The sequence below is a fragment of the Brachybacterium kimchii genome (assembly GCF_023373525.1).
GTDB classification, from domain to species: Bacteria; Actinomycetota; Actinomycetes; order Actinomycetales; family Dermabacteraceae; genus Brachybacterium; species Brachybacterium kimchii.
Genome location: NZ_CP097218.1, coordinates 396,015 through 452,256, shown reverse-complemented (window position 1 = coordinate 452,256; position 56,242 = coordinate 396,015). Strand labels below are relative to the sequence as shown.

Here is a 56,242-nt window from a genome sequence, read left to right as displayed (position 1 = left end):
CCGCCACGGGTCTAGGGTCGTGGCAGGACACGACGAGGAGGCCACGATGACGCAGTTCCAGGATTCCTACCCGTACGTGATCGTCGGCGCGGGAGTCGCCGCGGCCAGCGCCGTTGCGGGCATCCGCGAGAAGGATGGCACCGGCTCGGTCGTCGTCCTCGGCGCGGAGCCCGACCCGCCCGTCTACCGACCCGATCTGTCCAAGACCCTGTGGCTGGACGCCGACGCGTCCCTCGAGGACTCGCTCCTGGATGTGACCGGAGAGGGCGTCGAGCTTCACACCTCGAGCACGGTCGCCGCGATCGACCCGGACGGGCATCGCGTCGAACTCGCCGACGGCACCCGCATCGGCTTCGAGCACCTGCTGATCGCGACGGGCGCCTCGCCGCGCACCGCCCCGATCGCGCCGGGCCCGCGCGTCATCCACTACCGCACGAGCGCCGACTACCGGGCTCTGCGCGCCGTGGCGACACCGGGCGCGCACGTCGCCGTGGTCGGCGGCGGATACATCGGCGGCGAGATCGCCTCCGCGCTGCTCCAGAACGACGTCGAGGTGACGCTCGTCCTCCCCCACGGCACGGTCCAGCCCGGCATGTTCCCGCCGGACCTCTCGGACCAGGTCACCCGGAAGCTCGCCGCGAAGGGCGCCCGCATCGTCACCGGCCGCCTCGCCGGAGGATCGGAGGCGGAGGACTCCGTGACCCTGACCCTCGAGGACGGCACCGGGATCACCGCGGATGCGGCAGTGATCGGGATCGGCGTCACCCCGAACACGTCCCTCGCCCAGGAAGCGGGCATCGAGGTGGACGACGGGATCGTCGTGGACGAGCTGCTGAGGACCTCGGCCGCCGACGTCTTCGCCGCCGGCGACGTCGCCTCCTACCCCGATGCCCTGCTGGGCAGGCGCCGCGTGGAGCACGTCGACAACGCCGAGACCATGGGGAAGGCCGCCGGCCGGGCGATGGCCGGCGACCTCACCGGATACGAGCACACGCCGTTCTTCTGGTCGGACCTCCTCGAGGACGGCTACGAGGCGATCGGGGACCTCGACGCCTCGCGCGTCCTGCGCGAGGACGCCTCCGAGGACGGGTCCGCCGAGGTCGTGCTCTACGGGGCCGACGGGAGCGTGCGCGGCGCGCTGCTGTGGAACACGTGGGACAGCGTCGACGCCGCCCGCGAGCTCATCGCCCAGACGCGCGAGACCCCGGTGGCCGGCCCCGAGGACCTGCGCGGCAGGATCAGCCCCGGTGGCTGAACGGTCCGCCCACTAGGCTCGCCCCATGCACCGCATCTTCACCATGCCCGTGGCCGAGGTCTACCCGCACTACGTCACGAAGGCCGAGAAGAAGGGCCGCACCGAGGCCGAGGTGCGCGCGGCGATCACCTGGCTGACCGGCTTCGAGGATGCGACCCTCCAGCATCACCTGGACGCGCGCACGACCTTCGAGGACTTCTTCGCCGAGGCGACGCTGAACCCCTCGAGTGCACTCATCACGGGCTCGGTGTGCGGGGTGAAGGTCCAGGAGGTCGAGGATCCGCTGATGCAGCGGATCCGCTTCCTGGACAAGCTCGTCGACGAGATCGCCAAGGGCCGACCGATGGAGAAGGTGCTGCGCGACTGACCCCGGGCGCGCCGGATCAGGAGCGGGTGCGCTCGCTCCCGCGGTCGACCTCGGCGTCGCCCTGCTCGACCTCGGCCGATGTCGAGGCCCCCTCCGTGCCGCCGCGGGTGCGCAGCAGGCTCGCGACCGTCGCGATCGCGACCACGAGGCCGATGAAGGACAGCGAGAACCAGATCGGGACCTCGGGCACCCACAGCAGCGGCTGGCCGCCGTTGACGAAGGGCAGCTCGTTCACGTGCAGGGCGTGCATCACGAGCTTGACGCCGATGAAGGCGAGGATGATCGCGAGCCCCTGCGCGAGGTAGACGAGGCGCTGCAGCAGACCGCCGATGAGGAAGTACAGCTGACGCAGGCCCATCAGGGCGAAGGCGTTGGCGGTGAACACGATGTACGTCTGCTCGGTGAGTCCGAAGATCGCGGGGATCGAGTCGACGGCGAAGACGACGTCGACCACGCCGATGGTGAGCACCGTGAGCATGAGCGGGGTGACGAAGCGCCTGCCGTCGATGCGGGTCACGAAGCGGCCGCCGTCGTACTCCTCGCTGACCGGGAGGACGCGGCGCACCAGGCGCATGATCCGGCCGTCGGTCGGATCGGACTCCTCGGAGCCGAAGGCCTGGCGCCAGGCGAGCACGAGCAGCAGCGCGCCGAACACGTAGAACACCCAGGAGAGGTTCTCGATCAGGGTCGCGCCCACGGCGATGAAGGCGCCGCGCAGCACGAGGGCGATGACGATGCCGATCATCAGCACCTTCTGCTGATGGACCCTGGGCACGGCGAAGCTGGTCATGATCAGCAGGAACACGAAGAGGTTGTCGATCGACAGCGCCTTCTCCGTGAGGTAGCCAGCGAAGTACTCGCCGCCGTACCCCCATCCGGAGAAGACCCCGATGCCGACGCCGAACAGCAGCGCCAGGCCGATGTAGAGGGCGGACCAGCGGGCGGCCTCGCCGATCGAGGGCTCGTGCGGGGTGCGCACGTGCGCGAAGAACTCGTACACGAAGAAGGCGACGGTCACGGCGAGCGTGATCGTCCAGACGAGGGGTGAGACGTCCAAGAAGGGCTCCTGAGGGGCTCGGGCATGCGATGGCTGCCAGAGTCTCCTTCGTCCTGGTCCCCCAGAACCGACGGCCCGGGTCGTGATCGCACGACCGTATTGACGAGCCCGCCGAGGCGAAGTACTCCCTCTGCACCGCAGACGCTACGGAGAGAAGGTGAACCGGAGCTGGGAACGGACCGCTCAGTCCGCGCGGTCCGCCCGGCGCGCGAGCCGCGAGGGCCACCACACGCTGCGCCCCACGTCGAAGGCGAGCGCCGGGACCAGCAGGGTGCGCACCACGAAGGTGTCCAGCAGGACCCCGAAGGCGACGATGAAGGCCAGCTGCGCGAGGAAGAGGATCGGGATCACGGCGAGCGCGGCGAAGGTGGCCGCGAGCACGATCCCGGCCGAGGTGATGACGCCGCCGGTGAGGGTGAGACCGCGCAGGATCCCCGGTCTCGTGCCGTGCGCGAGGGACTCCTCGCGCACGCGGGTCATGAGGAAGATGTTGTAGTCGATGCCCAGGGCGACCAGGAACACGAAGCCGTACAGCGGCACGGCCGCGTCGGCCCCCGGGAAGTCGAGCACGTGATCGAAGACGAGCGCGGAGACCCCGAGCGCCGCGCCGAAGGACAGGGCCGTGGTCGCGATGAGCAGCAGCGGCGCGAGCAGGGAGCGCAGCAGCAGCACGAGGATCGCCGCGATCACCGCGAGGACCACGGGGATGATGAGGTTCCGGTCGTGCACGGAGGCGTCGTCGGTGTCGATCGCGGTGGCGGTCTCTCCGCCCACGAGGGCGTCCTGCGGCAGGTCCTCGCGCAGGTCGCGCACGGTGGTCTCGGCGGCCGCGGAGTCGGGGGCATCGGCGAGCGTCGCCTCGAGCAGCACGCGCCCGTCCTCGACACGGGGAGCGGCCCCGCCCCGGATCCCGTCGGACGTGACCGCGGCGCTGCCCGAGGGGGCGTCCGAGGAGCGTGCGCTCACCGACTCCACCCCGTTCGCGTCCAGGAGCCGGTCCGCCGTCTCCTGCAGCTGATCCTGCGGGACGAGGATCTGGGCGGGGCTCCCGGAGCCGCCGGGGAAGTGCTCGCCGAGCACCTCCTGGCCGGTGCGGGCCTGGGAGTCGCCGAGCACGAGCTCGGACTGGGAGACGCCGTCGGCCCGCAGCTGGAGCAGACCCGCGCAGGCGACGCACAGCACGAGCACCACGCCGATCCAGAGCCGGCGCGGGTGGCGCTCGACGCGGCGGGCGACGCCGGCCCAGAGCCCGCGGGTCACGAGGCGCTCCTCGCTGCGCTCGGCCTCGGCGGGGTCGTAGAGAGGCCGACGGGGCCAGAACGCGGTGCGTCCGGCGAGGAACAGGAGCGCGGGCAGGAAGGTGAGCGCCGAGAGCATCGCGAAGGCGATGCCGATCGCGGCGACCGGGCCCAGCGTCGAGTTCGAGCGCAGGTCGCTCAGCAGCAGGCAGAGCAGGGCGGCGATCACCGTTCCGCCGGAGGCCAGGATCGGCTCGGCGGTGCCGCGGATCGCCCGCAGCAGCGCGACGCCGCGGTCGGGGACGGCCCGCAGCTCCTCGCGGTACCGGGCGACCATGAGGAGGGAGTAGTCGGTGGCGGCGCCGATCACGAGGATGAACAGGATGCCCTGGGTCTGCCCGCTCAGCAGCAGCACTCCCGCGTTCGCCAGGTGCCAGATCACCGCGAGCGCCGCGCACAGTGCGAACATGCTGGTCGCGAGCACCATGAAGGGCAGGAGCGCCGAGCGGTAGACGATCAGGAGGATCGCGAGCACGGCGGCGAGCGCGACGCCCAGCAGCAGGCCGTCGATGCCGGAGAAGGCCTCCGTGAGGTCGCCCGAGAAGCCCGCGGGCCCGGTGACGTACGAGGTCGTCCCCGCGGGCAGGTCCGCCGCAAGGGCGGTCTCGAGGTCGGAGACCGCCGCGCCGAGGTCCGCATCCGCGTCCAGGGGCACGAAGGATTCGACGGCCCGGCCGTCGTCCGAGGGGATCGGCGGCGAGGCGCTCCCGGCGGCCTGGTCGATGTCCTCGGCGGAGGCGAGGGCGTCCTGGACGCCGCGCAGCTGGTCCTCGCTGAGCGTCCCGTCGCCCGCGCCGTCGGTGGTGACGACCACGATCGCGGGGATGGTGTCCCCCTCGGTGAAGGCCTCTGCGGCCTTCTGCACCTGCGTCGCCTCGGCCGAGGTCGGGAGGTAGGCGGTCCGGTCGTTGGAGGAGACCTCGTCGATGCGGCCGAACAGGGGCCCGCCGACGGAGGCTCCCGCGAGCCAGAGCACCACGAGCAGCGCAGGCAGCACGATCCGCACGGCGCGGATCCAGCGGGTCCGGGGCGGGGGCGTGCCGCGGTGGGTCATGGAGGGCTCCGTCCAGAGATTGCTAGCCTGGCGAGCAATCTACCCCATCACCGCGGCATCTCGACCCCGCCGCCGCCCGTCGCCTCCGGTCCGGTCACGGGCGGTGGCTACGCTGTCGCCCATGAGCACGACCCCCGAGCCGCACTCCCCGTCCCCCTGGCGGGTGCAGGACATCGACGCGAGCGATCCGTCCGGGGAGCTCGTGGACCGCTCGGGGCTCACGGGCGAGGCGATCGCGGGGATCGACGAGCTGATGGCGGCCCTGGTGGAGCTGCGGCGCACCGAGGAGGAGCTGCGCGAGGCCTCCGAGGCGTACATGCAGCTGAACTCGACGGACATGCGCGCACTGCACTACCTGATCGCCGCGGCCCACCGCGGCGAGCGGCCGACGGCCGTGGCCCTGGGCTCGGAGCTGCGGATCTCGAGCGCCTCGACGACGAAGCTGCTGGACCGCCTCGAGCGCGGAGGGCACGTCCACCGCCGCGCACACCCCTCCGACCGCCGCGCGATCACGATCGAGGTGGCGCCCGCGACGCGGCAGGCGGCCATGGAGACCATGGGACGTCAGCAGGCGGGTCGCTTCCGGGCCGCCGCGCGTCTCACCGACGCCGAGCGCGAGACGATCACCGCGTTCCTGCGCTCGATGGCCCGCGAGATCTCCGTCGAGGACGCTCCGTGGGCCCGTGGGGCACGACCGCCCGCACCCGCCCCCTCCCCTTCCAGAGAACCGAGGACCTGACGATGACGTCCCAGCCGGTGCCCGTCGCCGCCCCGCACACCCTGCCCGGATCGCCCTGGTACGAGCGCCTCTCCTGGCTGTTCGTCCTGGTCGTCGGGGTGCTCGCCTACATCGTGGTCTTCGTGGTCATGCTGCTCACGCACAACACCACCCTGCTGCCGACCGTTCTGCTCGTGGGTGCCGGGACCGTGCCGCTCACGGTGCTGCTCGCGGCCCAGACCACGCGCCGCGGGATCCTGGTGCCGATCCCGATCGTCCTGCTGACGGTCGGCGTCGGCGGCCTCCTCGCCGTCACCATCGCGGGCTTCCTCGAGACGATCGCCGCGCTGATCCTCGGACAGGAATCCATCCTGCTGGTCGGGATCATCGAGGAGACCGCCAAGCTGATCGTCCCGCTGCTCGTCCTCGCCATCGCGCACCGCGCCACCCGGGGCGGCGGGATCGCCGTCGGCATCGCGGCGGGCACGGGCTTCGCGGTGCTCGAGACGATGGGCTACGGCTTCAACGCCCTGCTCGAGCGCGGTGGCGGCCTCGCGGCGCTCGACTCGACCCTGGTGCTGCGCGCGATCCTCGTCCCGGCCGGTCACGTGGCCTGGACGGGCGCGATCTGCGCCGCCGTCTGGCACCTCGTCGAGGGACGGCGCAAGGGTCTCGCGGTGCTCGAGCTGGCGCTCACCTATGTGGTCGCGATCGTCCTGCACACGGCCTGGGACGCGACGTCGAGCGCGGTGCTGCACGTGCTGATCGGGGTCGTGAGCGTGGGCGCGCTCGTGTTCCTCATCCTGCGCGCGCACCGGACGCACGTGAGGGCGCTCGAGGGCGCTCCCGGCGACCCGCGCTGAGGCGGCCCTCTCCCCTCACTGCCGTCACCAGGAGCGCGCGGCACCCTCGAGAGCCTCGCGCACGCGGACCACGGCCGGGTTGCACTCGGCGCCGGGCCGCTGGACGAGGAACAGCGTGTTCAGGGGCGGCACGTCCTCTCCCCCGAGGTCCACGAGGTCCCCGGCCTCGAGGTCCTCGCGGCACAGCGACCGCGGCAGCACGCTCGCGCCGGCCCCCGCGCGCACGGCCGCGAGGACGGCATGCAGGGTGGGAGCGATGAGCGCGGCCCCGGGAGGCTGCGCGCCGAACACGGAGCGCCAGTAACGGCGCACGATCGGCATGTCCTCGGCGATGCTCACGAGCGGCACCTCCCGCAGCGCGCGGCACAGGCTCTCCCCCTCCCCGCGCCCCTCGAGCCGGCGCGCCCACTCGGGAGCGACGACCAGCACGTACTCCTCGTCGCTGAGCGGCGTCGCCGCGAGCGCTCGGCCCCGCGGCCGACGGGTCGTGATCACCAGGTCGTGGACCCCCTCGCGCAGCGACTCGAGGAGCTCGTCGGTGAGCCCCTCGGCCGTGCGCAGCTGCACGCCCTCGGCGACGAGCGGTGCGAGGGCGGGGAGCACGCGCGAGCACAGCAGCTCGGCGGGGCCCGCGAGATGGACGGGGGTGGCGACGCCGTCGAGATCGCACTCGTCGGTGCGCAGGGCATCGAGGGCGTCGAGCGGTCCGCGCACGCGCTCGGCGAGCTCGTGCGCGTAGGGCGTGGGCTCCACGCCGCGCGGCAGGCGCGTGAACAGCGAGCGGTCCACCTGCGCCTCGAGGGCACGGATCTGCGTGGTGACCGAGGGCTGGCTGAGACCGAGCGCGCGCGCCGCCGAGGTGAAGGAGCCGGCCCGGTGGACGGCGAGGAAGGTGCGCAGCAGGTTGAGGTCGAGGACGGGAGTGGTCACGCCCCCACCCTACCGCCCGACCCATACGCGAACACATGTCCGCCATAGGCGCAGCTATTGGACTCCCGACGCACCGAGGTATAGCTTCGTCGATGTCAGTCAGCGTCGCTGCCATGTCCGGGATCGCCATCACGAGGTCCCTCGCCCTGGGGCGCGCGGACGCGGCGGACGGCGCCCGTCCCCCAGCTTCGAGGAGCCGTGGCATGAGCCGCACCCTGTTCGACCCCATCACCCTGCGCGATCTCACCGTGCGCAACCGCGTGTGGGTCCCGCCGATGTGCCAGTACATGGTCGAGAAGACCGACGGGGTCGTCGCCCCGTGGCATCTCATGCACTACGGATCGTTCGCGCGCGGCGGGGCGGGCGCCGTGATCGTCGAGGCGACCGGCGTGGTCCCCGAGGGGCGCATCAGCCCGCAGGACCTGGGCCTGTGGAACGACGCGCAGCGCGATGCCCTGCGCGGCGTCGTCGACCTCGTGCACTCCCTGGGCGCCGCCGCCGGCATCCAGCTCGCACATGCGGGCCGCAAGGCGTCGACCTACAGCGAGTGGGGAAACGCGGCGCCCGGCACCTCGATCCCCGTCGCCGACGGCGGCTGGGAGACCGTCGGTCCCTCGGATCTGCCCTTCGGCGATCTGGCCGCGCCGCGAGCGCTCGACGCGACCGGGATCGACGGCGTCATCGAGGCCTTCGTCGCCGCCGCCCGCCGCGCCGTCGAGGCCGGGATGGACATGATCGAGATCCACGGAGCCCACGGCTACCTGATCCACGAGTTCCTCTCCCCGCTCAGCAACGTCCGCACCGACGAGTACGGCGGCAGCCTCGAGAACCGCGCGCGGCTGCTGCTGGGCATCGTCGATGCCGTGCGCGGGTCGATCCCCGAGGGCATGCCCCTGCTGGTGCGGCTCTCGGCGACAGACTGGGTCGAGGACGGACTGCACGTCGAGGACACGGTGCGCGTGGCGGGATGGCTGCGCGAGCACGGCGTGGACATGGTGGACATCTCCTCGGGAGGCAACAGCCCCGAGGCGCAGATCCCCGTCGGCCCCGGCTACCAGACGCCGCTCGCGACGGCCGTGAAGCAGGGCGCGGGGATCCCGGTCTCGGCCGTCGGCATGATCGACGAGCCCTGGCAGGCCGAGCAGATCACCGCGACGGGCCTCGCGGACGTGGTGCGCGTGGGCCGCGAGTTCCTGCGCGATCCGAGCTTCGCGATCCGCGCGGCCCTCGCGCTGCGCGTCGCGGAGCCGCCCATCCCGACCCCCTACCTCCGCGCCTACCGCCAGCAGCTGCGCGGCTGACGCAGGGCGGGGGCCGGCGGGTCACAGCCCCAGCAGGGAGTGCACGGAGGCGGTGCGCTCGGCGAGCAGACGGCGCACGTCGGCCGAGGCGGCGGCGAGGCTCTCCGCCTCGGCGTCGCGGTCCGGCCGATCACGCGTCGGCCCGTCGCTCGCCGGACCCCGCCCCAGCACCCGGTCGACGGCGGCGGCGAAGGTCTCCGTGGCGATGTCGTCCCGCGCATGCGAGCCGTGCAGCGGCACGCCCGCCATCAGCGGGTCCATGAAGCCGCGCAGGAGGCACTGCAGGGAGAAGGCCTGGTGATCGGCCTCGCACACGAGGCACACCAGGCCGTGCTCGCGCCAGATCCCGACCATCTCGCCGACCAGGCCGACGGGCATGAGCTGCCGCGTGAGCTGCACCGTGCGGGGGTCGTCGACCGCGTCGCCCAGGAGGTCCCCGTCGGCGCGCTGCAGCGCGCACACCAGCACCCGCGAGCGCAGGCTCTCGACCAGATGCAGGCAGAGCCGGTCGGGCCGCGCGCGTCCGGGGTCCTCGCGCAGCGCGCGGGACACGCGGCGAGAAGCCTCGAGCAGGTCCCGGGCGATGAGACCGACCATGAGGTCCTGGTCGGAGCTCCACAGCCGACGTGCGCCGGCGGGTTCGACCCGCGCGGCGCTGATCACCTCGTCGAGGGTCACCGCGGCGCCGGGCTGCTGGGCGAGCACTTCGCGCGCGGAGTCCAGGACCCGCTGGGCGATGGGGTCCCGGCTCTCGGGCAGGAGGGCGCCGGCGCGTCGAGCGTGCACGCGAGTCCCCTGCTCCCCCATGCGTCTCCCCTCGTCACTCCTGCGGCTGGTCCGACGGACTGCTCTCTCCGTCCGGGACGGGCCGGGCGAGTCCGATTTGAACGACCTGTCCGATCCGCCTCACCGGCAGAGAATACGTCATCGCACGGCCGCTCCAGGTGCGGGGTCGGTGCGGGAGACCGGCGGCCCGGACGACGCGCCGCGTCCGGTCGGGCGCGTGGTCCGCGGCGCGGGCATCAGGCCTGGTCGTCCGCGACGTCCCCGGGGTCCGCGTCGCTCCCGTCGGCCACTGCCCGGCCCCCGTCTCCGTGGGGCCGGGACCCGGGGAGGGGCCGACGGGCGGTGCCGCGGAAGGCGCGGTAGCCCCAGATCGTCATCACGATCACGACCGCCCACGACGCGGCGAGGACGACGCCGATCATGACTCCCGGGTCGGCGAGGAAGGCCCCGATCGCGACGAGGGAGACCTGGCCGGGGATGCAGGCGATGAGCGAGGCGGTGAGGAACTCGCGCTGGGTGATGCCGAAGGCTCCCGCCCCGTAGTTCACCGGCCAGTAGGGCAGGCCCGGCATCACCCGCAGGAGGAAGACCGCGGCGAAGCCGCCGTTCTCGAGCCGGTCGCCGACGGTGCGGGCATGGCTGCCCAGGATCTTGCCGACAACGCCGCGGCCCAGCAGCCGGGCGACCCAGTAGGCGCCCCAACAGCCCAGCATCACGCCGACGATCGAGAGCACGCCTCCCTCGAGCACGCCGAAGAGCATGCCGCCCGCGACCGCCATGATCGTCACCGGGATCGGCGTCAGCGCGACCACGGCGTAGAGCAGGGCGAAGACAAGGAAGGCCGCCCAGCCGTAGTCCTCGAGGCGCTGCTGGAGCACGTCCAGCGAGGGCAGGCGCACGGTGAGGGCGAGCCACACCATGAGCAGCACCACCGCGACGAGCGCCAGCGACCGGAGCACGGGCAGCGGCTCGAACCGGCGCGGGGAATGCTCGTGCGGGGAGCGCTCGGGCGGGGCGGTCTCGCCGCGGGGCGCGGCGGGACCCCCGGATGCGGGCGGCGTGGCGTCCCCGCTCAGGAATCCGTGGACTGGGCGAGGAAGTCCTCGGCGCCGCCGACGAGCTCCACGTGCCCGGTCTTCACGTCGGCCGTGGCCATCTTCGCGACCTCGGCCGCGAACTCGGCGACCGAGTACAGGCGGCCGGCGGCCTCGCGGCGCGCGTCCAGGGCGCCGGGCTCGGCGCGGTTCAGCAGGGTCGCGGTGACCGTGCCCTCGATCATGTCGCCGGAGACGACGACGAGGTCGATGCCCTCGGCCTCGAGCTCGGGGATGCGCTCGACCAGGGCGTCCTCGCCGGCGCGCTTGGACAGCGCCACCGCGACGTACTGGTCCATGGTCTCGACGTCGCGGATGAAGTGGGCCTGGTGGCTGGTCACGAAGACGACGCGGCCGCCGTCGGTCATGAGCTCGGTGCCGGCGAGCAGCGCGTCGAGCTGCGCGTCGCGGTTCAGGCGCATCGCGTAGTCCTCGCCGAGGTCGGCCTCCATGCCGCCGGAGGCGTTGAGGACCAGCACGTCCAGGCTGCCGAAGGCGTCGACGGCCGCGCGCATGAGGCCGCGCACCTCCTCGGGGGTGGTGAGGTCGGCGCCGACGGCGATCGCGCGGCCGCCGGCCTCCTCGATCTCCTTGACGACCTTGTTGGCGCGGGGCGCCTTCTGGCGGTAGTTGATGACCACGTTCGCGCCCTGGGCGGCGAGCAGCTTCGCGGTGTCCGCGCCGACGCCGCGCGAGGATCCGGTGATGACGGCGGTCTTGCCTGCGAGGGACGTCGACGACATGGTGCTGCTCCTTCGATGGGGTCGGGGGCCGGCGCGCGACCGGCATCGTCCCGAGGCTACCGGACGCTCAGAGCTCCCGGACCACCCGTGCGGGGCTCCCCACGGCGAGGACGCCGGGCGGCACGTCGGAGGTCACGACCGAGCCCGCGCCGATCACGGATCCCGCGCCGACGGTGACGCCGGGGCAGACGATGACGCCGCCGCCCAGCCACACGTCGTCCTCGAGCGTGATCGGCTCGGCGGCCTCCCAGCCCTGGGCGCGCGCCTCGCGCTCGAGCGGGTGGATCGGGGTGAGCAGCTGGATGTTCGGGCCCAGCTGGCAGCGCTCGCCGATGCGGACGTCGACGACGTCGAGGGCGACGAGCCCGAAGTTCACGAAGGTGCCGGCGCCGATGTACAGCCGACTGCCGTAGTCGACGCGCAGGGGCGCCCGCACGTGGGCGCCCTCCCCCAGGCCTCCGAGCAGGCCGCCGAGGATCCCCTGGGAGGCGTCGGGATCCTGGGCGTAGACGTCGTTGAAGCGGGCGGTCTCGCGCAGGGCGCGACGGAACTGACGCTGGATGTCGGGGTCGTCGGCGATGTACCAGTCGCCGGCGAGCATCCGCTCGAGCTGGCTGCGGGGGTCGTCGGGGTCGACGGCGAAGGGCTTCATGCGCACGAGCCTACGGGCGAGGGGCGGGTGGCGGAGGCCGGGGCGCGGGTGGTGGAGGCCGGGATCAGCGCCCCGCGAGCCGCATGCCGAGCGACGGGGCGACGTCCACGAAACCGGTCGCGTCGTAGAGCCGGCGCCCGGGCGGATCGGCGATCAGAGTGATGTAGGGGTCGGGCGGGGCGGCGGCGTGGATCCTCTCGATGAGGAGGTCCAGGACGACGCGGCCGATGCCGCGCCCCTGCTGGGCGGGCGCGGTCGCCATGTCGGCGATGTGGAAGTACCACCCGCCGTCGCCGATCACCCGGCCCATCGCGACGAGGGCCCCGTCGGCGTCGCGCACGATCTGCCAGGCCCAGCTGCCGGTGAGGATCGGCGCCGCCTGCTCGGGACTCCTCGGGCTGAGTCCGGAGTCGGTGCGCAGGCGCACGTACTCGTCGACAGCGGGCGCCTCGGTGCTCGCGACGAGGCCATCGGGCAGAGTGCGGGGCGGGAGATGCGAGGTCATGCTCGTCATCTTCGCAGTCGGTGGGCTCCGCGGGATACTGGGGCGATGCCCTCCCCCGCCCCCGCCAATGACCCCGGCGACCCCCTGCGGCACGACGGTCGCGAGCGTGGCGCTGGTCCTGCGACTGCTGCTGCTCCGGCCCCCGCTCCTGAGACCGCTCCGACTCCCGCTCCTGATGATTCCTGCCTCTGCGGCAGCGGACAGGCCTTCGCCTCCTGCTGCAGACCGATCCTCGCCGGCGATCGCCACGCCCCGACCGCCGAGGCGCTGATGCGATCGCGCTTCTCGGCCTTCACCCTCGGTGACACGGCGCACCTCCGGCGCAGCTGGGACGCGACGCAGCGCCCGTCGGCCGCGGAGCTCGAGGCGTCGGACGACGATGACCTGCGCTGGCAGAAGCTGCGGATCCTCGACGTGGTCGCGGGCGGTCCCGGCGACGCGGAGGGCGTCGTGGAGTTCGTGGCGATCGCGCGCGGGAGCGCGGGCAAGGTGCGTCTGCACGAGCGCTCCCGGTTCCGGCGGGTGGAGGAAGCGCCGGGCTGGGTCTACGTCGACGGGGAGATCCGCGGCTGACGCGGATGGCGCGCGGGGCGCGACCCCTGGGATGCAGTTCGCCCCCGGTACGCGGAACGTTCCGCGCCGGGGGCGAGCATGTGCGCTGCGGGTCAGCGGCGGAAGAGGCCCTTCACGGTGCTGACGGCCTCGTTGGCCCAGCGGGCGACGGCGTTCTTGGGGTTCACACGGTCCACGAGCTCGTCGATGTCCGAGGCCAGGTTGTCCTGGCGCCTCGTCGCCTCCTGGCGCATGTCCTCCAGGGACACCTTGTTCTTCTTGGCCACGGCTGCCTCCGGGTCGTCGGGTGCTGACGGATCCGATCGTATCGTGCACACGAAGCTGCCGCGTCCGGACCGCTACTCTGGTGCGGCGCGCGAGTGGCGGAACTGGCAGACGCGCTGGATTTAGGTTCCAGTGCCCGAGGGCGTGCGGGTTCGAGTCCCGCCTCGCGCACCTATCCCACATCCCATGCGGACCTCGCATGCGAGGCAGTGGCACGCTGCCGTTGCCAGCCCGGGCTCACATCCTGTTTTCGGGCGTGCGTGTAGAGGGACACGGTGGTGTGCCCCTCTACGGGGGGGGTGGAGCTGCTGGCGGGGTTCTGACCTGGATGCCTAGCAAGGGCGGGCCGCGCCGGGGGTCAGAAGGGTGGTGGTCCGGGGTCGAACTTGGGTGGCGGGTCCTGGCGTTTGCGTGGCCTTCGGGTGGTGGCGCTGATGGGGATGTCGCCGTCGTAGCGGAACGTCGGGAGTGGTTGGTACCGGCGCCGGACGGGTTTCTCGACCGGGACCTCTTCGAGATCAGAGGCGCCGGCGTGGTCCATGTCCACGCGGGGCCACGGGTCAGGTGGCCCGGGCCGGATCGGCCAGGGCGAGTCCAACCGGGAGGGATCGGGAGACGGCGACTCTGCGCTGCTTCCGTCCTCGGCATCGCGTTGCTGCTCGTAGTCGTCTTGCCTGCGTTGCGTCGAGTCCCAGACGGCGTCGAGTTGGGCGACGGCTTGGGGTGTGAGGAGGTCGGTGTCGTCCTCGCGGAACACGCGGAAGCGTTCGTGCATCTCCCACACCGTGCCCGCGGTCCCCGCCGGGGCCTCGTCTGCCTCCACGCGGACAGGGTCGAGTTTCCCGGCGGTTTTCATCGCGTGGTGGAACCAGCACAGGAAGTGCAGGTTCTCCACCGCCGTCCGACCACCACACACCGGATCCGCATGGTTGTACTCCACGATGTGATCCGCCTCGGAGGCCACAGACGCTGCGCGTTCGCAACCAGGGACGCCGCAGGATTGGCCGCGAAGTCTCAGGTGTTCGAGCATCGCCCCCGTGGGCCGGTACTTGTCCGCCGGCCGCGGCAAGAACTCACCCGACGAGGGATCCGTCAGCACCCGGAACCATTCCTCGCTCTTCCCGGCGATCTCTCTCGCCATCTGCGCGGGAATCGGCGTCCCATCCTCGAGGACGCCCGGGGCGTCATCCCCACCGACCAGGGTCAGGAAGGGGACGAGAACGTTCAACCGGAACCGCGCCTCCGGGACGGTGATGCCACCGGTGTCGAGCTGCGCGGCATGCGCCAGGTGATAGCGGATCAGGTTCAGCGACAGGGGCATGCCCTCGTTCTCCACCCGACGATCCGGATCCAGCGGGATCTCCGTGCCCTCCATCAGGGCGTGACGCTGGGCGTTCTGGATCGCACGAGCCGCCTGATCGAACTTCCCCGCCAATGCTTTGATCTCCGGGGCCGGGCCGATGATCCGCAACGACGCCACGCCATCGAGGGTTCCAGGGTCCAACACCATGCGGCGACGAGTCGCGGAGACTTCTTCGGGTTCTTTCGGATGACGCTGCTGAATCTTCGCCACCAGCAGGTCGAGGCATTTCGTGAACACCCTCGGCATGATCGCCAAACACCACGAAGCGACCGTGACATCCACCAGCACCATCTCCGCCGGCGTGAAATCCGCGGTGCGCCGCAACAGGGCCCGGAACCACTCCGCAGGGAACTCCCCCGCCTCCAACGCCTGGGTGCAGCGCGGGAGGAGGTCCACGGCGCGGTGGGCGTCGGTGATGGCTTTGGCGGCCTGGCCGCGGGTGCAGCGCATCGCCACGGCGACCATCAGGTCCTGCTGCTCGACCTCGTAGGGGTCGGCGTCCATGTCCTCGCGCCCCGCCCAGAACGGCGCCAGGGCCACGAAACGCCGGGAGAGTTCATAGGACTCATCGACACCCTCGTCCCACAGGGCACGGACCTGCGCGGTCAGCTCCGCATCAGGGCGGGCCGTCACCCTGCGCGCCACCACATCCCGGCACACCGGCTTCTTGGACTCCTTCACCACGAACAAGGGCTTGACACCCTCCGGGGGCGCGGCCACGAACCGGGGCGTGTGGACATGCATATCCTCGCGCTGACGCTCGGACATCTTCTCCAGGTCATCGAGGATCGAGAAGGTCGACTCGACCGCCGGCTCCCCGGGCAGGTCCAGACGACCCTGCGACTCCGGCTGCTCCACCGCACTCACACCACCCACCCCCTCCCCGGCATTCCACGACCCCGCGCGAGACTGCGCGATGCGATAACTCTGATTCGAGAGGCAAGAAAGCAGAATCCGTCGACCTCACCAATAAAACCGCTGGCGCTCGCTCTCGATATGTCCGATTCTATCCCGCCGCGCACCAGAAAACCAGACCTCTATCGAGAATGTGGATAAGCCTGCCGATATTCCCCGCTTCCTCTGCATCCGCCACCCGTAGTGGATAACCCCGTGGAAAACACCCCCATGTGGAGGACCCGATGAACCCATCCGAGAACCTCTAGAACCCCTCAGCACAACCGGGCACGAGACCCTCGCTTTGCCGTCCCCGTGCCCTTCCGTCGCCGGCGCCGTCGCCCCCTTCAGCCACGAATCGCCGAACCCCACCGTCCACCCGCCCGCACGCCCCTGACCCTGGACACCGGACCACCGCCGCGGACGGCTACCCTGGCCGGGACGACGATGCGCGGCACCTGCCGCCCCGTCGGCCCCATCCCTCTTCGTCCTCAGGAGCGTTCCCGACGATGACCCTCTTCGGCCTCGTGCGACACGGGCAGACCGACTACAACCTGCGGGGCCTGTTCCAGGGCTCGAGCGACATCCCGCTGAACGCGACCGGCCGTGAGCAGGCGCACCACGCGCTCGACGGCGCGCCGGACATCGCTTGGGACGCGGCCGTCTCCTCCCCGCTCGGACGCGCGGAGGAGACCGCGCGGATCATCGCCGAGGACCACGGCATCTCCTTCGTCGGGACCGATCCGCGCCTGGCGGAGATCGACTGGGGCGCGGCCGAGGGGCATGACGTCGCCGAGATGGAGGCCCGCTACCCCGGGCGCGCGTTCCCCGGGCGCGAGGGCCTGCAGGCTGTCGCCGACCGCGGCTACCTCGCGCTCGACGATCTCGCCGAGCGCTTCGCCGACCAGAACGTGCTCGTGGTCGCCCACGGCACCTTCATCCGCCTGCTGCTCTCCGGCGTCACCGGGACGCACCTGCCCTCGATCCCCAACGGCGCACTGTCCCTGCTGCGCCACGAGGGCGAGTCGTGGCAGGTCGAGATGATCGCCGGAGAGGCCGCCGAGGAGCCTGCGCGCACCGCGCCCGTGGGGGCCTCTCCGCGCTTCCCGCTCTCCGAGCACCACCTGCGTCCCTACGGACTCTGAGCCGCACCACTCCCCGACCTTCCAGGAGGACACATGAGCCGCACCGCCGTGGACGCCGAGGGCGCCTGGTTCGAGCCCGAGAGGATGGCCGAGCTGCGCCGCGCCCTGCCCATCGCGTACGTGGACGTGGTGCCCGTGCGCACCGACGTCGACGGCGCGATCACGCAGGTGGGGCTGCTGCTGCGCGCATCCGGGAGCGGACGGATCATCCGCGCGATCGTCTCGGGCCGCGTGCTCGTGCACGAGACGCTGCGCGAGGCCATCGCCCGGCACGTGGAGAAGGACCTCGGCACGATGGCGATGCCGCGGATCCCCGTCTCGCCCGTGCCATTCACTGTCGCCGAGTACTTCCCCACGCCCGGCCAGTCGCTGTTCACCGATCCGCGGCAGCACGCGATCTCTCTCGCGTACATCGTGCCCGTGGACGGCGAGGCGGCCCCGCAGGAGGACGCGCTCGAGCTCACCTGGTTCGACGTCGAGGAGCTGCGCGAGGGCGAGGTGCTCTCCGAGCTCGACAACGGCCACGACGTGATCGTGCGCCGCGCCCTCGCCCACGCCGGGCTGGTCTGAGATCCCGGCCGGTCCCACCCTGCGGGTCGGGCCCGGCCGGGCGCCCGCTCAGCGCAGCAGCTGGGCGATGTCCCCCGCGATCGCGCGGAACGCCTTGCCTCGGTGGGAGATCGCGTTCTTCTCCTCGGGGCTCAGCTCGGCCGCGGTGCGCTCCTGCCCCTCGGCCTGGTCGGCGGGCACGAAGAGCGGGTCGTAGCCGAAGCCGCCCTCTCCGCGGCGCTCCGTGAGCAGGCGGCCCGGCATCTCGCCGCGCTCGACGCGCTCGGTGCCGTCGGGCGCGACCAGCGCCGCCGCGCACACGAAGCGCGCGGCGCGATGCTCGGCGGGCACGTCGCCCATCTGGGCGAGGAGCAGGTCGTTGTTGGCCTCGTCGTCGCCGTGGCGCCCCGACCAGCGGGCGGAGAGGAATCCGGGGCTGCCGCCGAGCACGTCGACGGCGAGACCGGAGTCGTCGGCCACCGCGATCAGTCCCGTCGCCGCGCTCACCGTGCGGGCCTTCAGCAGGGCGTTGCCCTCGAAGGTCACGCGGTCCTCGACCACGTCGGGGAGCTCGAGGCCGGCCGACGAGACGAGCATGCCCTCCTCGAAGCCGGGGACGATCTGCTCGAGGATCTGCTGCAGCTCGCGGAGCTTGCCCTGGTTGTGGCTCGCGATGATGATGCGGGCGTCCGCGGGGATCTGCGTCCCGCCGGTCCCCCGGTTCCCGTCCGCCGGGCTCATCGCCGGCCCTCGAGCGCCTCGCGCTGGAGCGCCGAGAGGTCGGCGCAGCCGCCGACCGCGAGGTCCAGCAGGGTGTTCAGCTCGGCACGGTCGAAAGGTGCGCCCTCGGCGGTGCCCTGGACCTCGACGAAGGAGCCGGAGCCGGTGACCACGACGTTCATGTCGGTCTCGGCCTTGACGTCCTCGCGGTACTCGAGGTCCAGCAGCGCCTCGCCGTCGACGATGCCCACGCTCACGGCGGAGACGGAGTCGGTGAGGACCTCGCGGGCGGCGGGGACGGCGGCGTGCAGCTTGCCCCAGGAGATCGCGTCGGCGAGGGCCACGTAGGCGCCGGTGATCGCGGCGGTGCGGGTGCCGCCGTCGGCCTGGAGGACGTCGCAGTCCAGCTGGATCGTGTTCTCGCCCAGGGCCTCCATGTCCACGACGGCGCGCAGGGAGCGGCCGACGAGGCGGGAGATCTCGTGGGTGCGTCCGCCGATCTTGCCCTTCACGCTCTCGCGGGAGGAGCGGGTGGAGGTCGCGCGCGGCAGCATCGCGTACTCGGCGGTGACCCAGCCGCTGCCCGAGCCCTTCTTCCAGCGCGGCACGCCCTCGGTGAAGGAGGCCGCGCACAGCACGCGGGTGCGGCCGAACTCGACGAGGACGCTGCCCTCGGCGTGGTCGAGCCAGTTGCGGGTGATCCTCACCTCGCGCATCTCATCGGCCGTGCGGCCGTCGACGCGGGGGCCGTCGGTGCTCGGACCGGTGCGGGGGGTCTCGGGGGTGGTCGCGCTCATGGGCCGCGCACCTCTCTCGCTGCTCGGGTGGCGGGCGGGGCCCGCGGGACGCAGTCGAGGATATCGGCCCGGGGGCCGTGCGCTCCGCTCAGGAGCGGGCTCCGCTCAGGGCAGCGCGCGCACGGACTCCGTCTCGACCACGAGCGCCGGGCGGGCCATGGTGATCTGCCCGTCGAAGACCGCGCGGGTCTCGGCCAGGGTGACCTCCGGGTCGGTCCAGGGGGCGATGTGGGTGAGCACGAGGCTGCGGGCGCCGACGGCGGCCGCCGCCTCCCCCGCGCGCCGACCGGTCAGGTGGACGCCCGAGAAGCGGTCGTCGCGGCCCTCGATGTACCCGGCCTCGCACAGGAAGACGTCGGCTCCGCGGGCGAGTTCGAGCAGGCGGTCGCAGGTGTCGGTGTCACCCGAGTAGGTGAGCACGCCGCCGCCCGCGGCGACGCGCATCCCGAAGGACTCGACGGTGTGGCGCACGGCGCCGATCTCGATGCGGAACGGCCCGATCTCGATCTCCTGACCGTCGCGGATCGGACGGTGGTCGAAGGGCAGGCAGGTGACGCCGTCGGGGACGTCGCCCTCCCGGCCCAGCACCGCGCGCAGGCGGTGGGCGAGCCCGTCGGGGGCGAAGATCGGCAGGCGCGGCAGGTCGCGGGCGTTGTACGCCCAGAACACCTCGAGACCGGTGAGGTCCAGAAAGTGGTCGGGGTGCAGGTGGGAGATCACCACGGCGTCCAGCGTCGCGGGGTCGATGTGCGCCTGCAGGGGCCCGAAGGCGCCGCTGCCGAGGTCCAGGAGGATCCGCCAGGTGCGGCCGTCCTCGTCCTCCTGCTCGAGGAGGTAGCTCGAGGCGGCGCCGGCGGGTCCGGCGAAGCTGCCGCAGCAGCCGACGACGGTCAGTCTCATGGGGTCACCACCGGGAGGGTCGCGGTCATGGTCACGGACGGGCCCAGGAAGCGCCGGGAGAGGCGCGAGAACATCGAGGGCGTGCCGTCGTGCGGCGCCGTCTCGGCGAAGACGTGCGCCGGGGGGTTCGGGTCCGTGCGCTGGATGCCGCCGGCCACGAGCTGGCGGTAGACGTCCAGGGCGGTCTCCTCGGCCGAGGAGACCAGGGTGACCTCGGATCCCATCACGTAGCTGATGGGGCCGGTGAGCATCGGGTAGTGGGTGCAGCCCAGCACGAGCGTGTCCACGCCCGCCTCCTGGACGGGCGCCAGGTACTGCTCGGCGATCCCGATGACCTCGTCGCCCTGGGTCTCGCCGCGCTCGACGAACTCGACGAAGCGCGGGCAGGCGGCGGAGGTGATCTGCAGGCTCGGGGCGGCGGCGAAGGCGTCGTCGTAGGCGCGGGAGCCCACGGTCGCCTGGGTGCCGATGATGCCGACGCGGCCGTTGCGGGTCGCGGCCACGGCGCGGCGGACGGCGGGCTGGATGACCTCGACGACGGGGACGTCGTAGCGCTCGCGGGCGTCGCGCAGCACGGCGGCGCTCGCGGTGTTGCAGGCGATCACGAGCATCTTCACGCCGCGCTCGACGAGATCGTCCATGATCCCCAGCGCGAGGGCGCGGACCTCCGCGATGGGACGGGGGCCGTAGGGCGTGTGCGCGGTGTCCCCGATGTAGAGGAGCTCCTCGCGCGGCAGCTGGTCCAGGATCGCTCGGGCGACCGTGAGGCCCCCGACCCCGGAGTCGAAGATCCCGATCGGCGCGTTGCTCATCTGCCCCACAGTAGGCAGGATCCTTTCAGCCCTCAGTGAGGACGCACTCAGTGCGCGGGACATCACACCGTCCGCGGGGCCGCGACCGGCCCTCCGATCAGTACTCGTCGATCGCGCGCAGCAGGCTCTCCTGCAGCCACGTGAGCAGCTCGTAGACGGCCGCGACGACGTCGGCCCCGGCCACGCCGTCCTCGTCCTCGAGCGGGGGCGCGTCCTCGACGCGCTCCCCGATCTGCTGGAGCATGCGCAGGGTCTCGAAGTCGCCGTCGTTCGCGATGTGGAGCCGGTCCGCCAGCACGATCCGCACGTCGTTCAGGGCGCGCAGCCAGGAGGCGATGTCGTCGGCGGGGACGGTGACCTCGCCGTCGCCCGGACCGCTGCCGTCGAGGCTGCGCACCAGGTGGGTGAGGTCCTCGATCTTCTCGGTCGCGAGGTCCTGCTGGCCCAGCCGCCGCAGCTCCTCGGCGACGGCGGCGTCGGTGCTCGCGTCGGGGAAGAGCCGGCGCACCGCGGTGTCGCGGGGCGCGCGCACCGAGGACTGGGCGAACTCGGCCTCGAGGCGCTCGAGGGGGTCGTCCGAGCCGGCGGCGGCGCGCACCGCCCCGGGCTCCTCGCGGAGGTCGAGGTCGTGCCGGATGAGCTCGGCGACCTCCTGGGCGACCTGGCTGATGATCGCCTTCTCCTCGCCGTCCAGGCGGCAGGCGATGTCGCCTCCCGGGCGGGGGCGGAACGCGTGGGCCATCAGCCCTCCTCCGTGCGCTCGAGGGTCGCGCGCAGGCCGTAGGAGTGCATGGCCTGCACGTCCGACTCCACGCGCTCGCGCGAGCCGCGCGAGACGACGGCCCTGCCCTGCTCGTGGACCTGCTGCATGAGCTCGTGCGCGCGGGCGCGGCTGAACCCGAAGTAGGTGCGGAAGACGTGCACGACGTAGCTCATGAGGTTGACGGGGTCGTTCCAGACGACCGTCTGCCAGGGGCCGTCCTCGAGGTCCTCGGCCTGCGCGGCGCGCTCGGGGTCGAGGACGCCGACGGTCCGCGAGCCGCCGCCCGTGTCGGTGTCGATGTCGATGTCGGGATCGTGTCCGTGCACGGCGTCCTCCTTCCGGGGTCGCGTGGACCGCGTGGTCCGTCGATTCTACGAAGCGGGTGGGACGGAGCGGTCAGCTCGGTCCCAGCGGTGTGCGGGCCCGGTCCTCAGCGGCGGCCGACGAACCATCCGCGCACGACCGCGATCCTCTCCTCGATCTGCTCGGCGCTGGCCTGCGGCACGGCGGGGCCTCCGCAGCGCGAGCGCAGGGAGTTGTGGACCTGGCCGTGCGGGGTGCCGGACTTGCGGGCCCACGCGGAGACCAGGGAGGAGAGCTCCTTGCGGAGGTCCATGAGCCGCCGGTGGTCGACGACGGGGATCGCCCGGTCCGCCTCGCTCGCGGCTCCCTCGCCCTTCTTCGAGCGACGGGCCATCTGACTGGCCTGGCGCTCCTGCAGCAGGGTGCGCATCTGATCGGCGTCGAGCAGGCCCGGGATGCCCAGGAACTCCTGCTCGTCCTCGCTGCCGGCGTCTCCCCCGGCGCCGTACTCGCCGCCGTCGAAGAGGACGCGGTCGAAGGACGCCTGGGACTCGAGGGCCTCGAAGGACAGCTCGAGCTGGTCGGAGGCCTGCTCGGGGCGGTTGGCCTCCTCGATCAGATGCTCGTCGAGCCCGGTCTCCGCGTCGCCCTCGGGCGGGCGCAGATCCAGGACGTGGTCGCGCTCCTCCTCCATGGCGGCCGCGTGGGCCGTGAGGATCGGCACCGAGGGCAGGAAGATGCTCGCGGTCTCGCCACGGGTCCGCGAGCGCACGAAGCGTCCGACGGCCTGCGCGAAGAACATGGGGGTCGCGGTCGAGGTCGCGTAGACGCCGACGGCCAGGCGCGGCACGTCCACGCCCTCGGACACCATGCGCACGGCGACCATCCAGCGGTCATCGGAGTCCGAGAAGGCCTCGATGCGCTTGCCGGCGCCCGCGTCGTCCGAGAGGACGGTCGTGATCTCCTCGCCGGTGATGTCGTGGAGGGTCGCCGCGTAGGCGCGCGCCGTCTTCTGGTCGGTCGCGATGACCAGGCCGCCCGCGTCCGGCACGTGGCGGCGCATCTCCGTCAGGCGCTTGTCGGCCGCGGCGAGGACCGCCTGGATCCACTCCCCCTTGGGATCCAGCGCGGTGCGCCAGGCCTGCTGGGTGATGTCCTTGGTCTCGATCGCGCCGAGCTGCGCGGAGACCTCGTCGCCGGTCTTCGTGCGCCAGTGCATGCGCCCCGAGTAGGTCATGAACATGACGGGGCGCACCACGTTGTCCCGCAGCGCGTCGGCGTAGCCGTAGGAGTAGTCGGCCTTCGAGCGCAGGAAGCCCTCGGAGTCCTCCTCGTAGACCACGAAGGGGATCTGCGAGTCGTCCGAGCGGAACGGGGTGCCCGTCAGGGCCAGGCGCCGGGTGGCGGGGTCGAAGGCCTCGCGCACGCCGTCGCCCCAGGTGAGGGCATCGCCGGCATGGTGGATCTCGTCGAGGATCACCAGGGTGCGCTCGGCCTCCGTGCGGGCCCGGTGCAGCATCGGGTTCATGCCGACCTGCGCGTAGGTGATCGCGACGCCCTGGAAGTGGGCGCCATGGCGCCCCTGGGCGTTGGTGAAGTTCGGGTCGAGCGAGATCCCCACTCGCGCGGCGGAGTCCGCCCACTGCGTCTTCAGGTGCTCGGTCGGGGCGACCACGGTCACGCGGCGCACGGTGCCCTCGGCGAGGAGCATCGCGGCGATCTGCAGCGCGAAGGTGGTCTTGCCGGCGCCCGGCGTCGCGACCGTCATGAAGTCCTTGGGGGCGCGCTCGCGGTACATCGCGAGGGCCTCGGACTGCCAGGCGCGCAGCTTCGGGGCCGTGCCCCAGGCGGCGCGCTCCGGGTACGCCGGTGGGAGGGACTGCGCCGCCGCGGTCGAGGGCCGGTGCGGGTCGCTTGTCTGGGGTGTCGTCGGTGGTGTCACAGCGCGGACCACGTTACCGCCGCGCCCGGACATCCCGACGCCGGGGCACGGCGGGCGGGATGTGAGGAATCGCCGACGGAGCGGTCCTTCAGCGCCGACCGCCGAAGAAGCCGCGGAACCCGCCGCGGCCGCCGCCCGATCCGCCCTTGCCTCCGCCCGATCCGTCGCCGCCGTCGTTGGGCTCGCGCAGGCCGTCGTGGATCTCCTTGCACTCCGGGCACACGGGGTACTTCTTGGGGTCGCGCCCGGGCACCCAGACCTTGCCGCACAGGGCGATCACGGGCGTGCCGTCGAGGGCGGCCTGCGTGATCCGGTCGCGGCGCACGTAGTGGGCGAACCGGTCGTGGTCGCCGTCATCGGTCTTCTCCTCGCGCTCCTTGGTCTCGCGGTCCAGCACGGCGGTCGCGCCGGGCGACTGGCCGGGGTCCTCGCGATACGGGTCGAGGCGGTCGGGATCGGAGATCGAGGGCATGTCAGGCTCCTTCGGGCTGATCGTCGTCGCTCCCGAGGGTAGTCGGCGTGGCAGGATCGGACACCCATGGACCATCCGGTGTGGAGGGGGATCACGTGAGCGCGAGGCCCGACGCCCCGCAGGAGGGCCTGCAGACCCTCGTCGACGCGCTGCTCGGCGGCGCGCGCGGCAGACGGAGAGGCGCCTCCGGGTCGTCGGCCGACGGCGCTGTCGTGGACTCCCACGAGGGCGCGGGCGCGGTCGCCGCGGGCATCGGCGGGCTCGACGGGCCCGAGGGCGGCTCCCTGCGGATCTTCGGCGGGGACACCGTGAGCTTCGCGGCCGACGGGTCGCCGCTGTCCGAGGATCCTGCCGGGAGTGCGGACCCCGTGCATCCCTCCGGCCCGATGGGCCCGGGCGGCCCCGTCGGCCCGGTGGAGCCCGTCGGACCCGAGACGCTCTTCGACATGGCCTCGGTGACCAAGGTCGTCACCGCGCTCACCGCCGCGACCCTGATCGCCGACGGGTCCCTGGACCTCGAGGACAGGGCCGCGGACCTGCTGGATCCGGCCCTCGTGCCCGACGCGCGGATCACTGTGCGTCACCTGCTCACGCACACCGCCGGTCTCCCTCCCACGATGCCGCTGTGGCGCATCGCCGGCACGCGCGAGCAGCGCCTCGCGGAGATCGGCCGCGCGGAGCTCGCCGCCGCGCCCGGCACCGCCCACGCCTACTCGTGCATCGGCTTCATCCTGCTCGGCGAGATCCTCGCGCGTCTCGGCGGCACGGACCTTCCGGCCCTCGCCGACGAGCGCGTGCTGGGTCCGGCCGGCGCGGACCGCGCCACCTGGTGGCCCGACGCGCAGGCCCGTGCCCGCGCGGCGGCGACCGAGTTCCAGGAGGATCCGCCCCGCGGGCTCGTGCGCGGCGCGGTGCACGACGAGACCGCCTGGGCCCTCGGCGGCGTCGGCAACGCGGGGCTGTTCGCGACCCTCGACGACGCCCGCGCGATCGCGCGCGTGCTCGCGGGCACGGCGCCCGGGCCCCGGCTCCCGGAGGATCTGCGACGCGAGATCGGACGCGACCAGCTGACCCTCCCCGCGACCACGGGTGCGCCGTGGCGCCAGGGGCTCGGGGTGAGGATCGGCCAGGAGCTGCCGGACGGCTCCCTCGCGCCCGGCGTGCTGGGGCACCCGGGGTTCACGGGCACCGCCCTGTGGGCCGACCCCGCCACGGGCGCGGTCGCCGCGCTGCTGACCAACCGCGTGCACCCCCGTCGCGAGCGCTTCGAGGTGCTCGGCGCGCGCCGCGAGATGGCGCGCCTCGCCTTCGCGCCGGCGTCGGCCTCTGCATCGGCGTCGGCAGGGCCGCGCGCGTGACCTCCCACGGCCGCCTGCTCGTCGCGGGCCTCGCGCTCCTCGCGAACATCGGCTTCTACCTGCCCAGCGTCCCCGACACCGGGCCGGCAGGCCCCGTGGGCATCGACACGGTCTACCACGTGGGCGTCTTCGCGCTCACCGTCTGGGCGTTCGGCCGCCTGCTCGCGCCCGCGGCGCGTTTCCCGATCGGCTGGGTGGTGCTCGCCGCCGCTGCCCACGCCGTGCTCATCGAGGTCCTCCAGGGCGCGCTGCTCCCCCACCGCTCGGCCGACCCCGGCGACGTCCTCGCCGACCTCGTCGGGATCGCGCTCGGGGTGCTCGCGTGGGCCGCGGAGCGGAGGATCAGTCGCCGGGCGCCCCGAGCGAGCGCCGCGGATCCGGGGCGGCCGCGAGCAGACGCCGCGTGTACTCATCCTGCGGATCGCTGATGACCTGCGCGGACTCCCCGCGCTCGACCACGCGTCCCTCGTGCATGACCAGGACCTCGCTCGAGTAGCGGCGCGCGCTGCCCAGGTCGTGGGTGATGTAGAGGACCGCGAGGTCCTCCTCGCGCCGCAGGTCGTCGATGAGGTCCAGCATGGCCTTGCGGATCGTCACGTCGAGCATCGAGACGGGCTCGTCGGCCAGCAGCACGGACGGACCGGCGGCGAGCGCGCGGGCGAAGGAGACGCGCTGGCGCTCCCCGCCCGAGAGCTCGTGCGGGAAGCGGTCCAGGTAGTGCTCGGCCGGCTCGAGGCCCACCCGCGACAGCAGCGCCGCGCTGCGCTCGCGCACCTCGTCGGCCCCGGAGGGGTTCTGGTGCAGCCGCACGGCGCGACCCAGGATGTAGCTGATCCGGCGCAGCGGGTTGAGCGAGGCGAAGGGGTCCTGGAGCGTCAGCTGGACCTGCCCGGTGTATTCGCGCGGCGAGGTGCCGCCCGAGCCGCCGGCTCCGCCCGGTCCGCCGGCCACCCGATCCCCGTGCAGGAGGATCTCCCCGCCGGTGAGCGGCACCAGCCGGGCGAGCAGGCGGCCCAGCGTGGACTTGCCCGAGCCGCTCTGACCCACCAGCGCGGTGACCTGCCCGCGGCGCAGCTCGAGGGAGACGTCGTCGACGGCGCGCAGGGTGCGGCGGCGGCGCAGCACGCCGCGGCGCTCTCCCACGCCGTACTCCTTGACCAGGTGCCTGCCCTCGAGGACGACCTCGCCGCGCGCGGCGGTGTCCGGGGTGCTGCGGTCGGGGGTGCCGGGGTCGGCGGCGGCGATGCTCATGCGAGGCTCCCGAGGGCTTCGAGGGAGTCCAGGAGACTCCGGGTGTACGGGTGGCGGGCGTCGCGGTAGATCTCGGCCGCGGGCCCGTACTCGACCAGGTGCCCGCGGCGCATGACGGCGATCGAGTCGGAGATCTCCAGCAGCAGGGCGAGGTCGTGCGTCGTGAAGACGATCGCGAAGCCGTACTCCTCGCGCAGGCGCACGATCTGGTCGAGCACCTCGCGCTGGACCAGCAGGTCCAGGGCCGTGGTCGGCTCGTCCATGAAGATGACGTCCGGCTCGAGGACCAGCGCGATCGCGATCGCGACCCGCTGCTTCATCCCGCCCGAGAGCTCGTGCGGGTAGGCGCCCAGGCGCTCGGGGTCGATGCCCACGCGGCGCAGGTGCTCGCGCGCGAGCTCGGTGCGCCGGGCCGGGCCGAGGTCGGGCCGGTGCACGCGGATGACGTCGTCGAACTGGGAGTGGATCGTCGTGACCGGGTTCAGGGCGTTCATGGCGCTCTGGAAGACCACGGCGATCTCCGTCCAGCGGATCGCACGCAGACCGCGCGCGTCCAGGGAGAGCAGGTCCGTCCGGCCACCGGCGGCGTCGGTGTAGGACACCGACCCTCCGGCGATCCGCGCGGGCGGGCGCAGCATCCGGGTGATGGCGTTGGTGAGCGTCGACTTGCCGCTGCCGGACTCCCCGGCCAGGCCCAGGATCTCCCCGCGGTGCAGGGTGAGCGTCACGTCGTCGACCGCGTGCACCGTGCCGTGCTCGGTCGGGTAGTCGACGCTCAGGTGATCGGCCTCGATGACGGGGTCGCCGGTCACGTCCGACGGCCGGATCACCGGGTCCGCCTCCGGCACGGTGTCGGCGAGCGCGGTGCCCGTCGACGTCGCCGGGGCCGATGGCGCCGCGGGATCCTTCGGCCCCGCCGGGCCCGTCGGACCCGTCGGCCCGGCGCTGACCGCCGCCCCGCCGGCGGCGGCGTCGGCCGTGGTGGCGTCGCCGCCCGCGGCGAGGGATCCGCGCACGGCGCGATGGCGGGAGGAGCCCGTGCGCAGCCGCGGGTTCGCGTACTCGTCGATGCCGAAGTTGATGAGCGCGAGGCCCGCGCCGATCACGGCGATCGCGAGGCCCGGCGGGACGTACCACCACCAGGCGCCCGAGAGCAGCGCCTGCGCGCTCTGGGCGAAGTAGAGCATCGATCCCCAGGAGACCGTGGTCAGCGAGCCGAGACCCAGGAACGACAGGCCCGCCTCGGAGAGGATGCCCCCGATCACCGAGAACAGGAAGCCGGAGGCGACCAGCGGGAGCATGTTCGGCAGCACCTCGGCGAACATGATCCGGATGCGGGACTCACCGCTCGCGCGCGCCGCCTCGACGAACTCGCGGCCGCGCAGGGACATCGTCTGCGCGCGGATGACGCGCGCCGAGCCCGCCCACGAGGTGATCGCGATGACCACCGCGATCGCGAACATGCCGCGGCTGGGCAGGTAGCCGGTGAGGACGATCAGCAGCGGCATGCCCGGGATCACCAGGAACACTGCGGTGAGGATGTACAGGAGGTCGTCGGCGACTCCGCGCAGGTACCCGCCGAGCAGCCCGATGATCACGGAGAACACCTGGGAGACGACGCCCGCGACGAGGCCCACGAGCAGCGAGACGCGAGCACCGGTGACGAACTGCGCATAGACGTCCTGGCCGGTCTGGGTGGTGCCCATCCAGTGCTCGGCCGAGGGCGGGCGCAGCAGGTCGAAGGATGTCGCCTGCGGGGAGAAGCGGGCGGTGAGCGGGCCGATCACGGCGATCAGCACGAACACCACGACGATGAGGACCCCGGCGCGGACCTTGCCGCTGCGGGGCACGAGGCGGGTGAGGGACGTTCTCGTGGTGGACATGGGTCAGGCCCCCTGCCGGGTTCGCGGGTCCAGGAACACGTAGGCCACGTCGGCCACGAGGTTCGCGGCGATGACCGCGAGGGAGATGATGAGGAACAGGCCCTGCATGAGCGGGAAGTCCTGGGCCTGCACGGCGCTGAACAGCGTGTATCCGACGCCCGGGTAGTTGAAGATGACCTCGGTGAGCATGGAGCCGCCGACGACCGCGCCCAGCGAGAGGGCGAAGCCGGTGATCGAGGGCAGGATCGCGTTGCGGGCGGCATAGGTGACGAGCACGCGCCGCGGCGGCAGCCCCTTGGCCTCTGCGAGGGACACGTAGTCCTCCCCCATCACGGTCACGGTCATGTTGCGCATCGAGAGCACCCAGCCGGCGAAGGAGCCGATCACGATCGTGATCGCGGGCAGCAGCGCGTGGTAGAGGACCGAGCCGATGAACTCCGGGGTCCAGCCCGGGAAGAGGATCCTCTCGTAGCCGCCGGCGTTCGGGAACAGGCTCAGGTGGACCGAGAGCACGAGCACCAGGATCAGCGCCATCCAGAAGTAGGGGATGGCGTTGAGGAACGTGAGGGCCGGCAGCACGTGGTCGGACCAGGTGCCGCGGCGCCACGCGAGGAGCACGCCCAGGGCGGTGCCCAGCAGGAAGCTCACGATCGTCGCCACGCCCACGAGCCCGAGGGTCCAGGGCAGGGCGCGGGAGATGATGTCGATGACGGGCACCGGGAAATGGCTGATGGACGTGCCCAGGTCGCCGTGCAGCAGGTCCTTCAGGTAGTCGATGTACTGGACCGGCAGCGGGTCGTCGCTGACCCCGTAGGCCTCGGCGATCGCCTGCTTGGCCTCCGGGTCGATCGCCCCCTGGGAGCTCTCGAGCAGCAGGGTCACGGGGTCGCCGGGCATGAGCCGCGGGATGAGGAAGTTCAGGGTGAGGGCCGCCCACGCGATGAACACGTAGAGCCCGATCTTGCGCGCGAGGTACTTCATCGCATCCTCCGTCAGTCGGTGGTCCGGGTGAGCTCGCGCAGCACCAGGATCCTGTCGATCGGGCTGTAGGGGGCGCCGAGCGCGTAGGGATGGTCGGGATCGGGGAATCCGGACCAGGACTCGGTGTTGTAGTTGAACCAGTTCGGGGCGGTCACCAGCGGCAGCGCCGGGAGCTTCTCGACGACGACGTCCTCGAGCCCGTCGATGCAGCGCTGCTGCTCGGCCTCGTCGTCGGTCGCGGTGAACGCGCTCAGGAGCTCGTCGGTGTCGTCGTCGTACCAGCGCTGGAAGTTCGCGAGCACGGTGCCGTCCTTGCTGCGGTGCTCGCTCGAGAGCATCGAGCGGTACATGAACCAGGGGCTCGCGCCGGCCGAGACCGTGGAGAGCGTGACGTCGAAGCTGCCGGCGTTGCGCTTCTCCGTCCACGACTCCATCGAGACGCCCTGCGGGGTGAAGCGGACGCCGATCTTCTGCAGCTGCTCGTTGAGCACCTGGGTGACGCTCACCCAGTCGACGAAGCCGGAGGGGATCTGCAGCGGGAACTCGAGCCTGGTGCCGTCCTCGGCGGCGCGCACGCCGTCCGCCCCGCGCCGGTACCCGGCGTCGTCCAGGACCTTCTCCGCCTTGTCGGGGTCGAACTCGAACTCCTTCCCCTGGTACCTCTTCGCGATGTACTGCTCGAAGGTGGGCCGCGGCAGGGCGGTGGGATGGGGCGGGCCGACGTAGCCGAGCATCGCGATGTCGGCGATCTGCGCGCGGTCGATCGCGAGGGAGATGCCGCGGCGCAGCTCGAGGTCCTGCCAGAGGTCCTTCTCGAGGTTGAAGGTCAGGTTCACCACGCCCAGGCCCGGGTAGTAGTAGCCGCGGTGCTCGGGGTCCTTCGCGACGAAGATCTTGTCGACGTTGGCGACGAACCCGCCGGACCAGTCGATCTCGCCGGCCTGCAGCGCGGTGTTGAAGGTCTCCGTGGAGTACGAGGGGTAGTAGAGCTCGGGGACCTCGAAATCGCCCACCGCCCAGTGCTTCTCGTTGCGGCGGAAGGTGTAGAGCTGGTCGGAGAAGCGATCGAGCATGTAGGGACCGGAGCCGACGGGCTCCGCGATCGCGTCCTTCTCGACGTCGAGGGTCTCGAAGATGTGCTTGGGGACGACGTAGGAGCCGCCCAGCGTCGGCGCGTGCGCGAACGAGGGCCCCTCGAAGGAGACCTCCACGGTGCGCTCCCCCGTGCGCTTCGCATCCTTGACGGGCAGCGCGGAGCCGTTGGTCGCGGGCTTGTCCCGGAGCATGAGCAGGGAGTACTCGACGTCCTCGGCGGTGAGCGGATGGTCGTCGGTGAACACGATGCCCTCCCGCACGAGGATCTCCGCGCTCGTGCCGTCGTCGCCGAAGGTGATCTTCTCGGCGACCCACGGCACGGGCTTCTCGGGGTCCATGGCCGTGTACACCATGAGCGGCTCGAAGATGAGTCCGCTCGCGCCCTGCAGGGCCGTGGGCGAGTACGGGTTGAAGTTCGGCTGGTACACGGTGATGTCGTTCGCGTGGATGCGCAGCGGCGGGTTCTCGGAGTCCTGCGCGGCCGGGCCGCAGGAGGAGAGTCCGACGGCGGTGAGGCCGGCGGCGCCGACCGCCGCGCCGAGCACGGTCCGTCGCGCGGGGCGCGGAGTGGACGGGTCGGGGTGTGGGGACGGGGCGGGGTCGGGGTGCGGGGACGGGACGGTCATGGGCGCGTCCTCTCCTTCGGGATCGGGGCTGCCGGGATCGGGACGGCGGCGGGGCGGACGGGGAGCTCGAACGGGGTGGTGGTCGCGAGCGGACGGAAGCCTCGGGAGAGGTACATGCGGTGGGCGGGGCCGCTCGCCGAGGTCCACTGGAACCAGGCGCGGCGGGCGCCCGCGCGGGCCATGCGCTCCAGGGCCGCATCGAGCAGGGCGCCGCCGACCCCGCGTCCGCGGGCGGCGGGCAGGACGCCGATGGGACCGAAGCGCTCGGGGTCCGCGCCGACGACGTCCCAGGCGGCGACGCCGAGGATCTCCCCCGCCGGTCCCTCCGCGTCCCGCGCGAGCAGGATCGTGCCCGCCGGGCCTGCCGGCCCCTCCGTCGAGGGGGCTCCGCGGGCCTCCTCCTCCGCGCGGTGCGCGACATGAGCGCCGAGCAGCTGCGCCCAGTCCTCGGACAGGTGGAGGCGCACGGCGGTGAGCATCTCGGGCACCTCCTCGGGGGCGCAGGGCGCGATCCGGAGATCGGGCGGGAGCGCACGATCGGCCTGGCTCCCCCGTCGGCCCTCCCCTGCGTGCTCGAGCGCGCCGGTGCCCTCCACAGGGACCGCGAGGTCCGCGAGGTCCGCGAGGTCGCGCTCCATCGCGAGCGCGCTCCCCGCACCGTGCGCTCCGCGAGCGCGGAGGAAGGCGGCGGCGCCGGGGTCGGCCGTCTCGTCGACGCCGGGCGCCGCGTAGCCCCGCGGCCGCCCGCTGACCACGAGGGTCTCGGCGCCCCACCGGCGTGCGTGCGCGAGCGCCGCGTCGAGCAGACGGGTGCCGATGCCCCGGCGGCGGTGCGCGCGGTGCACCGCGCCGCTGACCAGATACGCCGCGCCGTCCTGCGCGGCGAGGTGCGCGAAGCCCACCGGCGCCGGGTCCCCCGTGAGCCCCTCTGTGTCTGCGGTGTCCTCGGTGTCCCCCGAGTCCTCGGCGACCAGCACGATCGAGCTCCGCGGATCGGGATCGACGAGCACGAGGAGCGCGAGCTCCTGCGAGGTGAGGGGCCGCGCCGTGCCCGCGGTGAGGGCGGCGAGCACCGCAAGATCCCCGCGGCGCAGACCCTCGCGCACACGGATGGCCCCGCTCTCCGGCCCCGCCGTCCCCGTCATGCGGCCCCTCCGTCGCGGTCGAGGAGCTCGGGAGAGGGCGAGGCGGCGAGGATCTCGGCGAGCTCGGCGCCGTCGTCGATGCCCTCGCGCAGGGCGCTCGATCCCCAGAGCAGGTCGATGAAGGGCGGGCGCTCCGGGGCGTTGCGGCGCCAGAGGTCCCCGCCGGGGTGCTGGGCGCGCATGGTCGCGAGCACGCCGTGCCCGATGCGGATCGGGTCGAAGCCCCCGCTCGCCGCGGTCCCGCTGTCGGTGCCAGCGCCGCCGACGAGCGCGGCGGGATCGTCGGCGAGGTGGAGCTGGACACCGTGGAGGATCTGGCCGGCGAAGTCCCCGTGCGTGGCGCGCACGTGCACCTCGCGCACGAGGATGCCGGGCAGCTCGAGCTCGCGGAGGGCGTCCGCGAAGCGCCGGTCGGCCCACGGTGCGCCGAGGACCTCGAAGGGTGTCGTGGTCCCTCGCCCCTCGCTCCACGTGGTGCCCTCGACGAGGCCCGTGCCCGGGTAGAGCGCGAGCGCGGTGGTCGTCGGCATGTTCGGGGAGGGAGGCACCCAGCGGGCGGAGCCGTCGGCTCCCGGTGCGGGGGTGACGGAGAGGTCGAGAGGGTCCTCGAGGTGGTGGGCCGCGGCGTGACGGGCCACGTCGCCCAGACGGCCGCCGTGGCGCAGGGGGATGTTCATGCGCCCCACGAAGCTCGCGCAGGCGGGGTCGAGACCGGGGCCCAGGGGCGCGGCGGGCAGCGGGGCCGGGCGGTCCAGGACGTGCACCGGCAGGTCGAGGCGGGCGCAGGCCTGCATGGCGTCGACCATCGACCAGGGATAGGTGTAGAAGCGGCAGCCGATGTCCTGCAGGTCGACGAGGAGTCCGTCGACGCCGCTGCGCTCGAGCAGGGCGACCAGATCGTCACCGTGCACCCCGTAGGAGGACAGCACCGGGATGCCGGTCGCGGGATCACGCTGGTCCGCGCCGCCCTCGCCCGCCTGCTCGCTGCCCCAGTACCCGTGCTCGGGGGCGATCAGGCAGTGCGGGCGGATCCCGGCCTCGACGAGGGCGTCGACTCCGCGGCGCAGGTCGGAGGTGGTGGCCGCGAAGTTCGTCAGCAGGCCGGGACGCGCGCACCCCGGGAGCTCGGCCTCGAGCCTCCCGGGGTCCGCGAGCAGGGCATCGAGCCCCGACACCCTCTGGTGTGACGCAGGAAACATCCCTCGAGGGTAGAGAAGTTACCTCCGCGTGTCACCCGTTTTCGGTGAACTTGGTGCTTTCACGGGGCGGAAGGACACTGCGGGCCGACCCCCCGGAGGGCACGGAGCCTCGGCTCAGAGGTGGATCTCCTCGGCGTAGACCGCGGGGATCGCGCCGGTGATCGTGTCCACGGTGCCGGCCTCCTCGCGCGCGACATGCTCCACGGCGGCGGCGACCGCCTTGGTGACGCCCTCGTTGAAGACGCTCGGCACGATGTAGGTGGGGTTCAGCTCCTCGGACAGGACGACGTCGGCCAGGGCCTTCGAGGCCGCGAGCAGCATCCGGTCCGAGACGTTCGTCGCGCGCGCGTCGAGCAGGCCGCGGAACACACCGGGGAAGGCCAGCACGTTGTTGATCTGGTTCGCGAAGTCGCTGCGGCCGGTCGCGACGACCTCCGCGTGCTTCGCGGCCTCGGCCGGGTCGATCTCCGGGGTGGGGTTCGCCATCGCGAAGACGATCGAGCGCTCCGCCATGCGCGAGACGTCGTCGGCGGTGAGGATGTTCCCGGCGCTCACGCCGATGAACACGTCGGCCCCGGTGATGGCGTCGCTGAGGGTGCCGGTGAGGTGGCGCGGGTTGGTGACCTCGGCGATCCAGGGCAGGCGGCCCTCGAGGTTCTCCCTGCCCTCGTGGACGATGCCGTCGATGTCGGTGACGACCACGTCGCGGGCGCCCGCGGCGCGCAACAGGCGCAGGATCGCGGTGCCGGCGGCGCCCGCTCCGGAGAGCACGATGCGCACGTCGGCGATGTTCTTGCCGACCACGCGCAGGGCGTTGCGCAGCGCGGCGACCACGACGATCGCCGTGCCGTGCTGGTCGTCGTGGAAGACGGGGATGTCCAGCTCCTGGCGCAGGCGGTCCTCGATCTCGAAGCAGCGCGGGGCCGAGATGTCCTCGAGGTTGATGCCGGCGAACACCGGGGCGATCGCCTTCACGTGGGAGACGATGTCCTCGACGGAGTGGGCGTCCAGGCAGATGGGGAAGGCGTCGATGTCCGCGAAGCGCTTGAAGAGGGCGGCCTTGCCCTCCATGACGGGCATCGCGGCGAGCGGGCCCAGATCGCCCAGGCCCAGGATCGCGGAGCCGTCGGAGACGACGGCGACGGTGTTGCGCTTGATGGTGAGGCTGCGGGCGTCCTCGGGGTGCTCGGCGATGGCCTTCACGACGCGCGCGACGCCCGGGGTGTAGACCATCGAGAGGTCGTCGCGGTGGCGGATCGGGACCTTCGACTCGACGGTGAGCTTGCCGCCCAGGTGCGCGAGGAACGTGCGGTCCGAGACCTTGCCGAGCTCGACCCCCTCGAGGTCCTTGAGGGCCTCGACCACCTCCATGGCGTGGTCGTTGTCCGCGGTGAGGACGGTGAGGTCCGCGCGCATCCGCTCGGGCCCGGAGGCGGAGACATCGAGCGCGGTGACCAGGGCGCGGTGCGCCTCGATGGTCCCGGTGATGTCGCTGACCGCCGCGGAGTGGGCGGCGAACTCGAGACGGATGGTGATGGAGTAGCTGACTGATGGCGCCGGTGACATGCGGCTCATCGTAACGTCGTGGGCCGCCGCTGCGGGACGCCGCGGCGCGGCGCGCCCGGGAGGGATCCCCGCCGTGTCCGAGCGCCCGTACGGGGGCTGCGCGTCCCTCTCAGCCCTCGAAGGACTTCACGTCGTCGGAGTAGCGCTCCCACAGGCTCTTCGCGGCGGAGGCCTGCTCGGCGTAGCGGTCGGGGTAGGCGGACTGCTGGACGGCCTGGGCGGCCTCGCCGAGGTCCCAGTCGTCGTAGTCGGGCGCGACGTCGAGCAGGCCCGGGGCGCTCGAGTGGTCGCCGAGGCCGAGGAACGCGTCGATCGCCTTCTGCTTGTGGCGCACCTCGGCCGCGCTGCCCCATCCCGCGGAGGGGCGCTGCTGGAAGAGGCCGCCGGAGTCGAGGTCGACGGCCGGCTGGTAGTTGTACAGCCACGCCTCGACGATCGCGGTCGCGAGCACGATCTGGGTGCCGTGGGCGCTGATGTCGTGGCCCTTGCAGACGGCGATGATGAAGCGCGCGTTCTCGACCTGCCAGTCGTCCATCGCGTCCAGCGCGAAGCCCTCGCGGGTCTCGGCGCGCGTCATGAACGACTCGGTCCAGTCGTCGGAGTCGGCGTCGGCGGCCATGGCCGGGGCGGCCGTGGCGAGGGCGGTCAGTCCGATGGTCCCGGCGAGGAGCAGGCGGCGGCGGGAGAGGGTCATGCGAGGCACCTTCGAGGTCTGAGGTTCCGGGATCCGGAAGGACGCCGATGACGCTAGCGAGCGCACGAAGCGCTGTGAACAGGGCGTCTGTCCGGTTCGCCCGAGTCGGACCACTGGTCTTTGCGCAGGCATGAACTCCTTGACCCGGGGCCCACGCGCGCCCCGTGACCTCATCGTGACCGGTCGAGCGGGCGTTCAGATGCCGCCCAGCGCCCTCCGGGATCCTCCGCAGTGCGCTCACCACGGCGAACGCAAAAGTTGAGTATGCGATCGGCGGAGGTGGCTGCGAGCACACGGATCAGGGGGCGTGTGTCACGTCCCGCGGCGACGGCTCAGGCCGAGAGCGCCGCGATCGCCGCGCGCAGGCGCTTGTCGGAGACGGTCTCGCGGGTGCCCAGGGTCTGCGCGAACAGGCTCACCCGGTACTCCTCCAGCAGCCACGGGATGCGCATCGCATCCTCCTGGGCGGCGCGGGAGCGGGACAGCTTCGCGCGGGCGCGCTCCCACAGCTGCTCGACGTCGTGGACCTGCCAGGCGAGCTTCGCGTCGCGCGGAGGGTTCTCCTCGAGCTTCTCCAGTCGGATCCCGTCGGCGCGCAGGTACCGCACCAGGTCCCCCAGGTGCTCGACCCCCGTGCGGGAGACGAAGCGCTCCCCCACCAGGCGCGAGGCGTGCTCGCGGATCTCCGTGAGCTGCTGGAGGATCGTCAGCGAGGACACGCGTCCGAGCGACTTCGCGAGCTTCGCGTGGGCGGCGAGGGCCGCGGCGGCGTCGCGCACCGCCTGCGCCGCGACCCGGTCGTGCTCCGAGCGGACCCGCGCGAGCGCCGCGTCGAACTGCTCGCGCGTGCGGACGGCGCCCGCATCGCCCACCAGATGCGCGGTCGCGGCCGCGGAGGCGTCGGCCAGGAGGGCCGCGCTCGAGGGGTACGGGGACTGGGCGACGGCGAGCTTGGTGGGGTTCGGCAGTGCGTTCAGCACGGAGGCGAGGTCCGGGTGCAGCTCGCGGTCCACGAGCGCGATCACGCCCTCGGGGTGCGCGCTCGCCTGCTCCTCGGCGGTCGCGAGGACCTTGAGGTCCACCCGTTCGACCTGCCCGTCGACCCCGCGCACGGCGACCAGCGCCGGGTGCCCGGTCACCTCGAGGCCGCCCACGCGGCTGCGATGCACCTCGGGGACGCCCGCCTCGGGGAAGGCTGCGAGGTCTCGTCGGGCGAGGTCCTCGCCCTGCGTGGTGACGGAGGCGTCCATGCGCGTCTTCAGGCGCTTCTGGAGCGCGCCGAGATCGTCGCCCGCGCCGATCTCCCGGCCCTTCGCGTCGACCACCCGGAAGTGCATGCGCAGATGGGCGGGGATGCGGGCGAGGTCGAACTCCGGCCCGTACAGCTCGAGGTCCTGCGGGAGGCCGGGGAGGGCGACGAGCTCGTCGGCCGCCGCCTCGACGAACGCCTCGCCGGCGTCCGGGTCGTCGTCGTGGAGGGTCGCCGCGACCGCCTTCGCGCGCTCGGGGGCGGGGACCAGGTGGCGGCGCAGGGGCTTGGGCAGGGAGCGGATGAGCTCGGTGACGAGCTCCTCGCGCATGCCGGGGACCAGCCAGTCGAAGCCGCGCGGGGTGACGCGGTTGAGCACCGCGAGCGGGATCGTCGCGGTGACGCCGTCGCTGCCGCGCGCGCCCACGTCCCCGAAGGAGTAGCTGAGCGGGAGCGTGAGATCGCCCTGCACCCAGGTGTCGGGGAAGTCGGCCTGGATCGCGGCGGTGACGGACTCGTCGGCCGCGAGCAGATCGTCCTCGGTGAGCGTGAGCAGGTCGGGGGTGAGGTGCCGCTGCTTCTTCCACCAGGCGTCGAAGTGGCGGCCGGAGACGACGTCGGCGGGGATGCGCGCGTCGTAGAACGCGAACACCTGCTCGTCGCCGATGAGGAGGTCGCGCCGCCGGGTCTTCGCCTCGAGCTCCTCGAGCCGCGCGATGAGCGCCCGGTTGTCGCGGAAGAAGTGGTGGCGGGTCCGCCAGTCGCCCTCGACGAGCGCGTTCTGCAGGAAGATGTCCCGAGCGAGCTCGGGATTCACACGGCCGAAGGGCACCACGTGGTCGGCGACGATCGGCACCCCGTAGAGGGTGACCTTCTCGTGCGCCATCGCGGAGGCCTGCTTGGACGACCAGTAGGGCTCGGAGTGCGAGCGGCGCACCACGTGCGCGCCGATCTCCTCGGCCCAGGCGGCGTCGATCCTCGCGGCCGTGCGCCCCCAGAGCCGGGAGGTCTCCACGAGCTCGGCGACCATGACCAGCTCGGGCCGCTTCCTGGCGAGCGCGGAGCCGGGCCAGAGCGCGAACCGCGCGCCACGGGCGCCGGAGTACTCGCGGCTGCGGTCGTCATAGAGGCCGACGTGGGAGAGGAGGCCCACGAGCAGCGCCTGGTGGATGCGCGCGGGATCGGCCTCGCTCTTGTTGAGGTGGAGATCGGCGTCCTTCGCCATGTCCTTCAGCTGCGAGTGCAGATCCCACCATTCGCGGATGCGCAGGTAGTGGAGGTACTCGCCGCGGACCTCGCGGCGGAAGGCGCTGCCGGAGAGCTCCTTGCGCCGCTCCTGGAGGTGGTTCCAGAGGTTCAGGAGGCCCAGGAAGTCGCTGGTCTCGTCCTCGAAGCGCCTGTGCTTCTCCTTGGCCTGCTGCTCGAAGCCGAGCGGACGCTCGCGCGGGTCCTGGATCGAGAGTCCCGCGACGATCACGAGGACCTCGCGCAGAGCGCCGAGGCGGTCGGCCTCGATGAGCATGCGCGCCATCCGGGGGTCCAGCGGGAAGCGCGCGAGCAGTCGGCCGATGTCCGTCAGGCGCCGTCCGCCCGGCGCCTTCGGGTCGGTCTCGATGGCGCGCAGCTCCTCGAGCAGGCGCACGCCGTCGGTCACGGCGCGCGTGGCCGGGGGCTCCACGAAGGGGAAGGACTCCACGTCCCCGAGCCCGAGGGAGGTCATCAGCAGGACGACGGAGGCGAGGTTGGTGCGCAGGATCTCGGGCTCGGTGAACTCCGGGCGGGTCTCGAAGTCCTCGCGCGAGAAGAGGCGGATCGCGATGCCGGGATGGGTGCGGCCCGAGCGGCCCGAGCGCTGGTTCGCGCTGGCCTGGGAGATCGGCTCGATCGGAAGGCGCTGCACCTTGGTGCGCTGGGAGTAGCGGGAGATGCGGGCCAGGCCCGAGTCGATCACGTAGGTGATGCCGGGGACGGTCAGCGAGGTCTCCGCGACGTTGGTCGACAGGATGATCCGACGATGGGTGCCCGCAGGGCGCGGCGAGAAGATCCGCTGCTGGTCGCTCGCCGAGAGCCGGCCGAACAGGGGCAGCACCTCGGTGGGCAGACGGCCCCGGCCTCCGGAGCCCAGGTGCTGCTCGAGGCTGTCGCGGATCTCGCGGATCTCGCGCTCGCCGGGCAGGAAGACGAGCATGTCGCCGGGTCCCTCGGCGGCGAGCTCGTCGACCGCGTCGATGATCGCCTCGTCGAGGTCGCGCTCGATGGAGTGGATGTCCTCGAGCTCGTCGGCCTCCGAGGCCTCCTCGGCGGCGACATCGGCGTCGATCACGAGCGGCCGGTAGCGGACCTCGACGGGATAGGTGCGCCCGGAGACCTCGAGGACGGGCGCCGGGTGCATCTCGCCGTCGGCCCCGCTGGTGGCGAAGTGCTGGGCGAAGCGCTCGGGGTCGATGGTCGCCGAGGTGATGACGACCTTGAGGTCGGGGCGCTGCGGGAGGATCTGCCGGAGGTAGCCGAGGATGACGTCGATGTTGAGCGACCGCTCGTGGGCCTCGTCGATGATGATCGCGTCGTAGCGGCGCAGCAGACGGTCCGAACCGAGCTCGGCCAGCAGGATGCCGTCGGTCATGAGCTTCAGCCGGGCGCCGCGGGCGACCTCCTTGGTGAAGCGCACCTGGTAGCCGACGGTCCCCTCGCCGAGCTTCTCCCCCAGCTCGGAGGCGATGCGGCTCGCGACGCTGCGCGCGGCGAGCCGTCGCGGCTGCGTGTGGCCGATGACCCTGCCGTTCCCTCCGAAGCCGAGCTCGAGGAGCATCTTGGGGATCTGCGTGGTCTTGCCGGATCCGGTCTCGCCGGCGATGACGACGACCTGGTTCTCCCGGAGCGCCGAGAGGATCTCCTCGCGCTGCTGGGAGACGGGCAGCTCGCCCGGGTAGGTGATCGCGAGCTGCGGTGCCTCGGGGTGGGTCTCGGTGGTGCTCGGGCGCGCGCTCATGATGGGACATGCTAGGCGTTCGGAGGCATCGCGGTCGCCCCGATTCCCGGCGCCCGCCTGCGCGGCCGGGCACCGCCGCCGTCCATCGGCATCCGTGCGCGTTCTCCCGCTGAACGCGCACACCCGCGCAGGGGGCGGATAAGGTGACGGGCGACGGCTCTCGAGGAGGAGACACACGGATGACAGAGACGATGCGCGCCCTGCGCAAGACGGCGCCGGGACCGGGGCTCGAGCTCACCGAGGTGCCCGTCCCCGGGGTCGGCCCCTGGGACGTGCGCATCCGGGTGCTGCGAGCAGGGCTCTGCGGCACCGACCTGCATCTTCTCGCCTGGGACTCCTCCGCCGAGGCCATGTGCGACACGGTCCCCTTCACCCCGGGGCATGAGTTCTACGGGGAGGTCGTCGAGATCGGCGCCGAGGTCCCCGACGTGCGCGTGGGGGACCGCGTCTCCGGCGAGGGCCACGTGGTGTGCGGGGTGTGCCGCAACTGCCGCGCCGGCCGGCGCCAGCTGTGCATCCGCACCCGCAGCGTCGGCGTGCAGCGCGACGGCGCCTTCGCCGAGCAGGTCGTGATCCCCCACCAGAACGTCTGGGTGCACGAGCACGAGGGCCGCGAGGACGTGATCAGCCCCGAGCTCGGCGCCGTGTTCGATCCCTTCGGGAACGCCGTGCACACGGCGTTGAAGTTCCCGCTGGTCGGCGAGGACGTGCTGATCACCGGAGCCGGCCCCATCGGCCTGATGGCCGCCGCCGTCGCCCGCCACGCGGGTGCCCGCTTCGTCGCGATCACGGACGTGCACGAGCACCGGCTGGAGATGGCCCGCGCCGCGGGGGTCGACCTCGCCGTCAACGTCGGCGAGCGAAGGATCACGGACGTGCAGCGCGAGCTCGGCATGAAGGAGGGCTTCGACGTGGGTCTGGAGATCTCCGGGCAGCCCAGCGCCCTGCAGGAGATGATCACCAACATGAACCACGGCGGGAGGATCGCCCTGCTGGGCCTCCCCGCACGGCACTTCGAGCTGGACTGGACCACGGTGATCACCCACATGCTCACCCTGCAGGGCATCTACGGACGCGAGATGTTCGAGACCTGGAACGCGATGAGCGCGATGATCTCCACGAGCCCCGTGCTTCGCGAGCGGATCCGCGCGACCGTCACCGACGTGCTGCCCGCGACCGCATGGGAGCGCGCCTTCGAGATCGCCCGCTCGGGCAGCGGCGGCAAGGTCGTGCTGGACTGGACCGTGTTCGACGGCTCCTGACCCACCGCACTGCGCTTCACCGCTCTCCATCGCATCGCACCGCACCGCACCGATCATCGCCCGCCTGAGGAGGCACCCCTGATGTACGCCGACGTGAAGGGCCAGCTGGCCGCCGAGCTCGAGGAGATCCGCGAGGCGGGCACCTTCAAGAACGAGCGCACGATCTCGACCCCGCAGTCCGCGCACGTCGAGGCCGCGGCCTTCGGCGACGCCCCGGCGGAGGTCCTGAACTTCTGCGCGAACAACTACCTGGGCCTGGCCGACGACCCGCGGCTCATCGAGGCCGCGAAGAGGGCGCTGGACGAGCGCGGCTTCGGCATGGCCTCGGTGCGCTTCATCTGCGGCACCGGGGATCTGCACCTCGAGCTCGAGCAGAAGGTCAGCGAGTTCCTGGGCACCGAGGCGACGATCCTGTTCTCCTCGTGCTTCGACGCCAACGGCGGCGTCTTCGAGTCGCTGTTCGGCGCGGGCGACGCGATCGTCTCCGACGCGCTGAACCATGCCTCCCTCATCGACGGCATCCGGCTGTCCAAGGCCTCCCGCTACCGCTACCGCAACGCCGACATGGACGATCTGCGCGCCCAGCTCGAGGCCACCCGCTCGCAGAACGACGGCGCGCCCGCGCGTCGCACGATCATCGTCACCGACGGCGTGTTCTCGATGGACGGCTACCTCGCACCGCTCGATCGCATCTGCGACCTGGCCGACGAGTACGGCGCTCTCGTCCTGGTCGACGACTCCCACGCCGTCGGCTTCATGGGCGAGACGGGCGCCGGCACCCCCGAGCACTTCGGGGTCGCCGATCGCGTCGACATCTTTACGGGCACCTTCGGCAAGGCGCTCGGCGGTGCGAGCGGCGGCTACGTCTCCGGCCGCGCCGAGATCGTGGACCTGCTGCGCCAGCGGGCCCGTCCCTACCTGTTCTCCAACTCGCTCGCGCCCGCGATCGTCGCCGCGACCCTCACCGCCCTGGACCTCGTCGAGGGCAGCGCGGAACTGCGCGAGAAGCTGTTCGCCAATGCCTCCCTGTTCCGGCGCCGCATGGTCGAGGAGGGCTTCGAGCTGCTGGACGGGGAGCACGCGATCGTCCCCGTGATGTTCGGCGATGCGCGGCGCGCGGCGAAGATCGCCGACGCGATGCTCGCGCAGGGCGTCTACGTCACCGCCTTCTCCTACCCCGTCGTGCCCAAGGACCGTGCGCGCATCCGCGTGCAGCTCTCCGCGGCGCACTCCCCCGAGGACATCGAGACCTGCGTCCAGGCCTTCGTCACCGCACGCGGCGCGACCGAGGTCTGCTGAGCGCATCGAGCATCCGCCGGGCACTGTGCTCGAGGGCGGCGTGAGTGGTCTCCTCCGCGTGCGCGGGATGGGACAGGATCGCCGAGGCATACCGTGCGGCCCACGACCGGGCGCGCAGCACGAGCGCCTCCCGGGCACGCGCATCCGCCTCCCGCGCCCAGGCCGCACGGCGCAGATAGGTCCCGACGGCGCTGCCCGTGGGATCGAGGTGGAAGATCGCCCCGAGATCGCTCGCGGGGTCGCCCGCGCAGGTGTCGCCCCAGTCGATGAGACCGAGCCGGGTCGCGCCATCGCGCGAGGATCCCGCCGTGGGCACCACCAGGTTCCCCGGATGCGGATCGCCGTGCAGCAGCAGGTCGGGGCCGTCCCAGACGTCAGCCTCCAGGCCCTGCTCCCACGCGGCGCGCACCCTCTCCCCCGTCGGCCGGTCCAGGAGTGCCAGCTCCTCGGCGACGGCCGCGCTGCGCCGCTCGAGGGGCACGCCGCGCACGCGCCCGCGGGGATGCGTCGCCGGTGCCGGCCGATGCAGCGCGGCGAGGGCGGTCGCCAGGAGCTCGGCGAGCCGTGGCGCGGTCTCCGGCGCGCTCCTCACGAGCTCCGCGACCACATCGCCCTCGATCCAGGTGAGCAGCGCCGCGGGCCCGCCCGGTGCATCGGCCGGGACCTGCCCCAGCAGACGAGGGCGGGCGAACGGCAGAGACTCCGGCAGCGCATCCGCGTCGCCCAGCAGGGCGATCTCGTGCTCGAGGATCTCGCGCGCGATCTCCCGCTCCGGCACCCGCAGCACCACGCGCGTGCCGTCCTCGAGGGCTCCGACGTGCCACTGGCTGTTGTCCCATCCTCGGCCGAGGACGGTCGGCCGTGCGGTGAGGGAGACCAGGTCGCGCGAAGCGCCCTCCTCGTACCGGATCCGGTCGAGGAGGGCGCTCACGTGCGCGGGGCCCGTCGGCCCGCTGCGAGGTGCTGCCATCGGCCCAGGGTAGATCGGAGCTCGACGCTCGGGCCGGAGCAGGTCAGACGCCGAGCGGCTGCTCGCTGGTCCCGGGCTCCCCGCCCGCGGCGCCCTTCGCGGCCAGCGCCTCGGCCTCGCGCCGCTCTCGCTCGGCCTGACGGGCGGCGTCGCGGGGGTAGCAGAAGTAGAAGCCGCACCAGACCACGGCGTTGATCAGGTACGGGACCACGCAGAACCAGAGGAAGGTGACCTGGAGGTCGCCGAAGACGTCGGCGATGATGCCGATGTTGATCGAGAGGATCGCGGTGATGCCGCCCTGGACGAACGAGAACAGGAAGGCGAAGGCCGAGGCGCCGAGCTTCTTGGGGACCACGGTCGAGACGATCGGCAGCACGCAGCCGGAGAACCCGATCGAGAACACGAGCCCCATCACGAAGGTCGCCGCGTAGATGTACACCCGGTTGGTGGAGTCGATCTGCGTGGCGAGGAAGATCGTGGCGGCGAAGCACACCAGGTAGACCTGCATCAGCATGATCCGGCCCTTGTAGCCGAAGCGCGCGGTCACCAGGTCGCCGAGGAATCCGCCGAGGAAGGCGGAGAACATCGAGCCCAGCGAGAACACGGCCATCACCAGCGCCGCCTCGGGCACGCCCATGCCGCGCACATCGACGAGGAACTGGGTGTAGAAGCTCAGCAGGATCAGCGAGGTGATGAACGGCAGCATGACGACGATCATCCAGATGGTGGGGATCCTGAACAGCTGACCCACGTCGCGCAGGCGGAAGGTCCCGGACTCCGGGTCGTCGGTGACGCTCACGGACTTCACGGCCGGCTTCGGCACCCACAGCAGGATCAGCAGACCCGAGACGATCGAGATGGCGCCCATCGTCCACAGGGCGTAGCGCCATCCCTCGGGATTCGAGCCGAACAGGCCGATCGCCGGGCCGATGAGGATGCCGACGCCGCCGCCGATGCCGCGGACCATGCCGTAGGCCTTGCCGCGCTCGGACTGCTTGAACAGGTCCGGCAGCATGCCGTTGAGCACGGGCTCGGAGGCGACGGTGCCCACGGCGGAGATGGCGAAGAGCACCACGAGCGCGGTGTAGCTGGTGGCGAAGCCGCTCGCCACGGTCCACAGGCCCCACACGCCGGTGACGAGCACGAGCACCCGTTTGCGGCCGAAGCGGTCGGCCGCCATCGCCCAGGTGGGCCCGAAGATCATGCGGGCGAACATCGGGATCGCGCTGAAGATCCCCAGCTGCGTGTAGCCGAGGCCGAAGGCTGCGGCGATCAGCGGGAAGAAGGTCTTGGTCAGGCCGGACTCGGAGTTGTCGACCGCCTGGGAGAACCCGAGGGCGGCGACGGCGCGGGCGCGCTTCGGGGGCTTCGGCGCCTCGGAGCTGGGCGGAGCGAGGGTGGGCAGGCCGGAGCCGTAGTAGGCGTACCCCGCGTGCTTCGTGGTGTCGTTGACGTGAGACATCGGTGTCCCCTTCGGAAGGGCCGCGACGGTGCGGCTCGGACTCGAGACAGCCTGTCGCTGTCGGAGGAGGTCGGTCCGGCCCTGTGCCGCGGTGGTGGCTGCGGGGCCGGTGCTGAGCGCTGAATGTCCCCCGGCCGACGATGCGGACGTGACCGATTGCACGATGTTGCCGACGAGGGGGAACGACATCCCTGGTCAGGCACCGCTGTTGCCACGCGTTGTCGTGGCCACGAGGTCAGCGGGAGTCCGCCGATCCGTCGCGCGTCGGCCTTCGGTCCCGAGGTCGTTCAGCCGAGCCGCCCGCCGAGGCGCTGCACGTAGTGGTCGGAGATCCGGTCGAGCCCGCTGAACTCGACGGTGCGTCCGGCGCGGTGGTACTGCTCGCGCACGCCGTCGAGCGCCGCGACGCTCGAGGCGTCCCACACCGTCGCCCCGCTCAGGTCGACCGTCACGTGCGAGGGGCCCGAGTCGTAGTCGAACTGCTCGACGAGATCATTGCTCGAGGCGAAGAACAGCTGGCCGCGCACGCGATAGCGCCCCGGGTCGCCGGGATCGCGGACCACCTCGGTCATGTGGGCGACGCGCCGCGCGAAGGCCACGGCGGCCGTGATCACCCCGAGGATGACGCCGACGGCGAGGTTGTCCGTCAGCACGGTGCCGAGCACGGTCACCAGCAGCACGAGGGTCTCGCTGCGGGGCATGAGCGGCAGGGTGCGCAGCGAGTGCCAGTCGAAGGTGGTGGCGGCGACCACGAGCATCACCGCGACCAGGGCGGCCATGGGGATGCGGCCGACGGTGTCGCCGAGGGCCACGGACAGGGTGATGAGGAAGGCGCCGGCGAGGAACGAGGAGAGTCGGGTGCGGGCGCCCGCCTGCTTCACGTTGACGATGGTCTGGCCGATCATGGCGCAGCCGCCCATCCCGCCGAACACGCCGGTGATCACGTTCGCCGCGCCCTGGCCGAGGGCCTCGCGCGTGCGGGAGGTGCGGGTGCGGGTGATGTCGTCCACGAGGTTCGCCGTCAGCAGCGATTCCATGAGGCCGACGAGCGCCATCGCGACCCCGTAGGGCGCGATGATCCCCAGGGTGTGCAGGGTCAGCGGCACGTGCGGCAGGCCGGGCACGGGCAGGCTGTGGGGTAGTGCGCCCTGGTCGCCGACCGTCGGGACGTCGGCCCCGAGGCTCACCACCGCGAGGGTGATCAGCAGGATCGTCACGAGCGGGGCCGGGATGCGGCGGGTCAGCCGCGGGAAGAGGGCGATGACGGCGACACCGGCGGCGACCAGCGGGTAGACCAGCCAGGGCACGCCGATCAGCTGCGGGAGCTGGGCGGAGAAGATGAGGATCGCGAGGGCGTCGACGAATCCGACCATCACCGATCGCGGGATGAACCGCATCAGCCTGGCCACGCCGAGGCCGCCCAGCAGCATCTGCAGCATCCCGCCCAGGATCACGGTCGCGATGAGGAAGTCCACGCCGTGGTCGCGGGCCACGGGGAAGATCACCAGTGCGATCGAGCCCGCGGCCCCGGAGACCATGGCGGGCCTCCCGCCGAGCACCGCGGTCGCGCAGGCCATCGTGAACGCCGCGTACAGCCCCATCCGCGGGTCGAGCCCGGCGACGATGGCGAAGCTCAGCGACTCGGGGATCAGCGCGAACGCGGTGACCAGCCCGCCGAGCACCTCGACCGAGAGCAGACGGGGATCGCGCAGGGCGCTCAGCACGGAGGGGGCGCGGTGGTCCGCCTGAGGGGTCGTGGGCATGGGCTCGAGTATCCCGCAGGCGAGGCCGAGAGCACTCGTCGTGGTGACGCGCACCGCGGCGGGCCGACGGGCGAGCCGGGCGAGCAGGGGCGAGCAGCAACGCATGGCAAGGCGTGCGTCGGTGCTGCGGGCCGCGAGTAGCGTCGCGTCCAAGGTTCCCGCGCGACGTCCCGGCGCCGCCGTCACGAAGGAGTGCACGTGTCCGACACACCCCGCCAGCAGGCTGCTCAGGTCCCCCTCGCCTCCCGCGTGAAGCCGATCCTCGAGGTCGACGGTCTGCGCTTCCGCGATCTCGACGGCGACGGCGAGCTCGCGCCCTTCGAGGACTGGCGTCTGCCCGCCGCGGAGCGCGCGGCAGATCTGGTGGCGCGGATGAGCCCCGAGGAGAAGATCGGCCTCATGGTCATCAACTCCCGCTCGATGGGAATCTCCCAGCACGACCCGGAGCTGACCAGCCACGACGGCGCTCTCGACGAGCAGTACCATCCGATCAAGCTGGATCCGCACAACTCGGCCGGGGACCCCTACGAGGGCACCACCGAGCAGATCACGCAGATGCACATGCGCCACTTCATCATGCGCGAGACCCCCACCGGCTCGCGCATCGCGACCTGGGTCAACGCCATGCAGGAGGTCGCCGAGACCACCCGGTTCGGCATCCCCGTGATCGTCGCCGCGAACTCGAAGAACGAGGCCGGCGGGTTCCGGATGGGCGCCACCCCCGAGGACCAGGACTTCACCCAGTGGCCCGGCACGCTGGGCCTCGGTGCGACCCGCGACCCGGAGCTCGTGCGGCGCTTCGCGGAGCTCTCGCGGCAGGAGTGGGCCGCGAGCGGCCTGCGCAAGGGCTACATGTACATGGCCGACACCGTCACCGACCCCCGCTGGTTCCGCTCCTACGGCACCTTCGGCGAGGACCCGGCGTTCAACGCCGCGGCGATCGACGCGGTGGTGCGCGGCTTCCAGGGCGAGGACGGGCTCGGGGCCGACGGGGTCGCCCTGACAACCAAGCACTTCCCCGGCGGCGGCGCCCGCGAGAACGGCTTCGACCCGCACTACGCGGAGGGCCGCTTCAACGTGTACCCGACCCCGGGCTCCCTCGAGGCCTATCACCTGCCGCCCTTCCAGGCGGCGATCGACGCCGGCACCTCGAGCGTCATGCCCTACTACGCGATCCCCTCCGAGGAGAAGTCCGCGACCCCGCAGGGCCGCCTCACGGAGTTCGAGCAGGTCGGCTTCGCCTTCAACACCGAGGTGCTCTCGCTGCTGCGCGCGATGGGCCACACGGGCTACATCAACTCCGACTCCGGCATCCTGAACAAGATGGCCTGGGGCGTCCAGGAACTGTCCGTGCCCGAGCGCGCGGGCGCCGCGATCTCGGCGGGAACCGACATGATCGCCGACACCAACGACGTCCGCTCGATCCGCGAGGCCTTCGTCAAGGGGCTCTTCCCGGCCGAGCGGCTCGACGAGGCCGCCCGGCTGCTGCTCGTGGAGCTGTTCGCCCTGGGACTGTTCGAGAACCCGTACGTCGACCCCGAGCGGGCCGACGAGGTCGTCGCGAACCCGCAGGCCCAGGAGGCGGCCCTCGAGGCGCACCGGCGCTCGGTCGTGCTGCTGAAGAACCCCGCGCGGGCCTCCTCCGAGCCGGACGCGGCGGGGGCGGACGCGACGGGGACGGACGCGACGGGGCCGGAGGCGGAGCACGGGCGCCGCGTCCTGCCCCTGCGTCCCGATGCGCTCGCGGGCAGGCGGGTGTACGTGGAGATGTTCGAGGACGGCATCACCGTGAAGCGCCTGGACGCCCTGCGCGCGGGCATCGCGAGCGAGCACCCCGAGGTCTCCTTCACGACCGACTTCCACGAGGCCGACGTCGCGATCGTGCTGGCCCGCCCGTTCACGGGCGACTACTTCCGCTCGACCGGACTGCTGGACCTCACGATCGACGAGCACTCGGGAGTGGACCTCGCGAAGATCCGGGAGATCCGCGGGAGCGTGGGCACCCTGGTGGTGGGGCTGAACGCGGTGATGGCGTGGCTGCCCGGGACCCTCGAGACCCTCGCCGACGCGTTCGTGTGCGGCTTCGACACCCGGCCCGGGACGCTCGTCGACGCGATCCTGGGCGAGTTCTCCCCCACCGGGCGCCTGCCGCTGACCTTCCCGATCTCCGACGAGGCGATCGCGGTCGATGAGAACGGCATCTGCGCCTCCCCCAACGACGTCCCCGGCTTCGCCAAGGAGCAGCACATGGACGGCCGCCCGTACGTGTACGTCGACTCCGAGGGCGGACGCTGGGTGAGCGGCTTCGGCCTCGAGTACGCCTGAGCGGCGGGGCGCCGCAGTCGGTGACCGGGCGTCCTTGCGGGATGCCGTGCGGGCCTGCTGCGGGGATGTCTGCCGGACCGGCTTCCAGGCCGGGTCGGGTCCCGCATCCGTGTCCACGCCCGACCGCGGGCATTCCAGGGGGCCCTGTCGTCCACGGGCCGGTGGTGAGGAGCCGTGGCGATATTGCCACGGCTCATCACCATCGGCCCGTCCCTGACGGCAACCCCACGACACACGGCCCGCGCCACGGCTCGCGGCGCAAGCAAAAGAAGGCCCCCTCTCCTGCACATCGATGCAGGTGAGGGGGCCTTCTGCGGGTGGAGACGGCGGGAATCGAACCCGCGTCCGATAGTGCTGAGCGAGGGCTTCTCCGGGCGCAGTCCGTGTTGGCGTTTTCTCAGTCCCGACGATCCCACGGACACGTCGTCGACGGACTCAGTCACTCTGAGGTGTTCACCCGACCTCGATGACGAAGGCCGGAAGCAGTGGCTCCTTTGATGATGGAACGATCCGGGTCAGGAGCACCCCCGGGGTTCCAGACTGCTAACGCTGATCAGGCAGCGAGAGCGAAGTCAGTGCGCTTGGGTTCGGCACTTATTGGTTTCCCAGGAGCGTTGACGAGATGACCTGGGATCCTCGGCCCGCTTCCCCTCACTGGACAACTACCGTCGAAACCGATCGTCCCCGAGTGTGGGTCGCGTGAAGACGGCGACCTGGGTCGCCGAGCACTGTTGCCGCTGTTCACGTATCAATCCACAGGCGCGGCGTGCCGCGCTGTCCCTCCAGTGTAGCCAGGTGTCCGCGAGGTGGCCAGCGCATATCGCTCAGCCCACGGCGAACGCCGCGACGCCCTCCCCCGGTCGTACGGTGAGGCGGTGAGCAGCTTCGAGTTCGAGGGGATGACCTTCACGATCGACCCGATGACGCTGCGCGAGAGCGTCGACGCCCCGGGCGCGCTCGCGCGCTGGTGCGCGGCGAATCCGCGGGACCCCCGCACCGTCGCCCACCTGCGGATCCTCGGCCGGCTCGAGGAGGCCGAGGCCCTGGGCCGCGTCCTGCTGGCGGACAGCCCCGCGCATCCGGTCGCGCGCGCCTCCCTGCGCACCCGGTTCGCCCAGGTGCTCCAGTGGCAGGGGCGCTTCGAGACGGCCGACGAGGAGTTCTCGCGCGCCGCGGAGGAGACGGGCCTCTCGGACGATCCGACCGCTCCGAGCTCGATCCTCGCGCTCGCCGCGGTGCTCCAGCACCGTGCGAAGAACCGTTTCGAGCACGCCCTGGTCGCGGAGGCCGGTGAGCGCCCGCGGCTGTCGGCACGCCTCATGGACGCCGCCTTGGAGGACGCACGACGCTCTCTCGCGATCCGCGAGGGCCTGCGGGCGAGCGAGGACCGGATCCTCAGCAGCCGCGAGACCGTCGCGCGCCTGGAGCGCGACGGCGAGGGCTGAGCGGGCGCGCGGCTCAGACCAGGCGGCTCAGACCAGTTCGCGGCGGCGCATGGCGCGCTGGGCCTCGCGCAGGTCCTGCTTCTCGCGCAGGGTCTGGCGCTTGTCCCAGTCCTTCTTGCCGCGCGCCAGCGCGATGACGACCTTGGCGTGCGAGCCCAGGAAGTACATCTCGAGCGGCACGAGCGTGAAGCCCTTCTCGCGGGTCTTGCCGGCGAGCTTGTCGATCTCGGCGCGGTGGAGCAGGAGCTTGCGCTTGCGGCGGGCGGCGTGGTTCGTCCAGGTGCCCTTGACGTAGGGGGCGATGTGCACGCCCTCCATCCACATCTGGCCGCCCTCGATGAAGCAGAAGCCGTCCACGAGGGAGGCGCCGCGATCCCGCAGCGACTTCACCTCGGTGCCGGTGAGCACGATGCCCGCCTCGAGGGTGTCGTCGATGTGGTAGTCGTGGCGGGCCTTCTTGTTCGACGCGATGAGGGCCTTCTTCGGACCGTCGGCCTGCTGCTGCTTCTTCTTCGCCGGCTTGGTGGCGGCCATGTCGCCCCTCCTCACGTCTCGCGGCTCCCGGGGCTGCGCCCCGCCTGTCCGGTACGACAGCCTATCGGCCCCGCCTGCGAGCGGGCCATGTGTTTTCGCTCGGGGCGCAGACCCGGGCCGCGCGGGGAGAGAGCATGGGCGGGACGGGTCAGCCGATGTAGTTCACGGGGTTCACGGCGGTGCCGTCCTCGTGGATCTCGAAGTGCAGATGGCAGCCCGTCGACGAGCCGGTGGTGCCGACGTAGGCGATCGTCTGCCCCTGCTTCACGTGCTGTCCGGTGGAGACGGCGAAGCGCTGCAGGTGGTGGTAGGAGCTCGTCATCACGTGCCCGCCGGAGGTGCCGTGGCCGACGATCAGCTTGTTGCCCGCGCTCGCGTTGGACGTGGTGGCGAGCACGGTGCCGTCCTTGGTGGCCTTCACGGCGGATCCGCAGGCCGCGGCGAAGTCCATGCCGGCGTGCAGCTTGCGGGTGTGGTAGATCGGGTGCACGCGCCATCCGAAGGGCGAGGAGCGCCGGGCGTTCGAGGGGGCGAGCCAGCCGGACTTCGAGACCGGGGTGGACAGGGCGCCCGAGGAGCCGCTCGAGCCCGATGACTTCTTCGCGGAGGCGGCGCGTCGGGCGGCCGCCTCCTTCTCCTTCTCCTCCTTGATGAGGTCGGAGATCTCGGAGTCCAGCGCGGAGCTGCGGTCCTCGAGGTCGGACTGGTCGTCCTTGTACTTCTCCTTCTTCTTCTCGAGCGCGTCGGCCTGCTTCTTCTGGGTCGCGTAGAGGTCGTCGAGGGTGTCCTTGGCGTCCTGCGCCGTGGTCTTCGCCTTCTCCTTGCGCGCGACCGCGGCCTCGGACTCCTTCTTGAGGTCGTCGATCTCGGCGCGGACCGCGTCCAGGCGGTCGGCGGCGTTCTCTGTGACCGACTGGTCGGTGCGGAGGTCGTCGAAGCGGGTGCCCTGCGCCTCCAGGGTGAGCTTGTAGTTCATCGAGCGGTCCACGGCGTCCTGAGGGTTCGCGTTGCCCACGTAGACGCTGGTGGGGTCGGGCAGCCCACCGCCCTTGTAGGCGGACAGCGAGACCTCGTCGAGCTGCTCGCCGGAGGCGTCGACCTCCTTCTTGCCGGTGTCGACCTGGCCGCTGAGATCGGCCTCCTCGGCCTTCGCGTCGGCGAGACGGTCCCCGATCTCCTCGTCCTCGTCCTCGGCGTCGGACAGCTCCGACTTCGCCTTCTCGAGTGCCTTCTGGGCGTCGGGGATCTTCAGCTCGGTCTCGGCGAGGTCGAGGTAGGTGTCGGCCAGGTCCGAGTTCACGTCGCTGAGCTCGATGCGCAGGTCCTCGAGCTGGTCGTCGACGCTCGCCTTCTCCTGCTCCTTCTGCTTGCGGTCCCCGTCGGCGCGGGCGGGGGCCAGCGGAGAGAGCATCATCTGGGTCGCGACGAGCGCGAGTGCCAGCACCAGCAGGGTGAGGATCCGCAGGTTCCGGGCGCGGGACGTCATGGTCACACCTTCAGGTAGCGGTTGAGCGAGACGATCGAGGAGCCGATCGCCAGTATCGCCCCGATCAGCACGAGGATCGGCGCCATCCACAGCAGGTCGGCGCTGCCCACGGTGATCAGCCCCGATCCGAGCGTCGGCGCGAGCCAGCCCTCGACCAGGAAGTGGGTGCCGGTCCACAGCAGCCCGCCGGCGATGAGCGCGCCGAGGATGCCTGCGACCGCCCCCTCGAGCATGAAGGGCGTGCGGATGAAGACGTTCGAGGCTCCCACCAGGCGCATGATCGCGATCTCGCGCCGACGGTTCGCGATGGACATCCGGATCGTGGTGGCGACCAGCAGCACTGCGGCGACCAGCATGAGCACCGCGAGGCCGACGGCGAACACCGTGGTCTGGTTCAGGACGTCGATGAAGGGGGCGTAGGCGCTGAGCAGGTCGGAGACCTCGTCGACGCCATCGCGGCCCTGGAAGAACTCCACCACCGCGTCGGACTTCGAGGAGTCGTCGAGCGTGATGTGGAAGGAGACGGGCATGTCCTTCGCGGTGAAGTCGGAGACGAACCCCTGCCCGGAGAACTGCTGCTGGTAGATCTTGAGGGCTTCGTCCTGGTCGCGCTCCGAGTAGGAGTCGATGTACGGGGCGAGCACGTCCCCGTCCAGCGCCTCGCGCACCGACTGGATCTGCGCGTCGGTCGCCGCTCCCCCGGCGCACGTGGACGCCGTGGAGTGCGGCGAGCACATGAAGATCGTGACCTGCGACTCCTGCACGAGCGTCGCCTTCATGTCGAAGATCTGCTTCTGCATGAGCAGTCCCGCGCCGACGAAGCTCAGGGAGACCGCGGTGACGATGACGACCGAGATCACCATGGCGATGTTCCGCCACAGGCCGCTGAGGATCTCGGAGGCGATGTAGCGGCCCCTCATCGTGCGCCCTCCTCGCGGTCGGAGGCCTGCGGGAGGTCCTCGGCCAGCGCCTCCTCGGAGAAGGCCTCCTCGGCCTCGTCCAGCAGGTCGCGGGGACGGGCGTCGGGCACGAGCTCCTCCTCGACGACGTCGGATCCAGCGGTGCCTGATGCTGCGGCGGCGGAGTCCGCGGCGCCGGAGCCCGCGGCGACCGAGCCCTCACCGGCCGGCTTCGCGCCCTCGGCATCGTCGTCGGAGCCATCGTCCCCGTCCTCGACGTTCCCGGAGATGACGCTCACGGGGGTGCGGGACTCGTAGGTGCCCTCGGCCTCGTCGCGGACGATCCGCCCGTCGACGAGCTCGACGACCCGGCGTCGCATGCGGTCCACGGCCGCGCGGTCGTGAGTGGCCATGAGCACGGTGGTCCCGCGCTCGTTGATCTGCGCGAGGAGATCGAGGATCCCCTCGGCGGTCGCCGGGTCGAGGTTGCCGGTGGGCTCGTCGGCCAGCAGGATCGAGGGGCGGTTCACGTAGGCGCGGGCGATCGCCACGCGCTGCTGCTCGCCGCCGGAGAGCTCGTGGGGCATGCGGCGGCCCTTGTCCTCGAGGCCCACCATCTCCAGCATCTCGGGGACCAGGCGGCGCACCACGCGGCGGGGCGTGCCGATCACCGCGAGCGCGAACTCGATGTTCTGGTAGGCGTTCTTGGAGGGCAGCAGGCGGAAGTCCTGGAAGACCATGCCGATCTCGCGGCGCAGCGCGGGGACGCGCCAGGACGGGATCCGGGCGAGGTCCTTGCCCGCGACGTGCACGCTGCCGCGCGTGGGGGTGGCCTCCTTGAGCACGAGGCGCATGAGGGAGGACTTGCCGGAGCCCGAGGCCCCGACGAGGAAGGCGAACTCGCCGCGCGCGAACTCGAGGTCGATGTCCTGCAGCGCGGGCGACTGTCCTCGCAGGTACGTCTTGGAGACGTCGTCGAAGCGGATCACGGCGGCCTTGGGGGGTTTCGGGGGTGCGTACCCGACCAGGCTAGGGTCGATCAGCGCCGACGCCGCGCGGGCGCGCGCAGGCGCCGGGTCAAACCTTGGTCAAGGCGTCGGGCCGTCGCGGCCGACGGCCTCTCAGGCCTCCGCCGCCTCGGCCTTCTGCTGGCCGACGCGCCAGCGGATGCCGGCCTCGATGAGCTCGTCGATCTCGCCGTCGAACACGGCGGAGGGGTTCCCCTCCTGGTGCTCGGTGCGCAGGTCCTTGACCATCTGGTACGGGTTCAGCACGTAGGAGCGCATCTGGTCGCCCCAGCTGGCCTTGACGTCACCCGCGAGCTCCTTGCGCTCGGCGGCCTCCTCGGCCTTCTTCAGCAGCAGCAGGCGGGACTGCATGACGCGCAGGGCGGCCGCGCGGTTCTGGATCTGCGACTTCTCGTCCTGCATCGAGACCACGGTGCCCGTGGGCAGGTGAGTCATGCGCACGGCGGAGTCCGTCGTGTTCACGCTCTGCCCGCCGGGTCCCGAGGAGCGGAACACGTCGACCTTGAGGTCGTTGTCGGGGATCTCGATGGAGTCTGTCGACTCGATCAGCGGGATCACCTCGACCGCGGCGAAGGAGGTCTGGCGCCGACCCTGGTTGTCGAAGGGGCTGATGCGCACGAGCCGGTGCGTGCCGCCCTCGACCGAGAGGTTGCCGTAGGCGTAGGGGGCGGAGACCTCGAAGGTCACCGACTTCAGCCCGGCCTCCTCGGCGTAGGAGGTGTCCATGACCTTGGTCGGGTAGCCGTGGCGCTCGGCCCAGCGCAGGTACATGCGCAGGAGCATCTCGGCGAAGTCCGCGGCGTCGACGCCGCCGGCGCCCGCGCGGATCGTGACCACGGCGTTGCGCTCGTCGTACTCGCCGGAGAGCAGGGTGCGCACCTCGAGCTCGTCGAGGGTGCGGCGGATCGAGGTCAGCTCCTTCTCCGCCTCGTCGGCGGTCTCGGCGTCGTCCTCCTCCGCGGCGAGCTCGACCATGACCTCGAGGTCGTCGATGCGGGAGGAGAGGTCGTCGATGCGGCGCAGCTCGCTCTGCGCGTGCGAGAGGGCCGCGGAGACCTTCTGCGCGTTCTCGACGTCGTCCCAGAGGTCGGGAGCCGACGCCTGCTGCTCGAGATCGGCGATCTTCGCCTTGAGGGCATCGAGATCCGTCACCTTCTCGATCGACCCCAGGGTCGTGCGCAGGTGCTGGATCTCTTCGGTGAAGTCGATGGTCGCCACGAGAGGCGAGTCTACGGGAGAGCGCCTGCACGCCGGGCGGGGCGCGGGATCGGGTGCGTCATCGCACGCTGATCTCTGCGCCGATCTCCCGGCCGACGTCCTGCAGCAGCTGCGCGGTGCGGTCCATCGCGTCCTCGACGTCGCGAGCACGAGAGAGGAGGTCCAGGGCGAGGTCGATGCCGGCTCCCTCGAGCTCCTCCGGCGCGAGCTCGAGGGAGCCCGCGACGGCGATCACCCGGGCACCCGCGTCCGCCGCGCGGCGCGCGACCTCGGCGGGGCCCTTGCCCGAGAGGGTCTGGCGGTCGAGCCGCCCCTCCCCCGTGATGACGACGTCGGCGCGCGCGAGGGCTGCGTCGAAGCCGAGTAGGTCGAGGACCGCGTCGGCTCCCGAGACG

At 72.0% G+C, this 56,242-nt stretch carries 50 protein-coding genes, 1 tRNA gene and 1 other RNA gene (1 of these 52 running past the window's edge); 15 read left to right on the top strand and 37 right to left on the bottom strand.

What is annotated here, in order from left to right:
- Window positions 1-46 precede the first annotated feature (46 nt).
- Window positions 47-1,255 carry an NAD(P)/FAD-dependent oxidoreductase gene (locus tag M4486_RS02050; protein ID WP_249479321.1) on the top strand — a complete coding sequence of 403 codons (1,209 nt, stop codon included), beginning with the start codon at window positions 47-49 and terminating at the stop codon, window positions 1,253-1,255.
- Between the two features lie 25 nt (window positions 1,256-1,280).
- Window positions 1,281-1,622, top strand: a complete 342-nt coding sequence (locus M4486_RS02045) for a DUF2200 domain-containing protein (protein ID WP_249479320.1) — start codon at window positions 1,281-1,283, stop codon at window positions 1,620-1,622.
- 16 nt (window positions 1,623-1,638) lie between these two features.
- On the opposite strand, the gene M4486_RS02040 is transcribed toward M4486_RS02045, so the two are convergent.
- The gene (locus tag M4486_RS02040; protein ID WP_249479319.1) at window positions 1,639-2,679 is read right to left on the bottom strand and encodes a TerC family protein; all 1,041 of its coding nucleotides are present in this window, start codon (window positions 2,677-2,679) and stop codon (window positions 1,639-1,641) included.
- Window positions 2,680-2,862: 183 nt separating this feature from the next.
- On the bottom strand, window positions 2,863-5,031 hold the full coding sequence (locus M4486_RS02035; RefSeq protein WP_249479318.1) for an MMPL family transporter: 2,169 nt from the start codon (window positions 5,029-5,031) through the stop codon (window positions 2,863-2,865).
- Between the two features lie 121 nt (window positions 5,032-5,152).
- Between M4486_RS02035 and M4486_RS02030 the strand changes: the two genes are divergently transcribed.
- A complete protein-coding gene (locus M4486_RS02030; RefSeq protein WP_249479317.1) occupies window positions 5,153-5,770 on the top strand; it encodes a MarR family winged helix-turn-helix transcriptional regulator in 618 nt (205 codons plus the stop codon).
- 2 nt (window positions 5,771-5,772) lie between these two features.
- Window positions 5,773-6,612, top strand: coding sequence for a PrsW family intramembrane metalloprotease (locus M4486_RS02025; protein ID WP_249479316.1), 840 nt, complete (start codon window positions 5,773-5,775; stop codon window positions 6,610-6,612).
- Window positions 6,613-6,636: 24 nt separating this feature from the next.
- Here the strand turns inward: M4486_RS02025 and M4486_RS02020 are convergent, their stop codons facing one another.
- Window positions 6,637-7,542: a LysR family transcriptional regulator gene (locus M4486_RS02020; RefSeq protein WP_249479315.1), complete on the bottom strand. Its 906-nt coding sequence runs from the start codon at window positions 7,540-7,542 to the stop codon at window positions 6,637-6,639.
- A gap of 203 nt (window positions 7,543-7,745) precedes the next feature.
- On the opposite strand from M4486_RS02020, the gene M4486_RS02015 reads away from it, so the two are divergent.
- Entirely contained in the window at window positions 7,746-8,843 is a 1,098-nt protein-coding gene (locus M4486_RS02015) for an NADH:flavin oxidoreductase/NADH oxidase (protein WP_249479314.1), read from the top strand.
- A gap of 21 nt (window positions 8,844-8,864) precedes the next feature.
- On the opposite strand, the gene M4486_RS02010 is transcribed toward M4486_RS02015, so the two are convergent.
- From M4486_RS02010 to M4486_RS01990, 5 genes are all read right to left on the bottom strand, one after another.
- A complete protein-coding gene (locus M4486_RS02010) occupies window positions 8,865-9,629 on the bottom strand; it encodes a hypothetical protein (RefSeq protein WP_249479313.1) in 765 nt (254 codons plus the stop codon).
- 236 nt (window positions 9,630-9,865) lie between these two features.
- Window positions 9,866-10,588, bottom strand: coding sequence for a TVP38/TMEM64 family protein (locus M4486_RS02005; protein ID WP_249479312.1), 723 nt, complete (start codon window positions 10,586-10,588; stop codon window positions 9,866-9,868).
- A 113-nt stretch (window positions 10,589-10,701) separates the two neighbouring features.
- Complete coding sequence (locus M4486_RS02000) at window positions 10,702-11,466, bottom strand: SDR family oxidoreductase (RefSeq protein WP_249479311.1); 765 nt, start codon at window positions 11,464-11,466, stop codon at window positions 10,702-10,704.
- A 67-nt stretch (window positions 11,467-11,533) separates the two neighbouring features.
- Complete coding sequence (locus M4486_RS01995; protein WP_249479310.1) at window positions 11,534-12,118, bottom strand: sugar O-acetyltransferase; 585 nt, start codon at window positions 12,116-12,118, stop codon at window positions 11,534-11,536.
- A 64-nt stretch (window positions 12,119-12,182) separates the two neighbouring features.
- Window positions 12,183-12,623 (bottom strand): GNAT family N-acetyltransferase, encoded by a 441-nt coding sequence (locus M4486_RS01990; RefSeq protein ID WP_249479309.1) that lies wholly within the window; start codon window positions 12,621-12,623, stop codon window positions 12,183-12,185.
- Between M4486_RS01990 and M4486_RS19850 the strand changes: the two genes are divergently transcribed.
- Entirely contained in the window at window positions 12,612-13,196 is a 585-nt protein-coding gene (locus M4486_RS19850) for a YchJ family protein (RefSeq protein ID WP_346731762.1), read from the top strand. The two genes, M4486_RS01990 and M4486_RS19850, sit on opposite strands and share 12 nt — an antisense overlap.
- 92 nt (window positions 13,197-13,288) lie before the next feature.
- Here the strand turns inward: M4486_RS19850 and M4486_RS01980 are convergent, their stop codons facing one another.
- The gene (locus M4486_RS01980; RefSeq protein WP_228358047.1) at window positions 13,289-13,462 is read right to left on the bottom strand and encodes a DUF3618 domain-containing protein; all 174 of its coding nucleotides are present in this window, start codon (window positions 13,460-13,462) and stop codon (window positions 13,289-13,291) included.
- Between the two features lie 87 nt (window positions 13,463-13,549).
- On the opposite strand from M4486_RS01980, the gene M4486_RS01975 reads away from it, so the two are divergent.
- Window positions 13,550-13,631, top strand: a tRNA-Leu gene (locus M4486_RS01975).
- A gap of 187 nt (window positions 13,632-13,818) precedes the next feature.
- Here the strand turns inward: M4486_RS01975 and M4486_RS01970 are convergent.
- Window positions 13,819-15,681 carry an HNH endonuclease signature motif containing protein gene (locus tag M4486_RS01970; RefSeq protein ID WP_249479308.1) on the bottom strand — a complete coding sequence of 621 codons (1,863 nt, stop codon included), beginning with the start codon at window positions 15,679-15,681 and terminating at the stop codon, window positions 13,819-13,821.
- Window positions 15,682-16,226: 545 nt separating this feature from the next.
- Between M4486_RS01970 and M4486_RS01965 the strand changes: the two genes are divergently transcribed.
- The gene (locus tag M4486_RS01965; RefSeq protein ID WP_249479307.1) at window positions 16,227-16,862 is read left to right on the top strand and encodes a histidine phosphatase family protein; all 636 of its coding nucleotides are present in this window, start codon (window positions 16,227-16,229) and stop codon (window positions 16,860-16,862) included.
- A 33-nt stretch (window positions 16,863-16,895) separates the two neighbouring features.
- Entirely contained in the window at window positions 16,896-17,432 is a 537-nt protein-coding gene (locus M4486_RS01960) for a DUF4916 domain-containing protein (RefSeq protein ID WP_200503136.1), read from the top strand.
- Window positions 17,433-17,480: 48 nt separating this feature from the next.
- Here the strand turns inward: M4486_RS01960 and rdgB are convergent, their stop codons facing one another.
- From rdgB to M4486_RS01920, 8 genes are all read right to left on the bottom strand, one after another.
- Window positions 17,481-18,152, bottom strand: a complete 672-nt coding sequence (gene rdgB / locus M4486_RS01955; RefSeq protein ID WP_249479306.1) for an RdgB/HAM1 family non-canonical purine NTP pyrophosphatase — start codon at window positions 18,150-18,152, stop codon at window positions 17,481-17,483.
- Window positions 18,149-18,928, bottom strand: a complete 780-nt coding sequence (gene rph / locus M4486_RS01950) for a ribonuclease PH (RefSeq protein WP_249479305.1) — start codon at window positions 18,926-18,928, stop codon at window positions 18,149-18,151. The genes rdgB and rph overlap by 4 nt, the downstream gene beginning before the upstream one ends.
- 105 nt (window positions 18,929-19,033) lie before the next feature.
- Window positions 19,034-19,828, bottom strand: coding sequence for an MBL fold metallo-hydrolase (locus M4486_RS01945; RefSeq protein WP_249479304.1), 795 nt, complete (start codon window positions 19,826-19,828; stop codon window positions 19,034-19,036).
- A complete protein-coding gene (gene murI / locus M4486_RS01940; RefSeq protein WP_249479303.1) occupies window positions 19,825-20,640 on the bottom strand; it encodes a glutamate racemase in 816 nt (271 codons plus the stop codon). The genes M4486_RS01945 and murI overlap by 4 nt, the downstream gene beginning before the upstream one ends.
- A 97-nt stretch (window positions 20,641-20,737) precedes the next feature.
- Window positions 20,738-21,382, bottom strand: a complete 645-nt coding sequence (locus M4486_RS01935; protein ID WP_249479302.1) for a DUF2017 family protein — start codon at window positions 21,380-21,382, stop codon at window positions 20,738-20,740.
- Entirely contained in the window at window positions 21,382-21,729 is a 348-nt protein-coding gene (gene clpS, locus M4486_RS01930; protein WP_249479301.1) for an ATP-dependent Clp protease adapter ClpS, read from the bottom strand. The genes M4486_RS01935 and clpS overlap by 1 nt, the downstream gene beginning before the upstream one ends.
- A 104-nt stretch (window positions 21,730-21,833) precedes the next feature.
- A complete protein-coding gene (locus tag M4486_RS01925; RefSeq protein ID WP_249479300.1) occupies window positions 21,834-23,681 on the bottom strand; it encodes a DEAD/DEAH box helicase in 1,848 nt (615 codons plus the stop codon).
- 55 nt (window positions 23,682-23,736) lie between these two features.
- The gene (locus M4486_RS01920; protein WP_249479299.1) at window positions 23,737-24,120 is read right to left on the bottom strand and encodes a DUF3039 domain-containing protein; all 384 of its coding nucleotides are present in this window, start codon (window positions 24,118-24,120) and stop codon (window positions 23,737-23,739) included.
- Between the two features lie 95 nt (window positions 24,121-24,215).
- On the opposite strand from M4486_RS01920, the gene M4486_RS01915 reads away from it, so the two are divergent.
- Both M4486_RS01915 and M4486_RS01910 read left to right on the top strand, forming a co-directional pair.
- Entirely contained in the window at window positions 24,216-25,478 is a 1,263-nt protein-coding gene (locus M4486_RS01915) for a serine hydrolase domain-containing protein (RefSeq protein ID WP_283257953.1), read from the top strand.
- Window positions 25,475-25,906: a VanZ family protein gene (locus M4486_RS01910; protein WP_249479297.1), complete on the top strand. Its 432-nt coding sequence runs from the start codon at window positions 25,475-25,477 to the stop codon at window positions 25,904-25,906. The genes M4486_RS01915 and M4486_RS01910 overlap by 4 nt, the downstream gene beginning before the upstream one ends.
- Here M4486_RS01910 and M4486_RS01905 read toward each other — a convergent pair.
- The 9 genes from M4486_RS01905 to hrpA all read right to left on the bottom strand — a co-directional run bounded on the left by M4486_RS01905 (window position 25,821) and on the right by hrpA (window position 40,159).
- Window positions 25,821-26,729 carry an ABC transporter ATP-binding protein gene (locus M4486_RS01905; protein ID WP_249479296.1) on the bottom strand — a complete coding sequence of 303 codons (909 nt, stop codon included), beginning with the start codon at window positions 26,727-26,729 and terminating at the stop codon, window positions 25,821-25,823. The genes M4486_RS01910 and M4486_RS01905 overlap by 86 nt on opposite strands.
- Window positions 26,726-28,612: a dipeptide/oligopeptide/nickel ABC transporter permease/ATP-binding protein gene (locus tag M4486_RS01900; protein WP_249479295.1), complete on the bottom strand. Its 1,887-nt coding sequence runs from the start codon at window positions 28,610-28,612 to the stop codon at window positions 26,726-26,728. The genes M4486_RS01905 and M4486_RS01900 overlap by 4 nt, the downstream gene beginning before the upstream one ends.
- Window positions 28,613-28,615: 3 nt before the next feature.
- Window positions 28,616-29,593, bottom strand: coding sequence for an ABC transporter permease (locus tag M4486_RS01895; protein ID WP_249479294.1), 978 nt, complete (start codon window positions 29,591-29,593; stop codon window positions 28,616-28,618).
- A gap of 11 nt (window positions 29,594-29,604) precedes the next feature.
- Window positions 29,605-31,314 (bottom strand): ABC transporter substrate-binding protein, encoded by a 1,710-nt coding sequence (locus M4486_RS01890; protein WP_249479293.1) that lies wholly within the window; start codon window positions 31,312-31,314, stop codon window positions 29,605-29,607.
- Window positions 31,311-32,459, bottom strand: a complete 1,149-nt coding sequence (locus tag M4486_RS01885) for a GNAT family N-acetyltransferase (protein ID WP_249479292.1) — start codon at window positions 32,457-32,459, stop codon at window positions 31,311-31,313. The genes M4486_RS01890 and M4486_RS01885 overlap by 4 nt, the downstream gene beginning before the upstream one ends.
- Window positions 32,456-33,658 (bottom strand): exo-beta-N-acetylmuramidase NamZ family protein, encoded by a 1,203-nt coding sequence (locus M4486_RS01880; protein ID WP_249479291.1) that lies wholly within the window; start codon window positions 33,656-33,658, stop codon window positions 32,456-32,458. Before M4486_RS01880 ends, M4486_RS01885 begins: the two co-directional genes overlap by 4 nt.
- Window positions 33,659-33,772: 114 nt before the next feature.
- Complete coding sequence (locus M4486_RS01875) at window positions 33,773-35,224, bottom strand: NAD-dependent malic enzyme (RefSeq protein WP_249479290.1); 1,452 nt, start codon at window positions 35,222-35,224, stop codon at window positions 33,773-33,775.
- 109 nt (window positions 35,225-35,333) lie between these two features.
- A complete protein-coding gene (locus M4486_RS01870) occupies window positions 35,334-35,918 on the bottom strand; it encodes a hypothetical protein (protein WP_249479289.1) in 585 nt (194 codons plus the stop codon).
- Window positions 35,919-36,250: 332 nt separating this feature from the next.
- Entirely contained in the window at window positions 36,251-40,159 is a 3,909-nt protein-coding gene (hrpA, locus tag M4486_RS01865; RefSeq protein WP_429798335.1) for an ATP-dependent RNA helicase HrpA, read from the bottom strand.
- 188 nt (window positions 40,160-40,347) lie between these two features.
- Here hrpA and tdh point away from each other — a divergent pair, with 188 nt between their 5' ends.
- Window positions 40,348-41,418, top strand: coding sequence for an L-threonine 3-dehydrogenase (gene tdh, locus M4486_RS01860; protein ID WP_249481049.1), 1,071 nt, complete (start codon window positions 40,348-40,350; stop codon window positions 41,416-41,418).
- A gap of 81 nt (window positions 41,419-41,499) precedes the next feature.
- Complete coding sequence (locus tag M4486_RS01855; RefSeq protein WP_249479287.1) at window positions 41,500-42,717, top strand: glycine C-acetyltransferase; 1,218 nt, start codon at window positions 41,500-41,502, stop codon at window positions 42,715-42,717.
- Here M4486_RS01855 and M4486_RS01850 read toward each other — a convergent pair.
- The 3 genes from M4486_RS01850 to M4486_RS01840 form a co-directional block, all read right to left on the bottom strand.
- Window positions 42,686-43,687: a phosphotransferase gene (locus tag M4486_RS01850; protein ID WP_249479286.1), complete on the bottom strand. Its 1,002-nt coding sequence runs from the start codon at window positions 43,685-43,687 to the stop codon at window positions 42,686-42,688. The genes M4486_RS01855 and M4486_RS01850 overlap by 32 nt on opposite strands.
- Before the next feature lie 43 nt (window positions 43,688-43,730).
- The gene (locus M4486_RS01845; RefSeq protein ID WP_249479285.1) at window positions 43,731-45,149 is read right to left on the bottom strand and encodes an MFS transporter; all 1,419 of its coding nucleotides are present in this window, start codon (window positions 45,147-45,149) and stop codon (window positions 43,731-43,733) included.
- 287 nt (window positions 45,150-45,436) lie between these two features.
- A complete protein-coding gene (locus M4486_RS01840) occupies window positions 45,437-46,912 on the bottom strand; it encodes a SulP family inorganic anion transporter (protein WP_249479284.1) in 1,476 nt (491 codons plus the stop codon).
- Window positions 46,913-47,110: 198 nt separating this feature from the next.
- On the opposite strand from M4486_RS01840, the gene M4486_RS01835 reads away from it, so the two are divergent.
- Complete coding sequence (locus M4486_RS01835; RefSeq protein ID WP_249479283.1) at window positions 47,111-49,237, top strand: glycoside hydrolase family 3 protein; 2,127 nt, start codon at window positions 47,111-47,113, stop codon at window positions 49,235-49,237.
- A 315-nt stretch (window positions 49,238-49,552) separates the two neighbouring features.
- Here the strand turns inward: M4486_RS01835 and ssrA are convergent.
- Window positions 49,553-49,923, bottom strand: a transfer-messenger RNA (tmRNA) gene (gene ssrA, locus M4486_RS01830).
- A gap of 189 nt (window positions 49,924-50,112) precedes the next feature.
- On the opposite strand from ssrA, the gene M4486_RS01825 reads away from it, so the two are divergent.
- Window positions 50,113-50,682 carry a hypothetical protein gene (locus M4486_RS01825; RefSeq protein WP_249479282.1) on the top strand — a complete coding sequence of 190 codons (570 nt, stop codon included), beginning with the start codon at window positions 50,113-50,115 and terminating at the stop codon, window positions 50,680-50,682.
- Window positions 50,683-50,709: 27 nt separating this feature from the next.
- Here M4486_RS01825 and smpB read toward each other — a convergent pair whose 3' ends face one another.
- From smpB to M4486_RS01795, 6 genes are all read right to left on the bottom strand, one after another.
- Window positions 50,710-51,216, bottom strand: a complete 507-nt coding sequence (gene smpB, locus M4486_RS01820) for an SsrA-binding protein SmpB (RefSeq protein ID WP_249479281.1) — start codon at window positions 51,214-51,216, stop codon at window positions 50,710-50,712.
- Window positions 51,217-51,364: 148 nt separating this feature from the next.
- Window positions 51,365-52,702 carry a M23 family metallopeptidase gene (locus tag M4486_RS01815; protein WP_249479280.1) on the bottom strand — a complete coding sequence of 446 codons (1,338 nt, stop codon included), beginning with the start codon at window positions 52,700-52,702 and terminating at the stop codon, window positions 51,365-51,367.
- 2 nt (window positions 52,703-52,704) lie between these two features.
- Window positions 52,705-53,622 carry a permease-like cell division protein FtsX gene (ftsX, locus tag M4486_RS01810; RefSeq protein WP_249479279.1) on the bottom strand — a complete coding sequence of 306 codons (918 nt, stop codon included), beginning with the start codon at window positions 53,620-53,622 and terminating at the stop codon, window positions 52,705-52,707.
- Window positions 53,619-54,590, bottom strand: coding sequence for a cell division ATP-binding protein FtsE (ftsE, locus tag M4486_RS01805; RefSeq protein WP_249479278.1), 972 nt, complete (start codon window positions 54,588-54,590; stop codon window positions 53,619-53,621). The genes ftsX and ftsE overlap by 4 nt, the downstream gene beginning before the upstream one ends.
- Window positions 54,591-54,722: 132 nt before the next feature.
- The gene (gene prfB / locus M4486_RS01800) at window positions 54,723-55,847 is read right to left on the bottom strand and encodes a peptide chain release factor 2 (protein WP_152354351.1); all 1,125 of its coding nucleotides are present in this window, start codon (window positions 55,845-55,847) and stop codon (window positions 54,723-54,725) included.
- A 58-nt stretch (window positions 55,848-55,905) separates the two neighbouring features.
- Window positions 55,906-56,242, bottom strand: the end of a protein-coding gene (locus M4486_RS01795) for a glycerate kinase (protein WP_249479277.1). Its footprint extends 815 nt past the window's final position; the window shows 337 of its 1,152 coding nt (coding positions 816-1,152); its start codon lies beyond the right edge, outside the window — the gene reads right to left on this strand; the stop codon is at window positions 55,906-55,908.

What these genes read in the sequence shown, in the direction of transcription:
- M4486_RS02050 (WP_249479321.1), top strand. Translation starts at nt 47, where the DNA reads ATGACGCAGTTCCAGGATTCCTACCCGTACGTGATCGTCGGCGCGGGA.
- M4486_RS02045 (WP_249479320.1), top strand. Translation starts at nt 1,281, where the DNA reads ATGCACCGCATCTTCACCATGCCCGTGGCCGAGGTCTACCCGCACTAC.
- M4486_RS02035 (WP_249479318.1), bottom strand. Translation starts at nt 5,031, where the DNA reads ATGACCCACCGCGGCACGCCCCCGCCCCGGACCCGCTGGATCCGCGCC.
- M4486_RS02030 (WP_249479317.1), top strand. Translation starts at nt 5,153, where the DNA reads ATGAGCACGACCCCCGAGCCGCACTCCCCGTCCCCCTGGCGGGTGCAG.
- M4486_RS02025 (WP_249479316.1), top strand. Translation starts at nt 5,773, where the DNA reads ATGACGTCCCAGCCGGTGCCCGTCGCCGCCCCGCACACCCTGCCCGGA.
- M4486_RS02015 (WP_249479314.1), top strand. Translation starts at nt 7,746, where the DNA reads ATGAGCCGCACCCTGTTCGACCCCATCACCCTGCGCGATCTCACCGTG.
- M4486_RS02000 (WP_249479311.1), bottom strand. Translation starts at nt 11,466, where the DNA reads ATGTCGTCGACGTCCCTCGCAGGCAAGACCGCCGTCATCACCGGATCC.
- M4486_RS01995 (WP_249479310.1), bottom strand. Translation starts at nt 12,118, where the DNA reads ATGAAGCCCTTCGCCGTCGACCCCGACGACCCCCGCAGCCAGCTCGAG.
- M4486_RS19850 (WP_346731762.1), top strand. Translation starts at nt 12,612, where the DNA reads ATGCGAGGTCATGCTCGTCATCTTCGCAGTCGGTGGGCTCCGCGGGAT.
- M4486_RS01990 (WP_249479309.1), bottom strand. Translation starts at nt 12,623, where the DNA reads ATGACCTCGCATCTCCCGCCCCGCACTCTGCCCGATGGCCTCGTCGCG.
- M4486_RS01965 (WP_249479307.1), top strand. Translation starts at nt 16,227, where the DNA reads ATGACCCTCTTCGGCCTCGTGCGACACGGGCAGACCGACTACAACCTG.
- M4486_RS01960 (WP_200503136.1), top strand. Translation starts at nt 16,896, where the DNA reads ATGAGCCGCACCGCCGTGGACGCCGAGGGCGCCTGGTTCGAGCCCGAG.
- rdgB (WP_249479306.1), bottom strand. Translation starts at nt 18,152, where the DNA reads ATGAGCCCGGCGGACGGGAACCGGGGGACCGGCGGGACGCAGATCCCC.
- rph (WP_249479305.1), bottom strand. Translation starts at nt 18,928, where the DNA reads ATGAGCGCGACCACCCCCGAGACCCCCCGCACCGGTCCGAGCACCGAC.
- M4486_RS01945 (WP_249479304.1), bottom strand. Translation starts at nt 19,828, where the DNA reads ATGAGACTGACCGTCGTCGGCTGCTGCGGCAGCTTCGCCGGACCCGCC.
- murI (WP_249479303.1), bottom strand. Translation starts at nt 20,640, where the DNA reads ATGAGCAACGCGCCGATCGGGATCTTCGACTCCGGGGTCGGGGGCCTC.
- M4486_RS01935 (WP_249479302.1), bottom strand. Translation starts at nt 21,382, where the DNA reads ATGGCCCACGCGTTCCGCCCCCGCCCGGGAGGCGACATCGCCTGCCGC.
- M4486_RS01925 (WP_249479300.1), bottom strand. Translation starts at nt 23,681, where the DNA reads ATGTCCGGGCGCGGCGGTAACGTGGTCCGCGCTGTGACACCACCGACG.
- M4486_RS01920 (WP_249479299.1), bottom strand. Translation starts at nt 24,120, where the DNA reads ATGCCCTCGATCTCCGATCCCGACCGCCTCGACCCGTATCGCGAGGAC.
- M4486_RS01905 (WP_249479296.1), bottom strand. Translation starts at nt 26,729, where the DNA reads ATGAGCATCGCCGCCGCCGACCCCGGCACCCCCGACCGCAGCACCCCG.
- M4486_RS01900 (WP_249479295.1), bottom strand. Translation starts at nt 28,612, where the DNA reads ATGTCCACCACGAGAACGTCCCTCACCCGCCTCGTGCCCCGCAGCGGC.
- M4486_RS01895 (WP_249479294.1), bottom strand. Translation starts at nt 29,593, where the DNA reads ATGAAGTACCTCGCGCGCAAGATCGGGCTCTACGTGTTCATCGCGTGG.
- M4486_RS01890 (WP_249479293.1), bottom strand. Translation starts at nt 31,314, where the DNA reads ATGACCGTCCCGTCCCCGCACCCCGACCCCGCCCCGTCCCCACACCCC.
- M4486_RS01885 (WP_249479292.1), bottom strand. Translation starts at nt 32,459, where the DNA reads ATGACGGGGACGGCGGGGCCGGAGAGCGGGGCCATCCGTGTGCGCGAG.
- M4486_RS01880 (WP_249479291.1), bottom strand. Translation starts at nt 33,658, where the DNA reads ATGTTTCCTGCGTCACACCAGAGGGTGTCGGGGCTCGATGCCCTGCTC.
- M4486_RS01875 (WP_249479290.1), bottom strand. Translation starts at nt 35,224, where the DNA reads ATGTCACCGGCGCCATCAGTCAGCTACTCCATCACCATCCGTCTCGAG.
- M4486_RS01870 (WP_249479289.1), bottom strand. Translation starts at nt 35,918, where the DNA reads ATGACCCTCTCCCGCCGCCGCCTGCTCCTCGCCGGGACCATCGGACTG.
- tdh (WP_249481049.1), top strand. Translation starts at nt 40,348, where the DNA reads ATGCGCGCCCTGCGCAAGACGGCGCCGGGACCGGGGCTCGAGCTCACC.
- M4486_RS01855 (WP_249479287.1), top strand. Translation starts at nt 41,500, where the DNA reads ATGTACGCCGACGTGAAGGGCCAGCTGGCCGCCGAGCTCGAGGAGATC.
- M4486_RS01850 (WP_249479286.1), bottom strand. Translation starts at nt 43,687, where the DNA reads ATGGCAGCACCTCGCAGCGGGCCGACGGGCCCCGCGCACGTGAGCGCC.
- M4486_RS01845 (WP_249479285.1), bottom strand. Translation starts at nt 45,149, where the DNA reads ATGTCTCACGTCAACGACACCACGAAGCACGCGGGGTACGCCTACTAC.
- M4486_RS01840 (WP_249479284.1), bottom strand. Translation starts at nt 46,912, where the DNA reads ATGCCCACGACCCCTCAGGCGGACCACCGCGCCCCCTCCGTGCTGAGC.
- smpB (WP_249479281.1), bottom strand. Translation starts at nt 51,216, where the DNA reads ATGGCCGCCACCAAGCCGGCGAAGAAGAAGCAGCAGCAGGCCGACGGT.
- M4486_RS01815 (WP_249479280.1), bottom strand. Translation starts at nt 52,702, where the DNA reads ATGACGTCCCGCGCCCGGAACCTGCGGATCCTCACCCTGCTGGTGCTG.
- ftsX (WP_249479279.1), bottom strand. Translation starts at nt 53,622, where the DNA reads ATGAGGGGCCGCTACATCGCCTCCGAGATCCTCAGCGGCCTGTGGCGG.